The following is a 40385-nucleotide window of genomic DNA, read 5'->3' as shown; positions in this document are numbered from 1 at the left end:
TTTTCGCACCGTACAGCTTCTACGCAATGATTCTGTGTGGTGCATATTCCAGTTTTCGCACCGTACAGCTTCTACACATAATCAGAAGTTTTTACGTGAGTCCCTGTGAAAAATCAAAGCAACTCACGTAAAAGTTACGCAGGCACTATTTATTCTATAACCGCACAGACCTGTATGGCCATTTTTTTACAGCCACACCGCCGGTATCTGCTTGAAATGCGCAGTTCTCGGACGAGCAAGATGACTTTCAGATTGAATAAAGCCTGAAAATGTCGACTTCTCTGAGCAACGTCAAAAGGAGACATTTTCGGACTTTATGAAATCATGAAAATCACTGCGCAGCCGTACACAAGCATTTCCAAGCAGATACCGGCGGTGCGGCTGTAAAAAATGGCCATACAGGTCGTCCGCTATAAAAAATCCCCCGCGGAAAACGCAATCCGCGGGGGAAGTCATCAATGATGGAAAAGTCTGAGTCCTGTGAATGCCATTACCATGTCATGGCTGTTTGCTGCTTCGATAACGTTGTCATCACGAACAGATCCGCCGGGCTGTGCAACATACTTAACACCGCTCTTGAACGCTCTCTCGATGTTATCTCCGAAGGGGAAGAACGCATCTGAGCCAAGTGCTACGTCAGTGTTCTTGTCAAGCCAAGCTCTCTTTTCAGCCTCTGTGAATACTTCGGGCTTCTCTTTAAAGATGTTCTGCCACTTGCCGTCTGCAAGAACATCCATGTAATCTGCACCGATGTAAAGGTCGATTGCGTTGTCTCTGTCAGGTCTCTTGATGTTATCAAGGAAAGGAAGGTTAAGAACCTGAGGTGCCTGACGAAGGAACCAGTTGTCAGCCTTAGAACCTGCAAGTCTTGTGCAATGGATTCTTGACTGCTGTCCTGCTCCGATCCCGATAGCCTGTCCGCCCTTTACGTAGCAAACTGAATTGGACTGTGTATATTTAAGTGTGATAAGTGCGATGATAAGATCAATCTTAGCAGACTCGGGAAGCTCTTTGTTATCTGTAACGATATTTGTGAGCATGTCCTCACCGATCTCGATAAAGTTGTGTCCCTGCTCGAAAGTTACGCCGAACACCTGCTTCTTCTCAATCGCATCGGGAACATAGTTCTCGTCAATCTTGATAACAGCGTAGTTTCCGCCCTTTTTAGCCTTAAGGATCTCAAGTGCCTCATCTGTGTAGCCTGGAGCAATGATTCCGTCTGAAACTTCTCTTTTTACAAGCATTGCTGTGTCCTTGTCGCACACATCAGAAAGAGAGATGAAATCTCCGAAAGATGACATTCTGTCAGCTCCGCGAGCTCTTGCATAAGCGTTTGCAAGAGGTGAAAGCTCGCCAAGATCCTCTACCCAATAGATTTTCTTTTCAATATCTGAAAGAGGTGTTCCTACAGCGGCACCTGCAGGTGAAACGTGCTTGAAAGAAGTTGCCGCAGGAAGTCCTGTAGCTTTCTTAAGCTCAGAAACAAGCTGCCATCCGTTCAAAGCATCAAGAAGATTGATATATCCCGGTCTTCCGTTAAGTACTTCGATGGGAAGATCTTTTCCGTTTTCCATATAAACCCTTGAAGGCTTCTGATTGGGGTTACATCCGTATTTAAGTTCGATTTCGTTCATATTGATTCTCCTGTTATATGATATCCGAATTACCGTGTTCCTTCTAAAAACGTGCAATCATGCGCGTTACAAATAAAACTTGCGATATTATATCACTTGTTTTTGTTGATGATCCTTGTCTCGTACTTACCTGTCTCAATGTCGATGAATCTTGTGAAAAGAGATACCTTATTATCTTCGTTAAGCGCATTCCATACATTGTTTGTAAAAGTATCGATGTCACCCTCGATGTTTACAAGTGTAGGTTCTCCTTCGTAACTTGGAAGGGGATTTGCGTCCTTCATATATGTATGGATAAAAAAGCCCTCTCCTGCCTTGGGATTCTCATATGAATATGTAAATCTCTGACATGATGAAGGATCACCGTTGTTGCTCTTTAAGATAGACATTGAAAAGTCGTACTTGCCGTTTTCAACGTTCATGATACCTGAAATACGAGGTGTGTAGTTGGGTGCATCGGGCTCAAATTCTCTTGTGCGAAGAGCCTGCTCAAAAGTCTTACCCTCTTTCATAAGGTCATATACTGTATCAGTCTGATCACCGTTTGTAACAATAGTTGAGTTACCAAGAACACGTACAGGTGCATAAATGATAAGGCTTGGATCTTCCATCTTGGAAGGATCGAATGCCTGTGTACGGATTCCCTCTCCGTCTTCAACAAATACTCTGTTTCTGCTATTCTCACTTCTTCCCATGATGAAGTAAGCACATGCTGCCTTCTTGCCGTCAGCTGTAAGACCGATAACAATACCTCTTCCCGGGTATGTTGTGCGTGAAATTTCCTGCTTCAAATCTACCATTTCTTTTCCTCCGTATATATCACTGAACTCGCTTGTAACAAGGAAGTTCCGCTCTCGCATTCGCTCGCCGGAACTAAGTAGTACACTACGGTTCGAAAATACCGAACCTAGTGATTACTTAAAGGAAGTTCCGCTCTCGCATTCGCTCGCCGGAACTAAGTAGTACACTACGGTTCGAAAATACCGAACCTAGTGATTACTAAAAAAAACCGCCTGAGCATCCACAAAAGCGGTTGCCCAGGCGGTCGACATTCATAATTTATTTCCATACTCCCATGTGGTTACCCACTTATCCGCCAGTTGTATGAACACATATAGCGTACACTTTTACCACCAAAAAATCAAGGAAAAGAATCCAGCTTTTTATCTGTGATATTTTTACTTCTAAACAGCTGTTTTTCATGTTCACAGATAAATTGCCTCATACACACTTTTTCTATCTGTGTTTTTTCGCCTCATAACACTTGTCATTTTACATTTTCACAGATAAATCGCTCCATACATACTTTTCTATCTGTGTTTTTTTGCTATTTTTTCAATTTTTCACAGATAAATCACTTCAAACACACTCCTTCTATCTGTGTTCTTCATTTTCAAGCAGCGTAGAGTGAAATTTTCAAGCAGTTTTTCAAAGAGTTATTTACAAACCCATATTTCCGCTATTTCCTTAACCTACCGTCACTCCTCCACTGTTTCAGGCACAGTTTTTTCTGTATATTCGGAATCATTTGTATATAATTTATCGCCTTCGCCACCTACATTGAGACTAAGATATATCTTTCCGCTATCCGTAATCACAGCCTTATATTCCACGCCATAAGTAGGAACAATGCAATCCACAACTCTGCACTTCTCGCCTGTCTTGGTTTCGGTATCCTTATAATCAACCGCTCCTATCTCAGTTCCAAACTTAAAGTAATCATCGTACACTTCATCGTCGCCGATCATCTTTTTTATCTCCGATAATTGAGACTCGGTGTAAGCTTTGTTGATGATATCAGCATTTACATATTCAGGTTCTTTTTGCGAGTATTCTCCCTGCGCCGATACGTTCATGCCCATGCCAAGTATGCCTTTTTGAACGACATGCAAAGTATCACCGTCCATAACGAAACCTAAATACTCATCTTCCTCTTCGGGATATTTGTAGACAGCAACGTTATCTTTTACAAAAACCGCGTCGCCCTCAGCTTCACCTGAATTTAGATAGTAGCTGAAAATTCCCGCAAAATGGAACCCTTTTTCATTCTGATCTGTTATCGTCATATCGCCACTGACAGACGAATGTGTCCCTGTGTACCACTTTCCTTCAAAGTTCTCGGCGTTGGGACATTCTTTTGCTTCGCTGTACAGATTCGAAAAATCGTCGTCTGCAATAACAGGTGCAGTCTCACTCTCTGCGCCTGTTGCTTTCTCGGAATCCGACGAATCAATCGAAGCTTCTACCGAAACTTCTGAATTTGAATTTGAACTTCCGGCTTCCGACTCTTCGTTTGTATCGTTCTTTCCGCAGCCTACCACAGAAGATATCACCAGTGCAGTTATTAGATAAAAAATACGTCTCTTATTCATCATCTCTTCTTGCTCCTTAAACTTAAATCATTCAGTAGCGCATCAAGTTCCTTACAGCATATCTAAAGAACCTGTCCCTTGTGCCTTTACCTTTGCAAACACTGAGTATTATTCCCACAAAGATATAAGCCATCACAATATAACTCGTTTGTGATGAAAAGAACGGCAAGAACGTATCAGTGTATGGTATCGTTCCGGTATTTTCAAATATATTGATCACTGTATTTTCCAAAAGGACGTTAAGACACCCTGTTCCCATCAGGAAACTGAGATCGTTTTTACACCTAAAGACCGACTTGTAGCCAAATGCGATAACAGCTATAACCAGAAGTGCAATGCCGATTGCCGGTAAAAGTCCATATCGATTTGCCTGATATGCAAGCAGATAATCCAAGTCGGGCTTTGGCAAAAATTTCAAATTCTCTTTTCCCGAACTGCCGACAAGATTCACATCAAAGAAAGATTGAACCGTTGATTCGTCCAGTGAAAAGACATTGCTCATTGTTTTATGTCCCCATCTAGCGATCACTCCGGTCTTATCGACAAATACCGATGCAGCAAACACGATAACCGCAAGTGCTGCCAGAGACAAAAGAAAATTTATCTTAAACCATCTTTTCTTGATACAATACAAAAGCTGCATGATCATAGCCGACAAAAGCACAATCTCCGTCATCACACGTGTGCTTTTATGTATGATCAAAATGGGAACGATCATCCAAAGTATCGCCTTTAAAAGCTCCAAAATCCCGCCGTGCCTGTATTTATGCAAAACCGCTCCGTAAACCGGAACATAGAGACACATAACCGCTGCAGTCAAAACTTTCACGGAGCCAAATCCGAGATACATATTTTCAGGTTGAAACCTAAGAAATACCAGAATCAGTATTATGCCTACCGCAATCTCTTTTGCCCGCTTTGCTATCAGATTATGGCCTATCATATACACCGCGATCATGACAATTATTCCAATGCCAACACTTGTATAGAAAGTACTGTTCCCGGTTAGTTTTATTGATTTATCTTTTCCCATAAACCAATGTACAATGATGCTTATAACTCCTATAAGCGCTGCTGTAATAACAACATCCCACTCAATCTTACGATGCATATAGAAAAAATATCCTCCTGAATTATGATATATAAAAAAGTTGTACATTATCATAATGCCGCTGTAAAGCGAATACAGGCAGGATTCACAAAATTTTCATATCATGCGTTATTATTTGATAGCTATAGTCTTTATTTCTGTAATACCATGGTTAATCCTTGAAAGGATGAAGTTGAAACTTTGGTCTGTTATATTTATGCTCAAGCTCTTCGTTCATCTCATCATACTCTTTTTCAGTCAATTCACGATTCTGCAAAGAGCTGTCATAATAGTAGAAATGATTCTGAAACACGTCATCAGACCATTCGAATTCATAATGTATACCTTCAATAAGATCCAAGTTTCCGGCCTTGCACCTATAATATTCAACACCATAAGGCATAGGAGGAAAGTTAAAATCATATTTAACTACACCATCTTCGCATAATTCATAGCACTCTCTTTCTGAATAGCTTTCAAATACAGGATCAACTTTTCCGTCTCTAATGGTGTACATATTGTCAATATACGCATCATTTGGATTTTCTTCCGAGCCGGCAGTTCCCAAAAGTAATTCGTCTACTCCGTCCCCATCAATATCCACTTGTAAATATCCAAAACTATCGTTGTTTAAATCCTGCCACATGCAAAATGTAAACCATTCATACTGCTCCGCCCGATCAAAAAAAGTATCTGTATCCGATTCTCCCATTACATCCAGGAAGTTCTTTATATCTTCAATAAGTTCATCGTACGAATTATAATCTGCAATATGCTTCTCATATATTCTTGGGGTGACCGAAGATTCTTCCGAAGCAGCATCTTCAGTGTTTGCGGTACTCTCCTCATTGCTTAAAACTATTGCTGCTTCGTCGGTCACGCCGGACTCGTTGTCTGAATTCTTATTTGAACCACATCCTGCGGTTATTATTAAAATCATCAATGCTATGCCAATGGCTGTTATGTTTTTCTTCTTCATGTCGACCTCTTATTCATGGCTACAGATCAATAAGGCGCGGAATAGTAGAACCATTTTTCTTTATCATACATCACTCGATTTTGGAAAAAATGTTCATTAGGCTCTTCTATAAAGAATCCATCTTCTGTAATATCGGTTTTTTCAGCATCCCCCCACCCGGTGCTTGCCATGTAAGATGAATCATAATATGCATAAATTTTTTCTCCCTGCTTACTCAGAATTATACGAATAGAATCTTCACTATCTTTTTTCAGAACATAAAAAATACATTCATACACATTATCCGAATTAAGATCTGCATATGTTATATCCTGTATTTCCGATGGAGAATGTCCTATTTTTCTCAAAAAGTCACTAAAATGAATATCTCTGTAAATCGGATCGGTTCTGTACCTGGATACTGCATTCAGAATACTGTCTTTTTCAATGATTTCCGAGTAAAAATCAGGATTATTATTCGGAAAGGTATAATTCGAATTGTCTTGAGATGGCACATATGCTGAGATAATCTCATATTTTTCTATCGGAATTACATTATCAGGCGCAAATGATGTAAGAAAATATGCATCAGGCACTACATTCCTTACAGGTGTGAAATTTATATCATATTCTCCGGTTTCCGGATCTTCATACTCAGTACTTCCGGAATATAATTCTTTTGCTGTTAGCTCATTATTATTTAAAGAAAAAAGGGTAAATTCTTCACCTCCCATATGAGCCCAATATTGCAGTATTCCATTGCCGCTTGGATATGCATAGAACTCACTGTGACCGGTGTATATCTCATCAATGCACTTAACTTTGTTATCAGTATATGTATATACCCATACATGATAATCAGCTTCGCAGCCTCCATAGTGTACAATTAATTCAGGTGTCGAATCTTTGTCAATGTCATATATTGAATATGCTCCTCCCGAACAACCATATTCATCAACTCCGCACTCATCAATAACCTTAAGAAAACCAATATATGCCGCCTTGTAATCACTATACGTAACTTCTTGCGCCGCACTTATCGCCCTTTCCGCTCTTTCCGCGTTGATCTCTGTCGAATAAGATGCGCCTTTCGACAATATATTCTTTAATGTGACCATAGAAAAATCATCATCTAACGACTCATTAATAGCCGCTCCCACACTATTCCATCCGGAAAATACCTCATACTGATATTCAGACGTAGCCTCATATATTAAAACCATGTTTTCAGAATCCGAAACACCTATAACTGCAATGTCTTTTATTCCGTCATCATTAAAGTCAAAACAATCCATATCGGTAACTTTATCCAGATGGCGATATGTATTTATGGTTGCTTTGACTTCATTGTCTTTGATTATATCAATGTAGGTATAATTCTTTTTCTTGCCATGATCCATATAATCATCATTATAAACGCTGATCTTAGCATTGCCCTGATTTTGAACAAGCTCGGATTCCATTTCGATCAGTTTTTTATTTTGGGATTCACATGCAGTTGCAAGTATAAGTATAGAAAGCGGAAGTATTATTCGTAATCTCATTGTTTGTCCTTTTCAAGTAATATATTTTATGCTATTTCATTCTGGTAAGTTCCGCATGTCCGTTTAATTCTTCATAAGATACACTCACTTCATATATGCCGGCTGCATAGCTTCCCAATTCATATTGATTGAAACAGTAAGTTATATGATCGCCATAATAATATATACTTGTAGAATCAATATAAGCTGCACCATATGCCCAGTTATAAGCATCTTCTTCTGAATTCATTTCAAATATTCCGGGACATTTGCAATAATCTTCTTTGATTTTTCCGGCAATCAAATCTTTAAATTCAGACTCTGTGCCGGAATAAAAGTTTTTCAAACTTAGTTCCTCACCTGTTGAAAGATCAAACACATAAATATCATCATGCGTAAGTCCATGAGGTCCTCCACCGTACCACCAGTAGTTCATATTAAGCACAAGGAATCGTGAATTAACTATGTCGACATCGTATAATGATTCTTCTGACTCGCCCCCCAAATAATATAGTTTTTCATCAATACATTCACCATCCCAATGCACAACACAATCAAGCTCATCTTCCGAAAAAGTGTTTATAAAGTCGTCCTTTTTTTCTTTAAGCTTTTCATTGATGACTGATGCATGTTTGGAATACTCCTCATTCAATTGAAAGAGATCATAAGAATGATTCAGAATCACCGCTCCGCAAGATGGGCAATTCATCTCCGACTCAAACTTTGTTACCGTGCCATATTTATATGCGCCGACAACTTCAATGGGACAATCAATATCATCAACTATATATCCGGATTTATTATCATCATACCCACCCAGTCTGAACCACTTAAGCTCTGCATCCTTAAGATCACAGACAAACACTTTACCATTTATAATCTGGCATCGAAATGAATCATATATCGAAACCCCTGCTTTATTTTTTAAAGGATATAACTGTTTATCTTCTTCTTTTTTTAAATCGAATACATAAAGATTTTCGCCTTTACGATCTGAATGTAACAACTTATTATCTGCAACCTGCCTATATCCGATCCCAATATCATCCAAAATAAGCTTAGAATTGCCTGTACTTATATCAACAGAATAAACCTCTGTATCACTACTGTAAGTGCCGGTACAATAAACTATATCTTTATCATAATAAAGTACCTCTCTTAATCCATCGGATAAACATTCAATTGCTTCAGCAGTTCCATCCGGCAGTATTTTAATATATTCATATTCACCCGTCTGGCCGTATCTTGTAGCCATAACATACCCGGCCTCGTCAAATGCTCTCGCCGGAGAAAAACCTGCTTTTGCAATGTGATAGCCATCTGATTCTTTGTATGGTGTTTTTTCAATATAGTATTCACCAATTTTTTTTAATGCCTCAACATACTCAGATTCTCCCTGAATAAAAGAAAAATCATCCGAAACAGTAAAAACACTCTCCGTATTTTTTTCATTCCCATAAAAACCGACATACAGCTTGCCGTTGTAATAATCGATATAATCAATCTCCCCGTTATCAGTGACTTTCACCAATCTACCATTATCAGGATCAATTGCATATAAACCAACTCTATTATCGTTATCATCCAAGCCACCATAAAATCTAACATATACTATTTCATTTATATAAAGATATTGGGCTTGCAATCCATCCTTTACGGCAGAAGCCAAATTGTTCTTTTCAAGCACCTCCTGCACAGTATCGGATAAATATCTTTTTTTATTTCCGTTTTCATCTATAAGATACATAGATCCTACAGAATTATCACCGGTCTCATAATATAATAAACAATCTTTCTGCTCAGATTCCTGCTTGGTATCACCACCCGTTCCGGTTTCTTCATTCTTTGCAGAACTGTCCTGCTCTGTCGCTGCCTCTGTATCTGTCGTTTTGTCATGGCAAGATGATAAACATAATGTAAAAACAGTGAGTAAGAGTAACGGAAATATTTTTCTTTTCATTTTTTAGCCTTTCTTGCGATAGTAAATTCCCATAACCATCAGACTCTTTCCCAATATTTATATCTTGTTTTAATATCTTTTGTCATTATTCCCCAATGTTTTCCACGTCCAAAAATAGTTGTACATTATCGCATTACTGCTGTAAAGCAGATGGGCGCAGGATTCACAGAATTTTCATAACACCTGTTGTTCTATAATCAAGTGCGGTCCTCATTGTTTTATCCTCATCCCGGTAGTAAATGCAAAGGGATATACAAATTTCCTTTCTATTCCATTATCGAATTTTACGGTGAACTTGGTCGGCACTTCATCGTCATCCCAAGAAACATCTGTTATAATGCCTTCTCCGTATTTTGTCTGAATTATCCGTTCTCCGATGATAAGATTGTCCGGAACATTTACACCGGCTGTAACTGGAACAGATTTCTTTTTTAGAAGCGGAGTCGGTTTTAACAAAACGTTTTCCACCTTTTTCGCATTTGCATGCGTTTTTGCTATATCCTTCTTTTTCTTGGGTGAAAGCTCGCCTGTAAATACAGATGGTGCATCATCGTATTTAAGTATTGTCAGATTATCTTTTGCCCTGGTGATGCCCACATAAAAAATTCGGCGCTCCTCTTCGTAATCGCGCTTCTCTTGTGGTGTTGCGCTCTTAAAGTTCTTGATCATCTTTACGGGAAATACGCCATTTATCACGTCCATCAGAACAACATTATCATATTCAAGCCCCTTGCTTGAGTGGATGGTCGAAAGAATAAGTTTTGCCGTATAGTCTTCTCTCTTTTCCGTCAATATCTTGCGAAGCAGGTCGAGCCTTTCAAGGAAACCGGGAATGGTCTTTTCTTTTTTTGCCAGCATCTTTAATATAAAGAGCTTATTTGTGGCAATGTTGTTATCTTTCAGATAATCACCATATCCCATATATTTATCAATACGATTAAGCGCTTTGACCGGAGGCTCCAAAGCCATGTTTCTGAAATGTGTTCTGAGAGACCTTACATTCCCGAGGACTCTCCCGTTTAGATCAATACTCTCTGCGGCATCCAGAATACCGATGTGCTTTCTGTCTGCTATATAGATCATTTTCTCTGCATCAGGTTTGCGAAGATATGTTTGGAACTTGAAGTAGATATTCATAAAAAGCGCAGGATCCGACGGATTTAACGCAAATTTCAGTATATTGGCAATATCAACCACTACTCTGTTTGAGAAAAAAGACATATCAGTGCTTTTTATTCTATAAGAAAAATCTTCTCTCTCGAGAAGATCAATAAGCGGAATAATACTTTCGTTATCCCTGTAGAGAATCGCAAGCCCGGAATCACTTACCTCTGCCATTTCAAAAAGATATTTATATTGCGATTCTCTGCTCTTTAATGTTACGTAGTTTATTTCTGAAGAAGCTTCTCTTTCTGCGCACATATGCTTATTGTGGCGGTTAAAGTTCTTTTGTATAAAAAGATCTGCCGTCTCAACAATCTTGGCATTTGATCTGTAGTTTTTATTCATTACGAGAACTCTTGCACCTCTATGGTCTTTTTCAAAATTAAGAAGTGCATCGGGGTATGCGGCTCTAAAACCGTAAATACTCTGGTCTTCATCTCCCACCATGAAAAGATTACCGTTTTCTCCGGCAAGAAGTGAAATTATCATATGCTGGCTTTTTGAAGTATCCTGTGCTTCATCTACACATATGTATTTGTATCTATTCTTGAAAAAAGAAAGCATCTCCGAAGAACTTTTGAGCATTCTATAGGCATAGATCATCTGATCGTCATAATCCATCAAACTTCTTGCTTTTAATTCTGCATTGTAACGATCGTATATTTTAAAGAGGTCTAGTCCTTCGTCTTCTCCGCGCTTTTTTATCTCTTCTTCCGTAAGAAGCATGTTCTTACAATATGTTATAAGAGTGCGAACGTTCTTTATATCGCTTTCTGTAGGATACTCTTCCATTACTTCGGTATATATGTCAGTAAGAATTTTTCCGGATAACTTATCGTCCGTTATAAGATCAAAAGGCTTTTTGCCGATACGTCTTCCATATTCTCTTATTATCTCGTAGCAGATTCCGTTAATTGTCCTAAATTCAAGTAAATTAGAGGAAGCTCTTCCAAATACAGATTCAAATCGTCTTGCCATATCCTTTGTTGCGGCAACGGTATAGGTAAGAGTGAGTATATTTTCAGGTCGTATTCCTTTTACATAGAGCATATATCCGAGACGATTTATAAGGACCGTTGTCTTGCCGCTTCCCGGAACTGCAAGAAGCAGAACGAAGCCCTCAACCGCTCTTATAGCTGCAATCTGCTCATTATTAAGTTTTTGTCCGTATTTATCAATAAATTCCTTGTCTGTCATTATTTCCTTTTCGCTTACCATTCCCTCAGATACCATCGAGCCTATCATCTTCAATATCAGCTAAGCTCGCGCCTGCTTCCTTCGCGCCGGTGTGCAGATGTATTTAATCTTCTCCCCAAATCTCTACAAACTTGTCAAAATGCGGAAGTCTGAGCTTCATATATCCTCTTATTTCGTCGCTGACAAGATGTTTGTTTATCAATCTGCTCCTATAAACCGAATACGAAGCTGCATTCGCCATAAGTTTTTTAATATCTTCAGCTTTACCGTCTTTGGTCTTACATATGCATCTGACAACTTCTTTTTCACCGTTACTCAAAGATTTCCAAACCAGATCATATGAATCTCTAAACATTATCCTTTCAAATTCGGGAATGATATCGTTTAGTGTCTCATTCTTCTGTTTACCGAAATAAAGAGACCCAAGTACCTGATATGCATAAGCATATCCTTTGGTTTCCTCTTCGATTTTTTTTGCTTCCACAGCATCTATTTTCAACAGTTTCTGATACATGGCCGTAATATCATATTTGTTTAATCCCTTTATCTCAAGTTCATCTGCTCTCTTGAAAAAAGTAAGGTTTTTTTCTGATGAAAACTCCTCAATATTTTCAGCCAAACCTGTTACCAGCAAATAAATATGCATTCCTTCAAGTATCATCGAACCTATCATCGATAAAAGTCTGATCATTTCCGGCGTCTTGGAAATATCATCTACTCCAACCAAAACATTATATTTTTTCTTATTTGCTTCTGCTACCATCTTAGTAAGCATCGCTTCATCAGAATAAGAATCTATAAAGCTCTCCATACTGAGTTTGGATATAAGAGTCTTAACAGCATCTCCTGCAGCAGAAAGAGGATATACCAGCCACTTCTTATCAGCTTTAAGCGCACGTATAACATTCCCGTATTCTACCGATTTGCCGGATCCCCTTATACCGGTTATCTTATAAACATATTTCGAGGACTCCTCGCTTGTAAAACTATTGATGATCTCATCAGCTATACATGTATCAATATAAGCCGCTCCTGCAATCCCCGGTGTTCTGGTAAACGGATCAACTCGCTTTTCCATCTTTCCTCCACTTTTATCCTTGTACTTCGTATTTTATCTTTTGTTATTATTATACTATATTTTTTATCTTTTGTTATTATTTATTATATTTTGTTATCTTCACATGCTCTCACTTAAATATCAACTCCATATATCATATAAAATAAAGGGGACAAAAAATTTCTTTTTTGCCCCTAAATCTCAAAATTATTAAAGCAGTTTGATAAGCTTATCAACAACGCCTTTCATGCGCTCATCGGAAATTCCAAAATCCATCTCTTTGTAGCTCCATGCCGCGCGTCCGATTCCGTACTTATCAAAGCAGCTGCAGATGTCTTTGTACCATTTAAGAGCATCCTCGGGAGTTGCTTTGTCAATGACTCCGTACTCTCCGCAGTAGAGCTGAACATTTCTTTCTTCCGCGATCTTAACGGCCTCTGCAAGATAATCATCAAAGAACTTCGCACTTATCAGCTCCTGCTTGTCATATGATGACATATCACCTGTTATGTGATCAAGCTCTCTGTCGTTATTCTCAATATATGTGCCATATGTTGAATCATAAGGCATCCTGAAATCGTCATTCATTTTCTCAATCCAGTGCGCACCCTGATGTGTAAAAATAAGTGGCTCGTAGCAATGAAAATTATAAACAATATTCTCATCATAAGGAGCCGCAAGGTCTTTGAGCGCCTCGATACTGTTGTTGTAATATCCGCCTACAAGGATTTTTACCTTCGGTGCGATTTTTCTTATTCTTCTGATGCACTCGTAGGAAATATCGTTCCATTTTTCGCAATACTCTTTTTTGGTAACTTCGTTAAGAAGCTCAAAAGCAAGCATATCTGCGTTCTTACCAAATCTCTGCGCAAATTGCTCCCAGAGCTTATAGAATCTGTCCTGATATTTTACATTGTCAAAAAAGCCTGATTCATTCTCACCGTCATCAAAGCTGTAACCAAATGTCTTATGAAGATCAAGAACCACGTTAAGTCCAAGCTTCTTGCAAGTTTCGATGGCTCTTTGTATATATGCGAAACCGTCCTCTATATAGTTTCCGGCTTCATCCTCAACAAGTTCATAGTCAACGGGAATTCTGATGTGATCGAGTCCCCATGACTTTATTACCTTAAAATCATCTTCCGTAATGAAATTATCATATCTTTCCTTAGTGTGATTGCACTGTGAAAGCCATCCCCCAAGGTTAATTCCATGCATATAGCCTTTGAATTTTTTCATTTTGTAACCTCCACCATGTTTTTGTTACCCCAATTTTTGACTCTTGTATATAATACCATAGCTATGTGGTTCTAAGGAATACCGCTCATTACATAATGCCAATTATCTTTTCTGCCAGCATCAGTCCTGCGATTGTGCCGTTTACTTTAATCTTGTTTGACATACACATATCAACTGCTTCTTTTAGCGGAATAAACTTGAATTCAATATCTTCAGAAACCTCAAGGTTCTGCTCGCCTGTTTTCTTGATATTTCTTGCCAAAAAGATATTTACAACATTAGTGTCTTTAGTTGGATAGTCATATCCTGACAATAGTTTTGTCCAGTCATCTGAGGAATATCCGGTCTCTTCGAGCAATTCTCTTTTTGCCGCATCAAGAGCACCGTCACCATCTTCTATCACTCCGCCCGGAAGTTCATATAACACTTCATCTACAGGATAGCGATACTCACTCTTTATGAGAACCCTGTTTTCCTCATCAACCGCAACTATCAGTGAAACGCTCTTTTTCTCGAACACATAGAAATCATCGAGGCACATTCCGTTTGGTAATTGCACCTTATCTTTTGCCAGTTTTACCCAGCGATTGTCAATAATATACTCTCTGTCTAACTGCTTCCACTTATCCATGTTGTCCCTCCTCACCTTCTACTTTTCTTTCTCCACAAAAGGTATAATTTTAAGCTTATGATACCTGTAGCTATCCAAAGATTCTTCATATTTAGAAGCAATGCTATCATCTTCAAAAGAATAGAAATCATCTTCCGGATAGTTTACTGTGTAAACCTCCTGTCCATCTTTATAGTAAGTTCTAGTACCGTTGTCCCAGTAAACACCTTCTATGAGTTCCATTTCTCCTTTGTTGTATCTGTAGAACATCAGGTCTCCAGTGGCTGCACCGCCTGAACCTATATTCGCTATTACTCCGTCACCGCATATGTAATAACGATTTCTACACCAACCTTCAATGACATGCAGCAGTTTTCCATCCCGAATAGTGAACAAATCATAAATCTCGTCATTATTATAGTACCAAGACTCACCACTTTCCGTAGTATCCTGGCTCGTGGTTCCCAGAATCAACTCATCAACTCCGTCGCCGTCAATATCGGTTTGCAGATATCCCGCCGTAATACCATAATCATCGTTTATGTAAGAATACAATTCATCTGAAAGCCCATGTTTCTCAACATAGTCATAAAGGGAATCCCAAGATTCCTCTGAAATCTCTGTCTTTAGTCTACAAATAAAATCATCGTATACGCCATAATCGACATCCGTTGTTTCCTGCGGTTTTTCATCAAAAAACTCTGTATTATCAAGTTTAGTCCAACTTACACACTCCCCGTTCTTGATTTCCTCCGTTAGCCCCGCTTCCTTTTCTTTTGCCGCTATCAATCCATTAAACTCGTCAACAGTGCACAACTTAAGTCCTTTTTGGTCAAAAAACTCTCTGAAACGGCGCGCTTCCTCAAACGCATTCGAACTGCCAATATCTGCAGAAGCATCATGTTTACTCCACTTCAGGCTCTTAACATAATAATGTGTGAAACAATGTCCGGTCATAGTACCACAATATATGTCATCAGCCTTATTATCCGGAGTATCATTCAGATCGGCCCAATAAATCTTATATCCATCGGCATGAATTTTCCCCTTTGGTAAATATCCATATTTATTATCCGAATCATCCGTTTTAGGCTCATCCTTTTTTTCTCTGATGTCCAACGTTTCACCATTATAAACAAAAGGGTATTCCTCTGTGCCAACCATTAAATCCGAAGAAATATAATGATTATTTCCTGAAGCGTCAATGTAATCCCTTCTTTCTTCGTGTAAAAAATCATCAGAGCTTTCGATATACCCATACTCATTAACATTAAATTGCCCGTCATAATCAGGATTGCATTTAATATTATTTCCGTATACCGTCTTTAAATGTCCGTCAATTTCCTTAATTACCAAGCACTCTTTAAACCATGTTGTCCCCATCATATTCACATCAAGCGCAAGTTCCTCATTGCCATCTTTTCCGCAATCGACATATGCATATTCAGTCCCTTCAAGTGTCACATAAAAATCGTCAACAGCATTGCAAGAATCGCGGACAGCCCTAACAACTTCCGATAATGTCAGCTCCTTGCCTTCCGCATTTTTTAAAGAAAAGACTTTTCCTACATCACCGCTGCAATCTATAAGGACTTTTTCTTCGTTTCCAAGAAATCTCTTATATATGTCTGCGTGTTCTTTTTCCTCTGCTGCCTCTGTGTCGTTTGCGACCGTCTCCTCTGAATCCATGGTCTGTTGTGCTTTTTCTCCGGAGCACGCTGTCATGGTCAAAAGAAATAACGCCATCGGAACTATTTTGCCTAATCTCATCTTGTCTACTTCTCTTTCTCAATAATAGGTATATAATCAATCTTTTGATACTTGTACTTAGCAAAATCAGGAGAATCAAAAGAGTACATTCCCACGACTGAATCATCCACTTCAGATTCCTTTGAACCGTCGTTGTAATACATGTGCGTCACAAGCTCACTGTCAAGGCGCGTATAAAGCCCTTCTATCAGTTCCAATTCTCCTTCATGATACTTGTAAAAAGACCATACTGTTTCAGATGCAGAACTTGCACCCTCATTTGCTATCGCACCGTTCTCACACAGATAATAGCGACTTCTTTCCGCGCCGGAAAAAACATGGGTAAGTTTGCCACCTCTGATAGCAAACATATCATAAATAACACAGTCAAACGGAGATGAATAATACTCATTGTCGTCGTTTCTGCAACTTCCAAAAAACAATTCGTCAATTCCATCACCATCTATATCTTTTATGAAATATCCAACCGTAACATCATCGTCAGCAAGTTCCCAACTCAAAACGTATGAAAGCCCCGTCAGCTCCGGTGTTAGTCCGTTATAATTGTCATCTTCTATGTTTTTCTTTAAGCGGCTAATCAATGCATCATATGCCAAATAATCTCCATCTTCCGATATCGATCTGATATTCATAGAAAAAGAACTGCAATCAAACTTGTTCCAATTCAATAAATGCCCGTTCTTGATTTCATCTGTAAGACCGCTTTCCTTCTCTTTTGCCTCCAATATCTTCACGTAGTCCTTACGGCTGTATAACTTAAGTCCAAGTGATTCCGTATACTCAATTATTCCGCGACTGTCTTTGAAGATAGTATGATTAGCCGCATCTTCCGAAGCGTTGAAAACATAAGGTGAGCTCTTTAAATATTTAGGAAAATTAATATGTCCGACCAGATTTCCGCAACAAATATCATCCATTTCATTACTCTTAGTATTGTTTAAGTCCGCGCTGTCAAAAACATATCTGTCAGGATAAATCTCAGTTTTTGCAAAAGAAAAATAATCCTGCTCATTCTCTCTTTCTGCAGACCTTCTGATCAAATTTCCGTACGGAAACCTGTCGCTATCTGTCTTCTCAGTGGCAATATAGTGGTAGTTTCCCATCCCGTCCACATATTCCTTACATACACTCTCACAGTAAGGGCTATCCTTGCTTTCAATATATCCATACTCATTAATGCATATTTTCTTTTCAAAATATTCCAAATTGGAATATACCGTTTTAAGCTTTCCGCCTATTTCCTCAATGATCACATATATTTCCCGCTCAAAATCTCCCCGGACGCCCACTCTCAAAGCTATTTCATCGTTGCCATCTTTCCCACAGTCAAGATATGCATATTCAACTTCCCCGAGGCTTACGGCTGACTCATCCACAGTATAGTAGCAATTAACGATGTTATTGATAACCTCTGACAAAACGAGTTCTTGCCCTGCATACCTCTTAAAAGAAAAGAGCTCTTCCGCGTCGCCGCTGCAATCTATAAGGACTTTTTCTTCGTTTTTAAGCAGCCTGTCATATATGGCTGCGTGTGATTCAGCTTCCGTCGCCTTAACCTGTTTTGTATTTATACCGAAACATTCCGCCACTGTTAAAAGACATAACAATGACGGAAGTATATTTTTTATCCACATATTCTTATTTCTTTCCGAATTTGTTTGACTTGAATACTAGGTTGTCTCCGGACTTAGTGAATGTGATGATTCTTTCAGGCTGCTTATACTTTTCATCCCAGTTTTCATTGTTAGGCTGATATTTGAGTGTATAAGTGTCACCTGACTTAGTTCCTGACACAAATTTACCGTCATATAAAGGCGAATCATCTCCCCACGGATTACAACCTATAAGGATTGAATCATATTTCTCATTATATGTCCAAAAAGGATAATCTTTCGGGTCAATGTTAATATCAAGTCCGGTATGATCTTTGGCATATTTAATGAGCTTATCCATTCTTACCACAGTATCCACAATAAGATCCAACTCTGTAGAACCGTAAAATTCTATCTTTTCTTCATCTGGAAGTTTGTCTTCATCTTCAGTAAGACCCTCAACTCGGTAAGCTATAACCCGATCCCATTTGATTTCTTCAGGGCTACTGTATTCAGGTCCAAGGAAGCCAAAACAATCGCTACAGGTCGCAGTAAACCTCTTTGTAAAATCGCTAAGTTCCTCATCAGATACAGGCTCGCCTTCTACCTCTGTAATTTCATCAGTAGAAGATTCTGCCTCAGCAGTTTCATCAGTTGAAGCTTCCGTTGTTTCCTCAGTAGTTTCATCAGACGCAAATTCATCTGAAGCAGTAACTTCCTCAGATGCCGATTCTTCTTTTTCACCTGAAGTCTCAGTAGTGCCTTCCAATGGAATCGGTGTACATGCGGATATAACAAAAGCAGTTGCGAGTATCAACAATGTAGTTCTTCTTTTCATTTTGCTTTTCTCTCCGTTTTCTTTTGTATTAGGAATCTCTGTGTCTTTTATTATACAGATCAAATGTGTTCAGCCTGTTAAAAAACAGCTCACCTTATAAATATAAGATGAGCTGCGCATTTTTCTCCATATCAGAAAATCTTAATTAAATAAGCGTTTTCTTATTACTTTCCAAGTTTGTTTGACTTGAATACAAGTTTGTCACCGGACTTAGTAAATGTGATGGTTCTTTCAGGCTGCTTACAAGATTCATCAAACATTTCATTACCGGGCTGGAATTTGAGTGTATAGGTGTCACCTGACTTAGTTCCTGACACAAATTTACCTTCAACTAAAGGTGTATCCTGTCCCCACGGGTTTTCACCTATAAGGAATGCATCGTATTTCTCATTGTATGTCCATGAAGGAACATCTTTCGCATCAATGGTAACATCAAGTCCGGTATGATCTTTGATATACTTAGTAAGATCCTTTTTTCTTACCACCGAATCTACTAGCTCGCCTTCTATATCAGTAAAGCCATAAAACTCCTTCTTTTCTTCATCAGTCAGATCTTCTGCTGTAAGTCCCGGAGTATAACAGCCTATAGCCTGATCCCACTTGATTTCTTCAGGGCTGCTGTATTCAGGCCAAAGGAAACCAAAACAATCGCTATTCACATCAATAAACATATTTGTAAATGTGCTAAGTTCCTCATCAGATACAAGCTCGCCTTCTGCCTCTGCTGTTTCATCAGTAGAAGATTCTGCATCTGTTGCTTCCTCAGTAGTTTCCTCAACCAAAGGCTCGTCTTCAACAGTAATTTTCTCAGAAGACGCTTCTTCTTTTCCGCCTAAAGCCTCAGTAATGCCCTCTAAAGACGGTGTACATCCTGTAACAACAAGCGCGGTTGTAAGTATCAACAATGCTCTTTTAATTTTCATAGTTCCTTTCCTCTCTTTCCAAAATCTCTTTTCATAAAACCCTGTTATCCTTTAATCCCCAATATAATTAGGATGAGCGGCATGTCTCTTTCTTATCGTATCATTATTGCCGTATGCAATATTATATACCTTATCGGTATTTGTGTCGAAATTAAAGTATAAAGTGAATGTATCAAACTTATACTTGAAGCCATATCCCTGATAAAAACTATATGTCTCTGCAGGACTACCATAAGCAGCTATAATACTATCTTTTGAATCACCAACTCCGACATTGCGAGATGTCTTTGCGCCCTGCTTATAGATGCAAAGATCGTAAGTTAACTCTTCGCCGTTATTAACAAATGTGTATAAGTTTATGTTATTTGAATCATAAACATATCTTGGTTCATCAGCTGTTGATGTATCTTTCTTTTCACACTGACCGAGGTTAGCCATAAGTGTTGACGCTCCGTCAAGGATAGAAAGTTTCTTGCCGTTATACATGATCTCAGCCTCAGAAACGCTGCTGCTATTCTGAGTTGTAGTTGCTGCAGGTGCAGGAGCTGCGTTATTAGTTGTCTGCGCAGGTGCTGTGTTGTTTGCAGCAGGTGTTGCATTGGCATTTGTGTTTGATGTTGTTGTATTTGTAGCAGTTGTTGCATTTGAGCTTGATGTAGTAGCCTGAGCTTTTCCGGTCGCAACTATATTCTTTGTAGAATCCGCGATATTTGACTTAACAGGGTACATCTTTGACAAAGTATCGTTATTATCATATGAATAGCTTACTACTGTATCGTTCTTGGTATTGAAATAAAAACATAAAGTATATGCATCAAACTTTACTGATATACCATAATCTTTATTCAAGCTAAAAGAACTCTTATTGCATCCGTTATACGCATTGTTTATTTCGGCCAATGTTGAGCCTACACCGACACCACGTGCTGTAAGTATACCTTTTTTATAAACTGCGATATCAACAGGAAGTTCGTTTCCATCTTTGATACCTGTTATAAAAATAATGTTTCCTCCATCATAGGAATAAAAAGGCTGTTCAGGACAAGATGTGTTTCTGCTCTGATACTGTCCGAGATTAGACATTATAGTATTTGTGCTGTTCAAAACAGAGTGTACTTTTCCGTTATATACAAACTCATGATCTGCAAGCTTAGCAGGAATCGCATTTGCCGCTTCGGTAGTTGCAGTTGTGTTTGAATCTGTAGTTGAAACAGTAGGTGCAGATGAACCTGTAGTAGCTGCGTCAGGGGTTGTTGCCGTTGCTACGCCGGTAGTAGTTGTGCCATTTGTGGTTGTCGCAGTTGCTGTACCTGTAGTTGTTAATGTCTCAGATGAATTCAATGTTGTAGCTGCTACTTCGGTTGAAGTTGCTGTTGTTGCTACATCGGAAGAAGCTGCCGTAGCCGCATCTATTGATGATGAAGCCGCTGATGCATCCTCGCTTGATGAAGCTTCTGCCGCCTCAGAAGCAATCATTGCCTCTCTTGCTGCCTGTCTAAGTTCAGCCTCAGTCAATTCCATAGCGCTGCTTCCTGAAGAAGCCGCATCACTAGATCCGCTGCATCCTACAAGTGAAAGCATCATAGCTGAAGCCATCAAAATGGCTGTTGATTTACATTTTTTCATAATTCCCTCCACATTTCAGTCAATTATTTTGTGTATCGTATATATACAATACACAAAATAATTGACGTATATATTATGAAATCATGTTTTTTCTGTGTTCTGTTTTTATAGGGCAAATATCATGCTTTTGCTGAAATCTGTGTGTGGAATTTGATTCTTGACTCCATTGGCAAGTTCTTCGGTTGCGATCAGAGATTTGCGGCACTTTCATTGACTCTGGCGGCAGATTCCTTCTTTGGAGTCATGGATTTGTAGCTCTGGCATTGACTCTATGGTGCATTTTTGCCTGTAGAGTCATGCCTTTTAGCAAATACATTCCCTTGGAGAGCTTATTTATATGACCCTACAGCTCATTTTCTGCTTATAGAGTCATGCCTTTCAGTAAAACACTGCCTAAACAAGCATAAAAAACATGACCCTACAGAGCATTTTTGCTCCGCAGGGTCATACTCAATAAATTTCATGTTATAAATGCCTAAATATTCACACAAGAATACTCGATGTATCAAGTATACATCACGCATTCTCGGATTTGATACCGTCTGTCTTGATGATGAACTTCACGCTGCTGTCGGTATCATCGGATGCGCCGCCGAAAGTGCTGTAGTTCTCGCCGGCTTTCTCAATAGCTGAAAGTCTGTCGGAGAAATCAGAAAGATCGCCGTCGAATGCTTCGTAGATCTTCTTGATACCTTCTTTATCAAACTTAATAACTCCGTCAACAAGCTCCTGAACACCGTCATCAAGCTCGCCTGTTCCGTCGTACAATTTGCCTACTCCGTCGTAGAGCTCTCCTGCTCCGTCGTCCAGCTTTCCTGCTCCTTCATCAAGCTTGCAAGCGCCGTCGTAAAGCTTGAATGCACCGTCAACTATTGTTGCATTATTATCCGTCAATGTATCAGCGCCTTTTCTAAGCTCTGTAGAACCGTCCTTAAGCTTGCCAAGTCCCTGATCGAGCTGAACTGTTCCGCCATAGAGTTTCTCTATGCCTGCTGCCAGCTGTGCATTTCCGTTTGCAACCTGATCCGCACCCGCAACAAGAGCATCAAGCTGAGCAATCTTCTGAAGAGTTGCAGGGTCAAGATTTATAAGCGTATCAAGATGCGCTTTTTCTATAAATGTAAGAACTGCCTGAGTCTGAGCAAGATATCCTGCATATGCGGCTATCATAGGTGTCTGCTGCTTTGCAGTGTTTATTGCACCCATTGCAGTCTCTAAAGCAGCTTTTGTAGCGGTCAGTTCTGCATCTTTTGCCTGAAGTGCTTCTGAAATTTTCTGATCAAGTTCTGCCTGAGTATATGTCTTCTCAGAATTCTGGTTCTGATTCGGATTTCCACCTCCCAGCAAAATTGCAGAATTAATTCCCTGCCCCTGCCTTACTGCCATCTTGTTGCTTCGAAGCTGATCAGATATGCTTTCATTATTCTGACCGTTTGCACCTCCTGCATCTGCTCCCCCTGTCGGATTACCATTTACAGGTTGAACTTCTCCCTGAGTTGCTCCCGCTGTACTTCCGTTACCGGAAACCTGATTTGCTCCACTCTGATTTCCTGAGCCGCCTGTGCTTGCAGCAGGATTTCCTGCATTTTCTGAAGTAGAAGCTGTACTTCCACCTTGATTTCCTGTACCCGTCACTCCGTTATTGCCGGTTCCTTCCGAGGAACCTCCTGTTGCAGGCGCACCTGAAGCAGTCGCCCCTGATCCATTTCCGGTAGTTGCCGGGCTTCCTCCATCCGGATTGTCCGTTCCCGAACCGGAACCATTTTCACCCGTGGTACCTGTAGAAGGCTCTCCACCGCTTAAATTATTATCGGAATCATCTCCTGTTTGTGCAGGTTCAGGAGTAGATGCCTGCCTTGACGCATCATCAGGCTCCGTAAGTTCACCGCCACCTACTGTCATAACAAGCGCAGCGTCGTGAGGCTCATTTGGTACGCTACCTGTACTAACCTGTGAAAGAGCTGTCTTTCCAACATTTATAATTGCATCAAGCTTTGCCTTATCAACGCCGAGGGTCTGGCATGCGATAGCAGCTGCCGTCGCATCGGTTCTGCTTCCGATAAGATAAGCCTGCGTAACGGAATAAGCATTCTTTATTGAAGAAAGCTGTGATGAAGCTGCCATAAGGCTTGAAAGAGAAGAAGCCATCTGAGCCAGCTGCTTTACACCGCCGTTAACCGCTTCAGTTCCCTGTGCAAGAGCCTTGGCATTATCAACAAGATTTGCATCTTCCATTCCCTGTCTGAGAGCAGATGAACCATCTTTTGCAGATTTCAGGCCTTCTTCCAAAGCAGCCGTTCCGTTTCTAAGATCATGCGCACCGTTTGTATATTTAACAAGTCCGTCGTAGAACTCCTTGCTTCCGTCACTAAGTTTTCCTGTGCCGTCTTTTAATTCCGCCGTTCCGTCCTTAAACTCCTTTGTTCCGTCATAAAGATCCGACACTCCGTCTCTGAGCTTGCCCGTTCCTTTCTTAAGTTCCTTGGAACCGTCAACAAGATCATTCGAACCGTCGTTTAACTTATTCATGTCATCCTTGAGGTCATCGATCTTGTCTGAATTAGAAAGATCTGACATACCAAAATCTGAAAGAACGTCAGAACTTGCCATTGTCATAGTCATACCAAGTTCAAAGTCTGTTGTATCAGCCGTTATCTCGAAACTGTTACTAAGTTTTTTCTCAAGATCCTCATCATCAAGCTCATCCCACTTATCTTCTGATATATCAAGGCTGTCTTTTAATCCCGGAACCGCAACTCCCATAACGATGTAGTTTCCGCCGTCCGAAATGACCTTTCCGTTTGAGATATCAACATTTGAGAACTTGTCGCCATCGAGGATCATTCCTGACATCATTACAAAAGGAGTGAATACCTCAACCTCTTTTCCATCCACATCTACAGTCTGCTTGTCGGTATTCTCATACTCGAAACGAATCGTGACCTTACCGCTCTTTCCCGCAAGTTCTTCGGGCTTTACTTCTTTTCCGTCAAGAGCATAAGTAATCTTCATATTGACGGGAAGTTTTTTGTCCGTAACTCCCTGATAGTAAATATCAGAGCCCTTGGCCTCCCATGTCAAAGTTCCGTCGCCGTTATCCTTGAACGTCTCATCGCCTTTGACATTCACAATGTCCTTAAGTTCAGTCTTATCAGCAAGTTCAGCCGTAGCACCTGCGTTTTTGAGCCACTCACTTACGATAATATCGTTTGCGGCGCCGCTTGCATCTGCACTCACATATACCGTCTCAACTTTTCCGGCATCGTCAGAAGATCCGATGCTCTTTGTAAGACTGTCAGAAAGTTTGTCTTCCTCGGCAGTAGTTGATACTCCTGCATTCGCCGCATCTGAAACGCTATCTTTTTTTGCACCACAGGCAACCGTCATGATTGCAAGCATCGTTGCCAGGGCAAGTGATAATGATTTGATTAGTTTTTTTCTGATCATAATTCTGTCCTCACGCTATTTTATTAACACAATCTGTAATTTTATCTTGTGACTTTGCACCCGGATTCACGCCAAGTGTAGTCTTTATTATTATCTTGTCGAATATCATGTACATCGCGGGAAGCACCAGCAAAACAGTGAACATGCTGATAATCGCGCCCCTCGACATAAGATTGCACAAAGAGCCGATCATATCGATACTTGAGATAAGTCCCACTCCGAATGTTGCCGCAAAGAAGCTGAGTGCACTGACAATTACTGATTTCATACAGGTAGTCAGCGTAATAAGAGTCGCTTCTTTTTTATCATGTCCCGCGTTTCTTTCCGACAGGTACCTCGTAGTCATCAGGATCGCATAGTCAACAGTAGCTCCAAGCTGGATGGTTCCTATGACAACTGATGATATGAAAGGTATGACCGTTCCCGTATAATAAGGAATTCCCATGTTTACAAAAATCGCAAATTCAATTACCGCAACCAATATAAACGGAAGTGACAAAGACTTAAGTACCAGTGCGATTATCAGGAACACAAATCCGATAGAAACCGCGTTTACAACCTTAAAGTCATGATCCGTTATATCTATAAGATCCTTGGTACAAGGCGATTCTCCGACAACCATCGCCTTCTTGTCATATCCTTTTACTATGCGCTGAACCTCATCAATCTGAGCGTTTATCTCGTTTGAAGCCACTCTGTAATCGGTGGTCAAAAGAACTACTTTCCAATCATCGCTTTCGAGCGCATCGAAATATTCCTCAGGAATAAACTCTTTCGGAAATGCAGGTCCCATGATAGCGTCGATTCCGAGCACTGAGATGATACCGTCGGTATTCTTGAGCTCTTTTATCATCTTATTCATGGAAACACTGTCGAGGTTCTTATCAACAAGGATCATATACGCGGAGTTCATGTCGAACTTCTCATCAATCTCTTTTGACCCCTGTATACTTCCAAGCTTGTCGGGAAGCGTATCCGTCAGGTTGTAGTAAACCTTAGTGCGGTTGTTTCCGTAAACCGCAGGGAATATGAGTGCCAGGAAGATGATGAAGAATACAAGGTAATGCTTTGCCACCATCTTCGGTATTCTTACGAATTCGGGCAAAAGAGGTTTATGCTTTGTCTTTTCAATCGCCTTATCAAAGATAAGTATCATGCTCGGCAAAATGGTAACGCATCCGACAACGCCGAATATTACACCCTTGGCCATTACTATTCCGAGATCCGTTCCAAGTGTGAACGTCATAAAGCAGAGCGCCAAAAAGCCTGCAATCGATGTAATTGAACTTCCGACAACAGACTTAAATGTTGCGGCTATGGCATTTGCCATCGCGTCGTTTCTGTTGTCATTCTTTTCAAGTTCTTCCTGATAGCTATGCCACAGGAATATCGAATAATCCATGGTGACTCCGAGCTGAAGTACCGCGCTCAGCGCCTGAGTGATAAAAGAAATCTCTCCGTTAAACACATTGGTTCCCATGTTGTAGACTATCGCCATTCCTATGCTCAGAAGGAAAAACACAGGAATAAGATAGGAATCCATTGTGATTGAGAGAACTATCACAGCAAGTACAACCGCCATTACAACGTATATAGGTGTCTCCGAAATTGTAATGCTCTTAAGGTCGGCCACTATAGCGCTCATTCCGCTCATAAAGCACTGCTCATTCGAAATTTTCCTGATATTTTCTACTGCTTCCAATGTTGTGTCGGCGGATGTTCCGTCATCAAATACAATGAACATCATCGTCGCATCTCCGCTGTTAAACGCATCATATACATCGCTCGGAAGCATCGACATGGGTATCGACAGATCCATCAGAGAATCGTACCAGAGCACGTTCTCAACATGATCCACCTGCTCTATCTTTGCTTTCAGAGCCGCAACATCTTTTTCCTCCATACCTTCAGTCACATACAGGACAAAAGAGCCGGTTCCGAACTGATCTAGCAGGATATCCTGCCCCTTCATAGTCTCGATGTCCTTGGGAAGGTACGACAAAATATCGTAGTTTACTCTCGTATTTATATATCCGATCGCAGCCGGGATAAGGAGCCCGATTGCAACCAAGAGTATCAGATATCTTAATTTGACAATTATTCGAGAAATCTTTTTCATACTATTACTCCATTGAAATTATTGACTATCGGTCATTTATGGTATAACACTTTTATGACCATTAGTCAACATTTTAAAAGAGAAGATTTCCCAAACTTTATTATCTTTTGCTTACTCCTCTCGTCTTCCCCCATTCAACGCAAAAATCCCCTTTCAATAACCGATTAAAATGCCTGATTATCAAAAGAGGGATTATCTGATTTTACACATTGTTAGTTATTGCTAACAAAGCTATTCTAGTACATTCATTTTTCCATGTCAATGAATCCACTATTTTTGTCTTAATAACTTTCCTAAATTTATGTTATATTTAATTTGAAAAGAGAAAGGTGAAAAAATGGGAAAAGCAGACCAAAACAAAAAAGCAAAACTGGAAAGACTACTGAACACTTCCTTTGAGCTTTTTACTTCAAAGGGACTTAACAAGACTTCCATATCGGACATTGTAGAAAGAGCAGGGGTTGCAAAAGGAACTTTCTACTTATACTTTAAGGATAAATATGACATCCGCAACAGGCTTATCGCTCACAAGTCAAGCCAGCTGTTCATGCAGGCTCATGAAGCGCTCAGCCATGAAAACCTGACAGAATTTGATGACAGGTTAATATTTATAATGAATTATGCATTAGATTCACTTGCGACAAATAAGGGACTTCTTTCCTTCATCTACAAAGATCTTAGCTGGGCAGTATTCAAAAAAGCACTCAATACAAATGTAAGCAATTCAGACGATGAATTTGGCACCATCTACAACAAGATGCTTGAAGAATCGGGTCACAAGTTCAAAGATCCTGAAGTAATGCTCTTCCTCATCATAGAGCTTGTAGGCTCAACCGGCTACAGCGCCATCATGTACAACGATCCTGTTTCGCTGGAAGAGCTTAAGCCGCACCTTGAGCAGACTGTAAGAGGGATAATACGGAATTATATTGTGGAATAAAAGGAAATGATTATTTGACGATAATGAACCGTGATGGTAATATATGAATTGAAAAAGGTGCTACCGATAGACGGTTAGCCCTGAAATATAAAATGGTTAAGAAATAACCGCTCTATGTTTGCGAGGCAGAGGGCGGTTATTTTTGTGTCTTGGAATCATGCTTTCCATTTTTAAACTTCAACACCTCTTGCAATCACCATCTTCACATCAAGTGTCTCCTTATCAAGAAGCACCAGATCTGCGTACTTGCCAGGAGTGATAGAGCCTGTAACATCATAGCAGCCTGCTGCCTTGGCGGGAGTTACGGTTGCCGAATATACGGCATCTTCGAGAGAAATCGCTGCCTGCTTAACTGCATATTTAAGGCATCCCATGAGATTCGTCACAGAACCTGCAATTGCGCCGTCGCTAAGGCGCGCTTCATTTCCTCTTACAGATACAGGCTGTCTTCCGAGTTCGTACTCTCCATTGCCAAGACCAGTTGCCATCATAGAGTCGCTTATAAGCGCTATCCGCTCTCGTCCAAAAAGTTTGAACGCAGTCCTTATCATTGGTGCCGCAACATGAACGCCATCACAGATTAGCTCAGCGATTACTTTGTCTTTCTCCGCAGCAGCCGCGATTGGGCCGGGATTCCTGTGACCTAACGGTGCCATTGCATTAAACAGATGCGTGAGATGACACGCTCCGCTTTCAAAAGCTTGTTTTGCGGTATCGTAGTCGCAATCGGTATGCGCAAGCGAAATCGTACATTTCTTAGAAACTTCTTTTATAAAATCCATTGAAGGAGTATCTTCTTCGGGTGCTATATCACAGAATCTGATGCACTCTTTCGATGCCTCATATAGTCTGTTAAACATATCTATATCGGGCTTTCTGAGATACTTCGTATTCTGCGCGCCACACTTCTTTGCAGATACAAATGGACCTTCCATGTTTATTCCATGAAAATAAGAGAGCCCCACTTTCGTAGCCTCTCTTCTATACTCTTCATTATATAGGTTGCTGTCATCTCTGTCCTGTTCTCTCCTATACTCAGCAGCAGCCTTCATTATTTTCATAAGCTCATCTTCCGCAAGCGTCATTGTCGCAGGCACAACCGTAGTTATGCCATTCTTTGCCTCATATGCAAGAATCTTCTCAATCGACTCTATTGTCCCATCGCAGAAGTCAACGCCATCACAGCCGTGCAGATGGATATCCACAAGTCCCGGAATCGCATAGCAGGAGCTCGCATCAATTATCTTGGCATTCTGACAGCCGCCGTTTTGGCAACTGTCAGAAAAGTATTCTCCATCCACAAATATATCTTTTTTAATAAATCTACCGTCTTCCGTAAATGCAGATGCATTCTTAATAATCATCTGTACCACTCCAATCCTTCACACCACGGCAACAAACCTCTTAAATTCGCTCTCCGCATCTTCCACATATTCCAGCATTCCGCCATGAAGTTCCATGATCTTTTTAGCCACCGAAAGCCCCAAGCCACTTCCGCCGTTTTTACCTTTTATATATGGCTCAAAAATATGCGCCTTGAGTTCTTCATCCAAAAACGGGCCGTTATCGGCAACAACAACCTCAACTCCACCGCCCGTTTCTGTCATAGTGACCTTTATGGTCGTATTCTCAGGATTATGTCTGACGGCATTGTTTATAAGGTTGGAAAAAACTCGGCGCATCTGCGAGTGATCATATTTACAGATCACGGTGTCAGGTATTTCCAAATTAAGGACAAGTTTTTTCTCTTCGAATTTATAAAACATATCCGCAAGAATTCCTCTAAGAAGCGCCGCAATATTGCCCTCTTCGGGAATAATCTTATAACTTGCACTTCCAAATTTGGAGTACTCCAGCATATCCTCAAGCTGCACATTCGCAGCTTCTATCTGCTGTTCTATTACAGTCAGGCAGCGTTTTCGCTCCTCGTCAGATATATCTTCTTTCTTAAGTAATTTGGCATATCCCATTACCATCGTCATTGGAGTCTTGAGATCATGAGCTATTCCTGCGTAGAGCTGTCTGTTATGCTCATCATTTTTTTCCCTGAGCGTCTGAGCTTCTTTTAACCCCACTACCATGTTGTTGAAAGCTTCTTCCATCTCGCCGAACTCAAAGCTATCCTTTGCTTCCAGTCTGACATCAAGATCGCCGCCGCTTACCTTATTCATACTGTCTGCGATTCTTCGTGAAGGATCTGAAATATATTTCTTTGCGATATGAGAAATCACGCCAAATATAATCAGGATAAAAATCACACTTGCAACATTAACCTGTGTCTTAAGTCCATCTCCAAGCCCTTCTTTGCCGAACCATCCCGCAATAACCCCCTTTATAAAATCTCTTATCCTGTTAAAAAGAAGCATCAACAGAATAACAATCGCGATCAAAAATCTAAGAAATACCTGAAGTTTCCTGCTATATTCTTTTTTCATTTTTCTTCCATCCTATATCCCAGCCCTCTGATAGTGTGGATATACTCAGCGCCGTCATCCGATATCTTGCTTCTAAGCTTACTTATCGCGACCATGATACTGTTGTCATCGGGGAATTTATCGCTTTCCCATGCCGCCTCGTATATTCGGTCTTTGGTAAGCACATGTCCGATATTGCTCATGAAGCACTCAACCATGCGGTATTCCAGCGCTGTCAGTTCTATAGCTTCACCATTTTTATAAAGTCTCTTAAGATCAACATCCAATCTAAGGCTTCCGCATACAAGTTCCACAGCCTTGCCTTGCCCATCATATCCGTAGCATCTTCGAAGTGTGGACAATACTCTTGCCGCAACTTCCATCGGGTCAAAAGGTTTAACTATATAATCATCCGCTCCGATATTAAGCCCCTTTATCCTGTCAAGAACATCGCCCTTGGCAGTAAGGAAAAGAACAGGTACATGGCTCTTTAGTCTTATCTTTTCAACAAGCTCATAACCATCCATAACAGGCATCATCACATCGGTTATTATCAGATCAAAGCTCCTTCTGTCAAACATCTCATAGGCGCTGTTTCCGTCATATGCTTCGCTCACTTCCATGCCATGCATCTCAAGACACACCTTGAGAAGTCCCGCTATCTGAGGCTCATCGTCAACTACAAGTACTTTGTATTTTTCTTTTTCCAATTTTCATTCTTCCTTTTATCAGTATTATCGTAACCAGCAGAACTGCCGTAAGAAGCACAGGCAACGTATATATAATATATCCGTTCAGATTATAGCTTAGCTGCACGCCATGCCTTTCAAAAGCATTCATGATACTCGCAGATGCGTTATGCATCATATGCGCACATATACTATACATAATATTACCACTATGCTCATAGATCAGTGCATATAATATTCCGCTGAAAAAGACTGAAAGAAATCCCTGAAGGTGGTAACCATGAAGTTCGGCAAATATCAACGACGTTAAGATTACTGCAATAGGGATATTTATTTTTTCTCTGACATAACCGTATAAGCCCTTCCTAAAAAAATATTCCTCCGCCACCGGTGCTATCAGGATTGTAACTATATGATCAAATGCTGTTTCATCAAGTACTACATCTTCTGTTACAGGAAAAATCCCGTTAAGTAAAAAACCGACAAAAGAGTTAAAAAGTATCATACCAATACAAACAGAAAAAACTGCTACCACGATCATCTTGATAAAGCTTCTGTCTTTCCTTAACTCCAAATCCTTGGATATTCCCTTTACATGCGAAAACCAAACAACAAACAAAACTGTTACAACTGTCCCAAAAGAGCCGCTGTAGTGATCAAGCTGTTCCTCAGTCAGCAGGAGCCTCCCTTCCGCAAAAACCTGAAATCCCAGTATTCCAATAAAAAACACCAAAAAATACAAAAAAATCACTCCAACTACCGAAAGCACTCTTTTCACCATTAGTTTCATCTCCTTTGTTTTGATAAAACCATGATAAATAAAATACATTTCCGTAGATTGAAGTGAATCTTAACGTAGCCTTAATTTGATCAATTTTTACAAGGCGCACTCATTCCGAGACAAGCCTTGCCACTCACACCTGCCCAATCTTCTTCATCAGCGCACAGTACTTCTTATCATATCCGTACCTGTCGCCGTAAAGCAGCGCCTTCATAAGAGTCGAATGCGCCTCCTTATCTTTTTTGCAGACCGCGGAAGCACTGTAATAATTCTTCAGATACTCGTGAATCTCCTTGTTGTCACGGTCAACGTTTACAATATACAAGCCAAGTAGCGTTTCAAAGCCCATGAAGCGCTTATCCTCCGTAAAGCCGCCTTTTTTCATAATTCCCAGATCATCACTGCTTCCGATCATGGCGTTTGAACTAAGAACCGCTTCGTACGCAAGAATATTTTCAAAAGAACCGTCATCCTCGTACCACCTCGGAACGGGAACTTTCTTGTTCGCATTTCTTATGAGATTGATGTAATGACACTGCTCCCTGATATAAAGACTGTTATACTTCTCAGAGTTTGAATACTTCGTATGCGGGAACGTGCTGTAGTATTTAAGCACGCTGTCAGTTTCCGCATGGCCATCCCATATCTTCATCAGGTCAGAAGTCCTTCCCATCTGAAATGAATCGGGGATTGCACCGACAAGTTTACCGTCCGTATTCCTGCCGTCATACATTCGCTCGTTTATAAAAAGAACTCTCTCATCAAAGATCTTGTACTCAGGATTATACGAATCCATGATCTTCTTCCAGTAATTATAAAAATCAAGAAGCGTCGAGTTCTTGAAAACATGGCAGGATTCCATCTTTACACAGTACTTTGTCTTGACCATCTTAAGCGCCGTACTGTTGAGGCTCTGAACCATATTTATATCGTTTATTTCATCATCGTCCGAATCGCCCAGATGAATACTGACTCTCGGAGACTTTTTCTTTTCCACAAAACAGATCTTATCGCACAGCTTCTTGATATGCGAAGGAACCGTCTCATCATCCCAGGTTCCGAGAATGATTGAAGCTCCGGGGAAAAATCTCTTAATGGAATGCAGACATGCGATTGTGTTAAGCTCACCTGAAACTTCGATTCCGCCCGTAACCAAAAATGTCAGCTCTTCTGCCCTGACATCGGCCAAAACATCCGCAAACTCTTCCGTCACCGTATTCTTATAATTTCTTACAACACTGCTCCACTTAAGGATATTGAAATAATCAGGATTTACCTTATATTTCAATTTGTAATTCATTCCAAGATACGCAAGCTCTCTTTTTACCACAACATTATCAAGCGTCCTGTATTTTCTGCAGAGTTTAAGCCAGTCGCCGTAACTTGCATTATATTTGTAGGCCGCCGAATTGTTGATGTAGAGCGCTTTTGGAAGCACAACCTTGCTTATCGGAAACTCGACGCAAACGAAATTATTAGCAAGAAACTTCTCATACTCCCTTCGAAGCTGCGAAGAATCATCCGTCACATTCATAAGTCCGACGAAATCAGAAAAAATCGGTGTAAAACTGTTCACATAGAAGTTATACGCAATATACTGCTCCGGCGTCAGATTGCATCTGTATTCGCTCTTGTAATCTCTTTTCCCCACATCCTTATAAAGATCTGCCGAAAAAAGCTTTAGCAGGTCGTTCCTAAGTCCCATATACCACCAGTCGGAAATGCCAAAGTTAAGCACTCCGCTCTTGGAAGTCGAAAGCGCCTCGACCATTATCCTTCTTGAGACAACCGACTCCGTGGTGACGTACCTCGAAACCCTGTTATATATATCAAGAAAATCAGAACCCGTAAGGATCATATCGCTTCGCATCTTAATGCAATACTTTCTCGTACATGCCTCAATTCCCGCGCGGCTCGAAACAATTTCCCTGTTTACGTTGTTCCTCTGCTCATGCGGATATTTCCTGATAAAGCCGCATGTACCGGGGTCCTTACTCATTACTACGATATCCGCATCAATGCCATTTGCGCTCTCGCCCTCGAAGATTGACAGAATAACCTGTGCATGCGGAAGGTGCTTTCTTATGCTCTTAACCGTCTCACCGGTCGTATCTCTCACCATTCCCTGAACGACAACGCCTATATCCCTGCTGTCTATGATCTCGTTGTAATAGTCGACAGCGTACATCTTATCGAATTTTCTTTTCCCAATCCTGTTAAGAAAGCCCTTAAATCTGTTGTAAGCAGGGTGCAAAAAGGATTTAAAGCCCTTCGGCATGACCTTTTTAATTCCATTAAAGAGCAGATTCTTAAAAAAATATCCCGGCAAAAATGAAAGATTTTTTACAAAAATAAGCAATAAGTACTTGATGTACTCCTTGGCATCGTTGCAGCAATAGAAAGCATAGAGTTTCTCCCAGTCCTCGTGAGTATAGCAGTTCTGCGGCACAGCCTCTTTCCTGTAGATACTGTTAGAAAGCGTCTTAAGTCCGATATCGTCGTTACTTAGGATTATAAGGTTTGCCGCAAAAGTCGCTTCGCTCCTGTCTATATCTTCCCTTGTGTATTTCTCGAGATCATCGGGCGCTTTGAAACTTATGCCTTTATTTACAAGATTCATCCACAGATACGACTCCGCATCGTACCTGAATGTTGATATGGAATTATTCGGATAATACTTCCACATCATGTATTCTTCGTCTTCTTTGGAAAACAACGGAACATCAAAAAGCCTCACCAGATCTTTCGTATATCCAAAAAAGAAAATATCCGAAGGATGGTAAGCTCTTTTCATATCCGAAAAAATGTACCGCGGATTTCTCGAATAGAGCTCGCAGCATATCACCTTGTGCTCAAAAATCTTGTATTCGGTACATTCTCTGTTATATATATTAAAATAATCTTTGAATCCATCGTCGCACAGATAGAAGTCTGTTCGTAACTTCAGCGCATAGACAGTCTTTGCTTTCAAAAGACCGTGATAAGTCGACACAATCTGTCTGTTGATGTTGTTCTTAGGCGAAAACGGCACATTGAACTCATCAAATCCGCCAGGATCTTCGCTAAAAACAACTTCATCATATTCAAGACCTTCTACATCAGTTCCTTCCCATGTAGATAATATAATAAATGCTCCCGGGAGCGCACGCCTTATGCTCTGCAGGCATATCGGCGTTTTTTCCCCATCTACGTCTCCCTGTACAATAACTGTAATCTCTTTATTATCAACTAATCCCATGTCCCCTACCAATCATTGGTTAACTCAAAAGAAATCTGTACACAGATCAAGCTGCATGCAGGCACTCATGCCTTCATTCCCCCCGAATCCATGCATATCTGCCCCAACGTTGCAGAAACTGATCCTCTTTCCGTCATTTATCATTTCGTTATATACAGGAGCAACGCCAAATTCATTGTTCTCTCTCACATCATTGACTATCATCCTGTATGCATATTTCACAAAGTCAGAACCCTTCTTAAAATTAAAGATTCCAACGATTGCTTCGTTTGACATATCCTCTTTTTCCCTGACGAGTGTCACTTGTCCGTTTTCATCATATTTGACATAGCTCCACTTGGGCTGATTAGCCGGCGTTGTCATGATAAGTCCGTCATAATCTCTCATTTCATCGAGATATGCATCTATATTCGTATCAATAACCTGCGCACAGCCTGCAATCATAAGTTCATCATCATTATCTATAAATTCCTCCGCAAGGAGCACCGTGCAGGCATCTCCTTCGGTAGTTGCATCGGTAGATATAATCTCGCAGTCGGGTGTTATTTCTCTTAGAATCCTGTCAAGCTCGAATCGTTCGATGTGATCTTCCTGACAAACATAAATAAATCTATGCTCACACTTAGGTCTGATATTCTGAGTCACATATTCGATCACCGGATGACCGAATATATCGGTAAGTGGCTTGGGAGTTTCGTAAAAAGACTCCGCATATCTGTTACTGCCACCGACCATGGGTATTACTATATTAAGCATTGGTTCTTCCTTTGTAAGTTAAAATCGTTAGTTTCACATCTCCGTTGCTGCGTCACGATATATCTTTTTCATGCGTCTGCTACTGTCCTCCCATGAACTTTCGGGAATCTCAGCTTCGATCGGATCGTCGACAAGTCTGCAAATACCCTCATAGATGTCTTCTTCATCATAAGGGTCAAAATAAATTGCTCTGTTGCCGAGTTCTTCATGCGCATGAGGCATATCAGCCACAGCTATCGGTCTTCCGCAATTAAGCGCCTCAATAGGCGATACCCCCGCACCTTCTACAAATGCCGGACAAATATAACCTTCCGACTCGTTTATAAGAGCCGCAAGATCAAGTCTGTTCTTGCATCCTGCGAAAATAATCTCGTCTTCATACTCCTCAAATTCTTCGTACAGATCGTCATAAAGATCATTCTTTCCTACGATCACAAGGCGGATGTTTGTATCCCACCTGTCTTTATACATAATGTAAGCGTCTATGAGTCTTAAGATGTTTTTTTCTGACCGGGTATCACCGACACACAACAAAAACGGTGAATATCCAATGTCATACTTTCCCCTTACATCAAGCTCATCGAGTTCATCGTCGTCCATAATCCTGAACTCGGATGAAACCGCATTGCCTACAACTTCAATCTTTTTCTGCGAAACATCATATGTGTTTGCAATGTCCCGTCTGCTGATATTCGAGACGGTTACCACTTTATCCGCATGCTTTGCGCAAAACGGGATCATAAGCTTATTCTTCAGATACTCAACCTTATTAACATTGTTCTTATTCTTTTCATGTTCAAAAGAAATGTCATTTATGGTACACACCACAGGACACGGACTGTTAAAAGGCACGTAGTGCAGAGTGTGAAGAACATCCAGATCGTATTTATAACAAAAACTTGTTAATTCAAAAAAATTTCTTGTAAAAGCGTTATTGCTTCTAAAAGGTACAACTTTAAACTTCTTCATGTACCTTGATATATCGGCATCTTTTTCGACAAAAAGATAATACACGTCCCCCTTGTCAGGCTTGAGAGCATCCAATATTCCCCTATAAAAGCTCTCATCCTCGCTCGCGCATCCGAGCATATGTGCATCTATTCCAACTTTCATCTATATATCACCTTTTCAGATTGTTTTATATTTATCATCTTTCATCACGAAAAATGTTAAGTAAAATTATGACTTGGCAAGATCCGCACCGTAAGCTGTACATGTGGTATTGAGCTTATACAATTAGTTAGTTCTCAAATGTTTTTTGCTTTCACAGGCTTCATTGTTTTAATAACCATAAGGTTAATGGATCGTCCAAATAATTTCTTACGGTGCGAAACACTTCTGCTTGCCCAGTCGTGTCCGTCGAGGTATAAAAAACTCGTTCCCCCCAAGTTTTTTCACTCTATATTTGAAATACCACATTACAAGTGCAAAAAATTTTTCTCTCTTTCCTTCTGTGAAGCACTCTGATACTCTTTCTTTTATAAGCTGTTAATCTTAATGTTTGTGTAACTTTTTACAAAATTCGTACACCTGTGAGCAAATATATGCAATTATTCAGTTTTACTGGATTGTTGGCTTTTTCTATAATTAAATTATATACAATTTGCTTCACATTTGCAACATTTGTTTTAACGTTTACGAACATTTCTTTGAGATTTTTTCCAAAAAAATTCCGAGGCAGCACATGCTTCCCCGGAATTCTATAAAAAACTAATTGTTAACGAACCTCTTTGAATTCAGAACCACCCTTGCTATTTCCGCCTGAAACCTTGATAGTACCGATCTTATTTGCACGGATACCGTCATTGAAGCAATCAGGGTTAGCAAAGCGAATACCTGTCTTTGCGGAAGCCTCTTGTGTATTTCTGTTATTTCTGATCCTAATGTAAACATCCCAATTTCCGGAAGCGATGTCTGAAGGAACAGAGAATGTCCACTTATAGTTCTTGGTAGCAAGAGATGTAAGGTCGTTTGCGTTAAATGAATCAACGCTTGCCACATATGTCTTGTCACCGTTCTTAAGGATTACTTCCGTATACTTCTTTGTAAGGAAGTTACCAAAGCCAAGGTTCTTCATTGAACCGCTCATTGTAAATGTGCCGTCCTTGCTTACCTCTGAAGAAAGCTTTGACTCTTTTACAAGAATTCTGTATCCCATGTGATCACGCATGAATTTTCTGTATGAATGGTCGATGTATGGTGCAACATCTGATGCGTCAAGTCCCTTAACAAGATCCGACTTGGATACATCAACATGGTTAAGTTCACTTATAAGCACCTCATCCTCACTGTTGATATTGTGGAGGTATGAAAGGTGTGTTCTGTAAAGCTCTGACATAAACTTGGAACCGTCATAGATAGGTGAGCCATGTGACTTTAATGTATCGCGGTCAACATATGCGCACTCACCGCCGTAAGGAACCTCTGTGAGCTTTTCAAGCATATCTATGCCCTTATCACGAGTGATATAAGGCCATTCGTTCTCTTCACCGAATGTTCCGTAATCGGTAGATGTTCCGAGATATCCGTCGTTATACATTCCAAGCCTTTGATTGAGCTTAAGACTTCCGTTTGCAACTGCTGCGTTAAAGCCTGCTGCGTCATTTGCATATCCGTAATATCCCATAAGATGCTTGGGCGCTCTTACAAGTACCTTGATACTGGGATCAAGCTTATTGAGCCATCTGTCTATGATCGCATTTGAGAACTGAGGATCATAGTTGTTACATTTATCAATATCATACATTGATGAATGCATCTCACCCCAAGGTCCGAACATTCCGCACTCAACAGCAAGAACAACATCTTTGTTCCTGTTGATGACTTCGCTGAGCTGCTTAATGTGCTGACGGATAAGCTCTGTGTTGTGGTACACCGTTGAGTCACCGTCTTTTGTCAAACCGGGCTCATTTCCTACCGTCTTGTCACTTGCATAAGAGAATCTAAGTACAAGTGATGTTCCGTTCTTTCTTGCATTTGAAAGTGTATTCTCAAATGCTTTAAGGAAATTCGGATGCTCAGTCAGATTCTTGTTTCCGCCGCATCCGTTTGAACTGTTATATCCATCCTTTGAGAAACTGTTTCCACTTGAAAAGTATCTGAGATCATACATGATACTGTACATTCCACCCTTAGGATTAAGTACAGGACATGAAGAACTGTCAACCTTAACCCATGTATATGGGCATCTGCCTCTTTCGATGTTATCGGCAAGTTCTGCCCCCGTATCCTCGAGGCGGATTGTTGATCCAAGTGATTCAGCTTTAACGTCTAACGATCCTGCACCGATAGTACCGATTACCATACCGAATGTCAGAATCAAACTCATTAGTCTAGTCTTATTCTTAATCATAATCATCCCCTTTTTTGTTCTTTTCGCACAGTCATTCATCTAAAGAACCACAATTAATGTCTGTGTAACTTTCTTAATAAACCATGTTTATCTAAACAACCATGTGTGTTTTCCCAACATAACATATGTTTTAATGCTTCATACCAATGAATTATATAAGACTGCGCTCCCAAATGCAACAATCACTTTAACAAATATTTTCATATTTTTTTGTGTATTATTAATGTTTGCTTTTCGCGCAGTTATCGCATTTTATTCACACCTGTATCGTTTAAGGAAAAAAAATTTATATTGTTTTTACTCAAATATGGTGCATTTTTTTGTCGTATCTGTTATGATGTATATATAATGTTACACATTTGTTACGTTTATACTTCGATATAATTAAGAGAAAAACGCCATAAAAGGAGGGGTTGCAATGAAATCAGTATGTGAAGTATATAATAATAATTTTGGAATCCGTCTTTCAAAATTAAGAATGCAAAAGGGAGTTTCGGCTCGAGACATGAGCCTTTCTATAGGACAGAACGCCGGTTACATCAATTGTATAGAAAATGGCAGATCGCTTCCTTCAATGAAAAATTTCTTCTTGATCTGCGATTATCTTGGTATCACACCAAATGATTATTTTAATTACCAAACTTCTTTTCCCAAAAAGTTAAGCAGTGCGGTAGATAACCTGTGTCATCTGGATGACGACAAACTATCTCACATCTCGTCAGTCATTGAATATATGGTAGCTAATTAAGTCACTCCAAAAGTAGCGCTTTTTGGAGGATTATGGGGAATCGAGTAGGAGGAATTTCTCATAAATGAGAAATTCCGACCTCTCACACCACCGTGCGTACCGTTCGGTACACGGCGGTTCAATCAACTTAACAAGTAACACACTTTTCGGTGTAGTAATCTAACATTGAGACTAATCCAAATGAGGTTAGTCTCTTTGTACTTATAGCCTTTTGTACCCATCCATTGTGAGCGAGTCTTGCATATCTGTCTCCGCAGTAGGCGATATTATACGCCGCCCATCTTGGTACGTCCAGCTTCATCAAATTCTTAGCTCTATTCTGTGGAGTTTTCCAATGCTTCCAAATAC

Annotated in this window: 28 protein-coding genes, 1 pseudogene and 1 riboswitch; of the genes and pseudogenes, 2 read left to right on the top strand and 27 right to left on the bottom strand. The window is 40.2% G+C overall.

Features of this window, described 5'->3' with window-relative positions:
- Positions 1-455 precede the first annotated feature (455 nt).
- The 18 genes from G628_RS0115555 to G628_RS17725 all read right to left on the bottom strand — a co-directional run bounded on the left by G628_RS0115555 (position 456) and on the right by G628_RS17725 (position 27119).
- Complete coding sequence (locus G628_RS0115555; protein WP_026654067.1) at positions 456-1634, bottom strand: phosphoribosylaminoimidazolecarboxamide formyltransferase; 1179 nt, start codon at positions 1632-1634, stop codon at positions 456-458.
- A gap of 92 nt (positions 1635-1726) precedes the next feature.
- A complete protein-coding gene (locus G628_RS0115550) occupies positions 1727-2434 on the bottom strand; it encodes an IMP cyclohydrolase (protein ID WP_034461873.1) in 708 nt (235 codons plus the stop codon).
- Positions 2435-2662: 228 nt separating this feature from the next.
- A riboswitch (ZMP/ZTP riboswitch) is annotated at positions 2663-2748 on the bottom strand.
- Between the two features lie 364 nt (positions 2749-3112).
- Positions 3113-4009, bottom strand: coding sequence for a hypothetical protein (locus G628_RS0115545; RefSeq protein WP_027209533.1), 897 nt, complete (start codon positions 4007-4009; stop codon positions 3113-3115).
- 28 nt (positions 4010-4037) lie between these two features.
- The gene (locus G628_RS0115540) at positions 4038-5117 is read right to left on the bottom strand and encodes an FtsW/RodA/SpoVE family cell cycle protein (RefSeq protein WP_027209532.1); all 1080 of its coding nucleotides are present in this window, start codon (positions 5115-5117) and stop codon (positions 4038-4040) included.
- Between the two features lie 151 nt (positions 5118-5268).
- Positions 5269-6075, bottom strand: coding sequence for a hypothetical protein (locus G628_RS0115535; RefSeq protein ID WP_027209531.1), 807 nt, complete (start codon positions 6073-6075; stop codon positions 5269-5271).
- 26 nt (positions 6076-6101) lie between these two features.
- On the bottom strand, positions 6102-7598 hold the full coding sequence (locus G628_RS0115530) for a hypothetical protein (RefSeq protein ID WP_027209530.1): 1497 nt from the start codon (positions 7596-7598) through the stop codon (positions 6102-6104).
- 31 nt (positions 7599-7629) lie between these two features.
- A complete protein-coding gene (locus G628_RS0115525) occupies positions 7630-9537 on the bottom strand; it encodes an RsiV family protein (RefSeq protein WP_026667794.1) in 1908 nt (635 codons plus the stop codon).
- Positions 9538-9747: 210 nt separating this feature from the next.
- Positions 9748-11946, bottom strand: coding sequence for an ATP-dependent helicase (locus G628_RS17730; protein ID WP_242827249.1), 2199 nt, complete (start codon positions 11944-11946; stop codon positions 9748-9750).
- Positions 11947-12001: 55 nt separating this feature from the next.
- On the bottom strand, positions 12002-12976 hold the full coding sequence (locus tag G628_RS0115515) for a hypothetical protein (protein WP_027209529.1): 975 nt from the start codon (positions 12974-12976) through the stop codon (positions 12002-12004).
- A 189-nt stretch (positions 12977-13165) separates the two neighbouring features.
- Positions 13166-14194 carry a glycoside hydrolase family 5 protein gene (locus G628_RS0115510; protein ID WP_026667792.1) on the bottom strand — a complete coding sequence of 343 codons (1029 nt, stop codon included), beginning with the start codon at positions 14192-14194 and terminating at the stop codon, positions 13166-13168.
- 88 nt (positions 14195-14282) lie between these two features.
- Complete coding sequence (locus G628_RS0115505) at positions 14283-14825, bottom strand: NUDIX hydrolase (protein WP_034501091.1); 543 nt, start codon at positions 14823-14825, stop codon at positions 14283-14285.
- Positions 14826-14843: 18 nt separating this feature from the next.
- Positions 14844-16574 (bottom strand): hypothetical protein, encoded by a 1731-nt coding sequence (locus G628_RS0115500; protein WP_027209527.1) that lies wholly within the window; start codon positions 16572-16574, stop codon positions 14844-14846.
- A 5-nt stretch (positions 16575-16579) separates the two neighbouring features.
- Complete coding sequence (locus G628_RS0115495; protein WP_027209526.1) at positions 16580-18208, bottom strand: hypothetical protein; 1629 nt, start codon at positions 18206-18208, stop codon at positions 16580-16582.
- Positions 18209-18212: 4 nt separating this feature from the next.
- Positions 18213-19004, bottom strand: a complete 792-nt coding sequence (locus G628_RS0115490; protein WP_074463294.1) for a hypothetical protein — start codon at positions 19002-19004, stop codon at positions 18213-18215.
- A gap of 164 nt (positions 19005-19168) precedes the next feature.
- Positions 19169-19927 carry a hypothetical protein gene (locus G628_RS0115485; protein ID WP_026667788.1) on the bottom strand — a complete coding sequence of 253 codons (759 nt, stop codon included), beginning with the start codon at positions 19925-19927 and terminating at the stop codon, positions 19169-19171.
- Positions 19928-19978: 51 nt separating this feature from the next.
- Complete coding sequence (locus G628_RS0115480; protein ID WP_026654047.1) at positions 19979-21553, bottom strand: hypothetical protein; 1575 nt, start codon at positions 21551-21553, stop codon at positions 19979-19981.
- 516 nt (positions 21554-22069) lie between these two features.
- Positions 22070-25000, bottom strand: coding sequence for a hypothetical protein (locus tag G628_RS0115475; protein WP_027209525.1), 2931 nt, complete (start codon positions 24998-25000; stop codon positions 22070-22072).
- A 10-nt stretch (positions 25001-25010) separates the two neighbouring features.
- On the bottom strand, positions 25011-27119 hold the full coding sequence (locus G628_RS17725; RefSeq protein ID WP_034469012.1) for an efflux RND transporter permease subunit: 2109 nt from the start codon (positions 27117-27119) through the stop codon (positions 25011-25013).
- A gap of 337 nt (positions 27120-27456) precedes the next feature.
- Between G628_RS17725 and G628_RS0115465 the strand changes: the two genes are divergently transcribed.
- A complete protein-coding gene (locus tag G628_RS0115465) occupies positions 27457-28059 on the top strand; it encodes a TetR/AcrR family transcriptional regulator (RefSeq protein ID WP_027209524.1) in 603 nt (200 codons plus the stop codon).
- A gap of 170 nt (positions 28060-28229) precedes the next feature.
- On the opposite strand, the gene nagA is transcribed toward G628_RS0115465, so the two are convergent.
- From nagA to G628_RS0115425, 8 genes are all read right to left on the bottom strand, one after another.
- The gene (gene nagA / locus G628_RS0115460) at positions 28230-29423 is read right to left on the bottom strand and encodes an N-acetylglucosamine-6-phosphate deacetylase (protein WP_027209523.1); all 1194 of its coding nucleotides are present in this window, start codon (positions 29421-29423) and stop codon (positions 28230-28232) included.
- An 18-nt stretch (positions 29424-29441) separates the two neighbouring features.
- Positions 29442-30494, bottom strand: coding sequence for a HAMP domain-containing sensor histidine kinase (locus tag G628_RS0115455; RefSeq protein ID WP_027209522.1), 1053 nt, complete (start codon positions 30492-30494; stop codon positions 29442-29444).
- Positions 30491-31183 (bottom strand): response regulator transcription factor, encoded by a 693-nt coding sequence (locus G628_RS0115450; RefSeq protein ID WP_027209521.1) that lies wholly within the window; start codon positions 31181-31183, stop codon positions 30491-30493. The genes G628_RS0115455 and G628_RS0115450 overlap by 4 nt, the downstream gene beginning before the upstream one ends.
- A complete protein-coding gene (locus G628_RS0115445; RefSeq protein ID WP_027209520.1) occupies positions 31149-31943 on the bottom strand; it encodes a CPBP family intramembrane glutamic endopeptidase in 795 nt (264 codons plus the stop codon). The genes G628_RS0115450 and G628_RS0115445 overlap by 35 nt, the downstream gene beginning before the upstream one ends.
- Positions 31944-32076: 133 nt before the next feature.
- Positions 32077-35181 (bottom strand): WavE lipopolysaccharide synthesis family protein, encoded by a 3105-nt coding sequence (locus tag G628_RS0115440; protein WP_027209519.1) that lies wholly within the window; start codon positions 35179-35181, stop codon positions 32077-32079.
- A gap of 24 nt (positions 35182-35205) precedes the next feature.
- Positions 35206-35937 (bottom strand): glycosyltransferase family 2 protein, encoded by a 732-nt coding sequence (locus G628_RS0115435; protein WP_027209518.1) that lies wholly within the window; start codon positions 35935-35937, stop codon positions 35206-35208.
- Positions 35938-35970: 33 nt separating this feature from the next.
- Complete coding sequence (locus tag G628_RS0115430; protein WP_026667778.1) at positions 35971-37050, bottom strand: glycosyltransferase family 4 protein; 1080 nt, start codon at positions 37048-37050, stop codon at positions 35971-35973.
- A gap of 604 nt (positions 37051-37654) precedes the next feature.
- Positions 37655-39289 carry a DUF4832 domain-containing protein gene (locus G628_RS0115425; protein WP_027209517.1) on the bottom strand — a complete coding sequence of 545 codons (1635 nt, stop codon included), beginning with the start codon at positions 39287-39289 and terminating at the stop codon, positions 37655-37657.
- A gap of 418 nt (positions 39290-39707) precedes the next feature.
- Here G628_RS0115425 and G628_RS0115420 point away from each other — a divergent pair, with 418 nt between their 5' ends.
- Complete coding sequence (locus tag G628_RS0115420) at positions 39708-40037, top strand: helix-turn-helix domain-containing protein (protein ID WP_034462185.1); 330 nt, start codon at positions 39708-39710, stop codon at positions 40035-40037.
- Between the two features lie 127 nt (positions 40038-40164).
- On the opposite strand, the pseudogene G628_RS19065 reads toward G628_RS0115420, so the two are convergent.
- Positions 40165-40385, bottom strand: a pseudogene (locus tag G628_RS19065) (group II intron reverse transcriptase/maturase); the annotation flags it as partial.

This window comes from Butyrivibrio hungatei NK4A153 (assembly GCF_000424465.1).
GTDB classification, from domain to species: Bacteria; Bacillota; Clostridia; order Lachnospirales; family Lachnospiraceae; genus Butyrivibrio; species Butyrivibrio hungatei_A.
The sequence above is the reverse complement of the archived record's forward strand: the minus strand, read 5'-3'. Positions and strand labels throughout refer to the sequence as shown.

Excerpts from the sequence above, each read along its gene's own strand:
- G628_RS0115530 (WP_027209530.1), bottom strand. The coding sequence starts at position 7,598 with ATGAGATTACGAATAATACTTCCGCTTTCTATACTTATACTTGCAACT.
- G628_RS17730 (WP_242827249.1), bottom strand. The coding sequence starts at position 11,946 with ATGATAGGCTCGATGGTATCTGAGGGAATGGTAAGCGAAAAGGAAATA.
- G628_RS0115425 (WP_027209517.1), bottom strand. The coding sequence starts at position 39,289 with ATGATTAAGAATAAGACTAGACTAATGAGTTTGATTCTGACATTCGGT.
- nagA (WP_027209523.1), bottom strand. The coding sequence starts at position 29,423 with ATGATTATTAAGAATGCATCTGCATTTACGGAAGACGGTAGATTTATT.
- G628_RS0115515 (WP_027209529.1), bottom strand. The coding sequence starts at position 12,976 with ATGGAAAAGCGAGTTGATCCGTTTACCAGAACACCGGGGATTGCAGGA.
- G628_RS0115420 (WP_034462185.1), top strand. The coding sequence starts at position 39,708 with ATGAAATCAGTATGTGAAGTATATAATAATAATTTTGGAATCCGTCTT.
- G628_RS0115445 (WP_027209520.1), bottom strand. The coding sequence starts at position 31,943 with ATGGTGAAAAGAGTGCTTTCGGTAGTTGGAGTGATTTTTTTGTATTTT.
- G628_RS0115480 (WP_026654047.1), bottom strand. The coding sequence starts at position 21,553 with ATGAAAAAATGTAAATCAACAGCCATTTTGATGGCTTCAGCTATGATG.
- G628_RS0115555 (WP_026654067.1), bottom strand. The coding sequence starts at position 1,634 with ATGAACGAAATCGAACTTAAATACGGATGTAACCCCAATCAGAAGCCT.
- G628_RS0115500 (WP_027209527.1), bottom strand. The coding sequence starts at position 16,574 with ATGAGATTAGGCAAAATAGTTCCGATGGCGTTATTTCTTTTGACCATG.
- G628_RS0115535 (WP_027209531.1), bottom strand. The coding sequence starts at position 6,075 with ATGAAGAAGAAAAACATAACAGCCATTGGCATAGCATTGATGATTTTA.
- G628_RS0115455 (WP_027209522.1), bottom strand. The coding sequence starts at position 30,494 with ATGAAAAAAGAATATAGCAGGAAACTTCAGGTATTTCTTAGATTTTTG.
- G628_RS0115495 (WP_027209526.1), bottom strand. The coding sequence starts at position 18,208 with ATGTGGATAAAAAATATACTTCCGTCATTGTTATGTCTTTTAACAGTG.
- G628_RS0115435 (WP_027209518.1), bottom strand. The coding sequence starts at position 35,937 with ATGCTTAATATAGTAATACCCATGGTCGGTGGCAGTAACAGATATGCG.
- G628_RS0115485 (WP_026667788.1), bottom strand. The coding sequence starts at position 19,927 with ATGAAAATTAAAAGAGCATTGTTGATACTTACAACCGCGCTTGTTGTT.
- G628_RS0115475 (WP_027209525.1), bottom strand. The coding sequence starts at position 25,000 with ATGATCAGAAAAAAACTAATCAAATCATTATCACTTGCCCTGGCAACG.
- G628_RS0115430 (WP_026667778.1), bottom strand. The coding sequence starts at position 37,050 with ATGAAAGTTGGAATAGATGCACATATGCTCGGATGCGCGAGCGAGGAT.
- G628_RS0115540 (WP_027209532.1), bottom strand. The coding sequence starts at position 5,117 with ATGCATCGTAAGATTGAGTGGGATGTTGTTATTACAGCAGCGCTTATA.
- G628_RS17725 (WP_034469012.1), bottom strand. The coding sequence starts at position 27,119 with ATGAAAAAGATTTCTCGAATAATTGTCAAATTAAGATATCTGATACTC.
- G628_RS0115545 (WP_027209533.1), bottom strand. The coding sequence starts at position 4,009 with ATGATGAATAAGAGACGTATTTTTTATCTAATAACTGCACTGGTGATA.
- G628_RS0115505 (WP_034501091.1), bottom strand. The coding sequence starts at position 14,825 with ATGGATAAGTGGAAGCAGTTAGACAGAGAGTATATTATTGACAATCGC.
- G628_RS0115525 (WP_026667794.1), bottom strand. The coding sequence starts at position 9,537 with ATGAAAAGAAAAATATTTCCGTTACTCTTACTCACTGTTTTTACATTA.
- G628_RS0115440 (WP_027209519.1), bottom strand. The coding sequence starts at position 35,181 with ATGGGATTAGTTGATAATAAAGAGATTACAGTTATTGTACAGGGAGAC.
- G628_RS0115550 (WP_034461873.1), bottom strand. The coding sequence starts at position 2,434 with ATGGTAGATTTGAAGCAGGAAATTTCACGCACAACATACCCGGGAAGA.
- G628_RS0115465 (WP_027209524.1), top strand. The coding sequence starts at position 27,457 with ATGGGAAAAGCAGACCAAAACAAAAAAGCAAAACTGGAAAGACTACTG.
- G628_RS0115510 (WP_026667792.1), bottom strand. The coding sequence starts at position 14,194 with ATGAAAAAATTCAAAGGCTATATGCATGGAATTAACCTTGGGGGATGG.
- G628_RS0115490 (WP_074463294.1), bottom strand. The coding sequence starts at position 19,004 with ATGAAAAGAAGAACTACATTGTTGATACTCGCAACTGCTTTTGTTATA.